The following is a 57201-nucleotide window of genomic DNA, read 5'->3' as shown; positions in this document are numbered from 1 at the left end:
CGGGGGTGGGGTCAGGCCATAGTCGTGCATGCGCGCGAATGGCAGCTGTCAGAATCAAGACGCGGATATTATAGGCTCAAGCCTGTCAAGATCCCAGATGCCGGGATCCCTCACGGTCCACCGAACGGGACCGGTGATCGGACGCCCGACTCGCCGGCCGAATGGGCACCGCGGCCCCTCCGATTCGTCCAACGCGGCTGCTTCCGCGCGGAAGGCGGGGCATCGCGCCCCGCCAGCCCCACGCCCCGGTCGAGCCACCCGCCTCTCGGCGAGACGGGCAAACAGGCTGACCAGGCGGACGGCCGTGGTCAGCGCTTAGGGGCGGTGTCCCAAAAAGGATCTTAGGACTTCAGCGCCCAAGAGGTGCACCAGCCGTTCTCATGGATGGCCATGCCGGGGAACAGGCTGCATGGACGCCATTCGCCCTCGCTCGCCATGTCGAAGGCACAGTTCGCACAGGTCTGCTCGTTCGCCGGTGCGCCCGGCCGGTTGTAGCTCTCGCGCTCGGACTCGGTGGCATCGTGGACGTACTTCAGCGCGATCGCGATCGGATTGGTCGCCGGGTCGACCGGCGGAAGATCGGAGGCCTGTACATTCCCCAGACCGACCAGGTTGATGACCGGGATCGCGGCAAAGCCACCCAGCATCATCTTCATCGCGTCACGACGGCTCTTGCAAATTGGCTTATCGGACATGGTTGTCGACTCCTTCAGTATCATTCTTGGTGCTCGGACAGGACACCCACCGTCGGCGCGGTGTCCGGGTCACATTGTGCACCAAGGGCACGGAAAAGGCGAATTCACGCCAACCCGACAGCGAGTTCGTCCGCCCGTCCCAGCCTGATCAATGGAGATAGGTTCCGGCTCCACGGAACCGCTGCTGCCAATAGGGACTGCTCAGGTGGGCGATCCGCACCTGACCCTGCGACGTCGAGGCATGGACGAAACGGTCGCGGTCGATCATCAGACCGACATGGTACTGTCCAGGTTCAATGCGGAAGAAGACGAGGTCCCCGGGACCTGGCGGCCGCGCCGCCACTGGGATGGCTGCTCGTTGCTGTTCGACCGAGACGCGCGGGATCCGCACGCCGACGGCACTGTGGGCATACTGCGCGAGGCCGCTGCAATCGAGGGCCTGACCCGGCACCGACCCGCCATAGACATAGGGCGTGCCGATCTGCGCCATCGCGGACATGACCAGCGCCTGGCGCTCCTTGACACGCGGCAAGCCGGCGTAGTCGTCATCGCGGTGCCCCAGCGAACCGCACCCCGACGAGAGCAGGGCGACGGACAGCAGGCCACCACACCAGCACCAAGCACGCCCGATACGCATCTTTAGACGGATTCCAGATCAACGCGGCATGTTATTGATCGGGATTATATAGTTCGAATCCCTTACGATGTCAATGAGGGACACTGCGCGCAGGCAACCGGCGCAGCGCCGCCGCGACATCGCGACTGAAGTCGCCGAGCACCTCGCTGAGCCCGATCACGAGTCGCGCCTCGTCATCGACCTCGCCCGTCATCGTCAACGGCCGGCGATAGCTGGTCTCGCGGATCACCAGCGCGCGCTCCAGGTAGGGATCCGTCACGACCCAGCGGACCTTGAGGACCACCTCCTGGTCGCCACGCCCCTCGAACGTCAAGATCTCGGCCAGCACCCGGTAGTCGACCGGCGAGCGGATCTCGGTCGGATACACCAGGATCCGGCTGTTATCGAGCAGGTACGCGAGGTTCTCGCCCCACACCCGAAGGAAATCGTCGTTGAGCGAACCACCCCAACGGTGGAATTCGTCGATCCGCAGACGAACCCCGTCGCGACGGACGAGCTGGGGGCGGTCGAGAAAGAGTGGCCAGGCCAGGGGTCCCAGACCGATCGACAGCCGATCCCCGGCGAGCGGATCGGACCGGGTCTCGACCTCGGCGATCGGCACCAGCGTGTAGAACTGCGCGCTCGGACTGGATGCGCAACCGGCCAGGCCAGCCCACGCGAGCACCATCAGGGAGACCAAGAGGATCCTACCACCGATCCCCCTCGCCGAGGCGCGATCAGGGGGACATGCGACGGTCATACCTCGAGCATCCCGACTCATCGGAAGACCCGGGCGGGCCGCCGCGTCAACAAGACGAGGAATGAGAAACGGGACCCGAGCAAGAGCCGAAGCCCGCCGAGCCGTCCGCCCGCGGCTACGATCGCAAAGGCGATCAGGATCCCGACAGGGCGGGTCCGGATCAGTGACGGGTGGGCATCGTAGAGGGCACCGGACATCTGGCTTCGCTCGTTCGGCAACGGACACTCGCTCGGCCACCGATGTTAGCAGCCTCGCACCCACCTCACCAAGATTCGACCGGTCGACCGCGGAGACGGGATCGGGCTTGCCGACGCGCAACACCCGGCTGGCCGTTCCGGGGCTCGCCGAGATCCGTCTGGCTAAGCCAAACCCCGCGATTCGCGCAACCATCGAGCGGCGAGCTCGTCGGGCGGCATCGGGCGGGCGAAATGATACCCCTGGGCCAGATCGCAGTCCGCGCTGCGCAGGTAATCCGCCTGCTCGGCGGTCTCGACGCCTTCGGCGACGACCTCCAAGTCCAGGCTATGGCCCAGCGCGACGATCGCGCCGGCGATCGCCTGACAGTTCGCGTCGCTCAGGATGTCATCGACGAAGGATTTGTCGATCTTGAGCTGCTGCAACGGCAGGCGCCGCAAATAGGCCAATGACGAGTAGCCGGTTCCGAAGTCGTCGATCACCAACCGCAGTCCGAGCTCGCGCAGCCGACCCAAAATCGCGACGGATAGATCCGTCCGGCGCATCAGCATCGATTCGGTGACCTCCAACTCGATCCGCGAGGGATCGATCGCGGTCCGTTCGAGGATCTCGCCGACCCGCGCGACCAAGTCGCCCTGTTCGAGCTGCCGAATCGACAGGTTGATCGCCAAACGCGGCAGGTGCAGGCCAGCCTGATCCCAGGCCGCGAGTTGCCGACAGGCCTCCTCCAGGACCCAAAGGCCCAGTTCGTTGATCAGACCGATCTCCTCGGCGAGCGGGATGAAGCGGTTCGGCGGCACCGGGCCGAGCACGGGGCTCGACCAACGCAACAGCGCCTCGGCGCCGACCAAGGCGCCATCGGCGAGGCGCACCTGGGGCTGATAGTGCAGCTGAAACTCGCCCCGCTCCAAGGCCTGGCGCAGGCCGATCTCGAGCCGCAGGCGTTCCATCGCCCCCTCCTCCAGCGCCGGCTCGAAGAACTGATAGCTGTCGACGCCTTCCGCCTTGGCCTTGGTCAAGGCCGTGTCGGCATGGCGCAACAGCGTCGCGGCATCGCGACCGTCGACCGGAAAGACACCGATCCCGATGCTCGCCGTGATCGCCAGCGTCTGGTCGCCGAGCGGACGCGGCCGCGCGCACAGACGCAAAAGGTCACGGGCGATCTCGGCGGCTTCATGGGGTCCGTTGAGACCCTCGAGCATGACCAGGAACTCATCGCCGCTGGCTCGCGCGAGCAGGTCCGACGGGCGCATCGTGCCGACGAGATCCGCCGCGACGCGGCGCAGGAACTCATCACCCTGAGCATGGCCCAGCGAATCGTTGACGAGCTTGAAGCGATCCAGATCGAGGATCAGCACCGCGAGCCAGGCCTGATTCCGTGTGCAGCGATCGAGCGCCTGCGCGAGTCGGTTCTGAAACAGCGCTCGGTTCGGCAGGTCGGTCAGGGCATCGTGATGCGACAGATACTCCAGGCGCTCTTGGGTTTCGGTGAAGTGGGTGATATCGCTGAAGACCGCGACATAGTTGATGACCCGGTCGCGATCGTCGGCGATGGCGCTGATCGTCATCAGTCCGAGCAGCAGCGCACCATCCTTGCGCCGGTTCCAGATCTCGCCGCGCCAACTGCCGGCCCGGGCGATCGCGGCCCACATGGCCTCGTAGAAGGGCCGGTCGTGACGACCGGATTTGAGCAGGCGCGGGGTCTTGCCAAGGGCCTCGGCCTCGCTGTAGCCGGTGATCGCGGTGAAGGCGCGATTCACGGCGAGGATCCGTTCGGCGGCATCGGTGATGATGACCCCATCGGCGGTACTCTCGAAGACCCGTGCCGCCTGACGGATCTGCTCGTCGGCACAATGGGCCTCGGTGACATCCTGCGTCGTGCCGTAGAGGTGCGTCACGCGGCCCCTGGAATCCCTGATGACGCGGCCGGTCGTCGACAGATAGCGGAGGGTGCCATCGGGCCGCAGCACGCGCCACATTTGGTCGTAGGGCTCGCCCTCGCGCAGCGCCCGCGAGAGGCACCGCTCGAAGACCGGCCAATCCTCGGGATGAAACAGCTCGCGGTGCGCCTCCAGGCTCGGCGGGTCGCACCGCGGGTCGCGCCCGAAAAGCCGAAAGACCTGCTCGGACCAGCTGAGCCGCCCGCTCGCGACCTCGTATTCCCAGTGGCCGAGCCGCGCGAGCCGCTGCGCCTCGACGAGTTGCCGGTTGGCCTCGCGCAACCGCTGCTCGGCGACGCGGCGGGCCGTGATGTCGCTCAAGGTCCCGACGACCCGCAGCGCGCGGCCTTCGCCGTCGCGGGCGACGACCTGGCCGCGCCCGAGGATCCAGCGCCAGTCACCGCCTTTCGCGCGCAGGCGACACTCGATCCGGAACTGTTCATCGCTCGTCAATCGTCGTTGCAGCCGGCGCAGCACCGACGCCCGCTCGTCCGGATGCAGTGCTGCGACCAGCGAGGCGGGCGTCGGCTCGAATTCCGATGGGGCAAAACCGCGGATCGCGAAGAAGCGTGCGTTGACCTTCAAACCGCCACCGGGGATGTCCCAGTCACACATCCCGTCACTGGTGGCCTCGAGGGTCAGACGCAGGCGTTCCTCGCTGTCCGCCAGCGCCTGCTCGGCGCGCTTGCGCTCGGTGATGTCGAGCGCCGCGCCGAAGAGCTTCGCCGGCCGGCCGGCCGCGTCCCGCTCGAGCTCGCCCTGGGCATGAATGATCCGCGTCTCACCAGTATCGCCGCGCCGGATGCGATGTTCGATGTCGTAGCGGGCCGCGCCCGCCAGCGCGGCCGCCATGGCCGCGCGGATGGCCGCCGCGTCGTCCGGATAGCCATGGACCGCGATCAATTCATCGAGATTCAATTCGGTCGCGTCGGTGCCGTGGATCCGGCACCATTGGACCGAGGGGGTCAGGCGCCGGGTCGCGACGTCGATTTCCCAGGCCCCGAGATTGGCGAGCCGCTCGGCCTGCTCCATCAGCCAGCGCGATCGGCGCAGCGCCTCCTCGTCGCGCCGGCGGGCCGTGATATCGAGAACCACGAAGACGCAGTCACCGGCCCGATCCGTGGGATCGAGGGGCGTGACGCCTGTGATCCCATGCAGCACCTGGCCGTCCGGGCGTATCAGCCGGAACTCGGTGGTCGCGGTGCCGGCGCGTGTCAATTGCTCCTGGAGCGTTTGGCCGACACGCTCGTACTCGGCCTGGTCGGGATAGAGGAAGCGCGTGTTCCGACCGATGATGTCGCCGAGCTCGCGCCCCAACAGGGCCGCCAGGTACGCATTCCCCTGGCGGATCACCCGCTCGCGAATCAGCCCGATGCCGACCGGCGCCACGCGGAAGATCGCGGCCAGGTGCCGTTCCCGCTCCAATAGGGTCTGCTCGGCCACCGCACGTGCGCGCTCCTGTGCGAAGCGGTCGAGCGAGAAGGCGAGGTCCCCAGCCATCTCGTCGAGCAACTGCACGACATCGGACGAGAAGAAATCGGGTTCGTCGGCATAGAGGGTCAAGGTGCCGACCAGTTCGGCGCCGATCCGCAGCGACAAGGCGACGCCGAGCGGTGGCCCTGGATCCGAGACAGGGTCGCCGCCGGCCAGCACCCGTTCGTGCCAGTCCACCAACGCCGAGGGACCATGAAACGCCATCGGTCTCAGCGCTTGATCCGGCGTCTCGCGCCGCGCGACGATCGCCGCAGCGAGCCCGCCTTCCTCGACCGCGATCCGGCAGAACTCGGGCAGCAAGGCCGCCTCGCTGTCGCAGCGCACGATGGCCTGGTTGGTCGCGCTCAGCGTGGCATAGAGCCGGGCGATCCGCACGACCTCTGTCTCGGCGTGCTTGCGCGCGGTGATGTCGCGATTCGCACCGCGCCGGCCCCACCAGCGCCCGCCGGCCCCCAACACAGGCCCGCACAGGTGCTCGATCCAACGCAAGTCGCCGGCGCGCGTCAGCAGCCGATATTCGAGCCGGGCCTCATCGCGCTCATGGCAGCGCGCGCCCGTTTCCAGGACCTCGGCGAGATGGGCCGAATAGAGGGCGCGATCATCCGGGTGCAGGATCCGCTCCATGAGCCCCGGGTCGTCGAGGAAGGCCTCGGCCGGGTAACCACAGATCGCCTCGCAGGCCGGCGAGACATAGAGAAAGCGGCCATCAGGGCCGAGCCAGAACTCCCATTCCGGACTGAGTTCAGCGAGGATGCGGTAATGCTCGCGGCTCTCGGCGAGCGCCGCCTTGTCCGCACGTCGCTTGAGAAAGGTCGACAGGTGCCGGGCCACCGCGTCGAACAGACCCAGCTCTTCGGGGAAAAAGGCGGTATCAGAGCCTGGCGGCCCAGTGATGTCATCGACGACCTGAAGCCGACCCTCGCCGCCATCCGGCAGCGCGAACCGGACCTCGTGCATCGCCGATGTCTCGGCGAACCCAGCGGGACCATAGACGCGGTCGCCGATGCGAATCCGGGCGGCCCCCAGGTCCGGATCACGCAGCGCACCGGGCAGCCGCTCGGCGACCCGTTGCAGCAGTTCCTCGATCGGGGTCTCGACATGAGTCGTGTATTCGAGGATGTCGTACAGGCAGGCCAGTTCCTTGACCCGTTCGGCGAGTTCGCCCCGACTGCGGCGCAGGGCCTCGGCACCGTCGCGCAACCGGCGGCGCTGCTCGACCGCCTCGGTCTGATCGACGATCGCGCAGACGAACTGGTGCCCCTCCCCGATCTCGCTCGGCAGCCGCGCGATGTGCAGATCGCCGATGAACTCGCACCCCTGGGTCGTGCGCAGGCCGATCTCCCGCCGCTCCGCATGACCCGCCTCCAACGCGATCGCGAACATGGCCACCGCGGCACCGCGATCCGGCTCGGCCACCAGGCGCGCGAAGAAGTGCTGCTGGAGCTGACGGCGCCTCAGGTCGAACAGGCTCTCGGCAGCCAGATTGGCCTCCAGCACCAACCCCCGGCCATCGACCACCAGCTCCGCGACAGGCGAGGTCGCGAACAGCGTCGCGAAGCGCGCGAACGCGCGTTCCAGGTCGGCGCGACTCGCCCGCAATTCCTGGTTCTGGATCTCCAGTTCGGCCTGGTAGATGCGCAGATCCTCGACCAGCGTCATCAGGTCGAGCTCGCGTTGCGCGAGGGCCTCCTCGGCGAGGTCGAAACGGCCGGCGCGCAGGGCTTCCAGTGCCCGGTCATGCAGATCCGCCGGGGGCGGCGGGATCTCGACCGGCCGCTCGCGCTCGGACGAATGCGCGCCAGGTGGGTCGTCAGTGGGCCTGTCCCTGGTCATGTGCTGGGATCCCCCGTGGTCGGCACAACCCCTTGGTCGCGCAAACCGGTCACGTCGACGAAGGTCGCGACGGCGCCGCGCGCGCGCGGGTCGCGAGCCGCATAGGGCAAGATCCGCACGAGATAGGTGTGGCCGTTGGTCGCGACCAATTCCTGCTCCAGCGGCTGCCCATTCTCGATCGTGCGGCGCAACTCGGCGATGAACTCGGGATGGTCGAGCCGGTTCGCGAAGTCGTCGATCGGCCGGCCGATGTCGGCATCGCGGATCTTGAACAGGGACGTGGCCTCCGGCGTGAAGCGCGTGATCCGCAGATCGGCATCGACGAACAGGGTCGCGATCGCCGCGGCCTTGGCCAGGTTGTCGAGATCCGCGTTCAGACGGTGCAGGATCTCGATCTTCTCCTGGTTCTCGGCATTGACCGTGTAGAGCTCCTCGTTGACCGATTGCAGCTCCTCGTTCGAGCTCTGAAGCTCCTCGTTCGAGGCCATCAACTCCTCGTTCGTCGCCTGCAGCTCCTCGTTCGCGGTCTCGAGCTCTTCGACCGTCGCTTGCAGGCTCTCGCGGGTCGCGGCCAGCTCGCGCTCGAGCGTCTGCACCCGTTCGGAGGCCTCGCGACCGAGATCCAGCGTCTCCATCTGACCGGCCGGCGCCGGATCCGCGACCGGTTCCTCCGGCTCGAACGACAGGATCAGATGCGGTTCGCCCTGCGGGACCTCGACCGGGCGCACGACGAGCCGCACGCGCAAAGCCGGTGCGTCGGCCAGCGGCAGGGTGTCCGAACGCAACGACGTATTGGCCTTGGCCGCCTTGTGCAGCAGCGCCAGCGCCACCGGTGCGAGACGCTCCGGCAACAGTTTGGCCACGTCGAGTGTCGCGAGCCCCTCGCCGATACGCAGATAGCGGCCCACGTCACCGAAGACATGCAGCAGCTCGTGACGACGATTCAGCAGCAGGCTGGCCGGCGCATAGCCGCGCAGCAACACGGCCAGGCCGGCATCGATCGCGGCCGCATCGCTGGTGCCGGCCAGCGTCTTGCCGCCCTGATGGCGGCGCCCCGTCGCGGTCAGCCGCGACAACCCGGAACGGATCGGATCCAGCGGCAACGCGACATGGCGCAGGACTTTGTAAAGCTTGTGCTTGGAACTGACCGGTGTGAAGTCGGCCTGCAAGGCGCCGAGCGATTCGCTGGAGCCGAGGAACAGGAAACCGCCCGGCGCGAGCGCATATTGCAGGCGCCGCAGCACCCGTTCCTGCGCCTCGGGTTGGAAGTAGATCAATACGTTGCGGCAGGAAACCAGGTCCATCCGCGTGAAGGGCGGATCCTCGAGCAGATTGTGGCGCGCGAAGATGATGCTCTGGCGGATCTCCGGCTTGATGACGAAATGGTTGCCGCGGCCGAAGAAGTAGCGCTCGAGTCGCTCTGGCGACACCTCGGCCGTGATCGCCTCGGTGAAGACGCCGGCACTCGCGGTGTCGATACTATGCTGTTCGACATCGGTGGCGAAGATCTTGAAATCGGGCCAACGCCGCAGCCGCTCGCAGGCCTCGGACAATAGGATCGCCAGCGTGTAGGCCTCCTCGCCGGTCGACACGCCCGCGACCCAGATCCGCAATCCCTGCCCATCAGGCCGCTCCTTCACGAGCGCGTCGATCGCCGACTCGGCCACGACGTCGAAGGATTCCGAATCCCGGAAGAAGCTCGTGACCGGGATCAGCAGTTCCCGGCGCAGCGTTGCGAGCTCGACGCGATCGCTATCGAGAAGCCGCACGTAGTTCCGATAATCCGGGACATGACGGACCTGCATCCGGCGTTCGATCCGCCGCAGCACCGTGGGCGGCTTGTAGTCGCGAAAATCGATGCCGCCGAGGTTGCGCAACAGGTGCAGGATCTCATCGAGCGCCGACTGTTTGTCCTGCCCGACGGCCGTCCGATCCTGGCGCGTCGTCACGCGCGGGGCATGGCTGATGTGATCGAGGACGCGCGGCCCCAAGTCCTCCGGTGACAGGATGCCGTCGACCAAGCCGGTCGCGATGACGCTGCGCGGCATTCCATCGAACTTCGCCGATTCGGGGTCCTGGGCCAGCAGCAGCCCACCGGCCTCGTTGATCGCGACCGCACCGCGCGTGCCATCCGAGCCGGTTCCGGACAGGATCACGCCGATCGCGCGGTTGGCATATTCTTGCGCCAGCGACGTGAAGAAGAGGTCGATCGGCAGGGTCAAGACCCGGGGATCCTTCGGCGTCAGCCGCAGCCGCCCACGCGAGACGTGCATGATGGTCGCCGGCGGGATCAGGTGCACCCGGTCGGGCTCGATCCTCATGCCGTCCTCGACCGTGACCACCGGCATCCGCGTATGCCGGCCGAGCAGATTCACCATCATGCTCTTGTGGTCCGGCGACAGATGCTGAATCACGACATAGGCGGCACCGGACTGGGCCGGTATCCCTTGGAAGAATCGCTCCAGCGCGTCGAGGCCACCGGCCGACGCCCCGACCGCGATCAGATACCCGCCGAAGCCCCCGTTGTGGTCGGGGACGCTGTCCGTCTTCGCGGACTCTTGAACAGCCATCGCTGCGCTCTCTCCACTTGAAGCCGCCGATCACGGGGACCCGGTGCCTGCGCGCACGAGCCGAAGCCGGCCTGCCGGCCCCGCCCGCGGCATCGATTAGGACACGCGGAACCCCTCCGGCCACTCGGTCAGCGCGCCTCAGGGGGCCCGATAAGGGGTCAAGCGATCGACGCCGATTCAGTCTAGTCTACTTCTCGATCGTAGGTCTGTTTTTCTCCGAGGTCACGACCGGCCGTGACCTGGATGCGACCGTTCGGTCGCTAGCCGGCCGTGATCGGGATGATGATGATGTCGACGCGTCGATTCAGGCGTCGGCCCTCCGGGGTCTGGTTGCTCGCGATCGGATAGTGCTGGCCGTAGCCGGTGGCCGACATCCGCTGCGGGAGCACGCCGTCGGCCAGCAGATAGCGCTGGACCGACGCGGCACGCCGCTCCGAGAGCTGCTGGTTGTGGGCGACCGTGCCGGTGCTGTCGGTGTGGCCGCCGATCGCGAGTTGTGTCTTTCCGTAGCGTTGCACGATATGCGAGATCTTGTTCATCGTGCTGTAGAACCCGGGCTTGATGACGTCGGAGTCCGTCTCGAAGGCCGTCGCCCCGGTCATGCCGACCAGCAGCTGATCGTTCGGCAGCGTCTCGACACGCACGACGCCCGCGGCGATCTCATCGCGCAGCGCCCGTTCGAAGTCCTGACGCTGGTTCTCCATGTAGGAGCCGACCATGCCGCCGGCGATCGCGCCCCCGACGGCGCCGATCAGCGCGCCTTTGGCCGATTTGTCCGTGACCAGTGCACCGATCGCGGCACCGGTCGCGGCACCGATCAGGGCACCGGTCCCCGTTTCCGTCATGCCGCGCGGCTGCCCGTTCGTGGCACACCCAGCCAGGGCGAGCGCGCACGCCGCCGCGATGGCAACCGTCTTGGCCTGTGTTGGCGTCATCGAGATGTCTCCCAGTCGAAGCTTCCGTCATTGGTTTCCCGCTGCCAGCGGGCCTGAAGGCCAATACTAGCAGAGCGCGTAGCCACTGCGGACCTGCTCATCGGCGTCGGCCGCGCGCGGGGCGCCCCTTGTTTCCCGACACCTCGCCATCACCTGGCGAGGAAGTTCGGGATGCCCAGTGACCGGCATCGGTCGCAGCCATTCGTCGAACCTCCGGAAGGAGACTTCGTCTCTTCTCACCTCGTCGCGGTCTGGGTCTATTCGGAGACCAGTCATGCCCGTCGTCATCAACATGATCGCCTTTCAGATCGGGTGGTTCGCCAGTGTCATCGGCGGTGCCCAGCATTGGCCATGGCTCGGCGTCTGTGTCGTCGCCCTGGTCGCCGCGGTGCACCTGGGCCGGGCGGTGCGCCCCGGAATCGAGGCCCTGCTGCTGTTGACGGCCACGATGATCGGCACCCTGTGGGAGGGGCTTCTGGTCGGCTTCGGGTTGATCCGATATCCATCGGGGCTCTTCGCCGACTGGCTGCCCCCGATCTGGATCGTCGCGCTCTGGGTGGTGTTCGCCTCGACGCTCAACGTATCGCTGCGCTGGCTGCGCGGCCGCTGGCGCTTGGCGATGGTCATGGGTGCCATCGGCGGGCCGATGGCCTTCGCGGCCGGCGAACGGCTGGGCGCCGCGACCTTTCCGGATCCGGTCCTGAGCTTGACCGTCATCGGTGCCGGCTGGGCACTGATGACACCGCTGCTGGTCTGGCTCGCCGAGCGACTCGACGGTTACGCACCGGCTTCTCGGGCCACGCCGGATGCCGCGGCGGTCCCACTGGCCGAGGCCGATCCGCATGTTTGAGGTGATCCCTTACGCCGCTGGGCTTGGCCTGGCGCTGGTCATGGCACTGATCGCCTGGCTCGTGAGCCTGCCGCGGAGGGATGTCAGTCATGTCGACTCGCTGTGGTCGCTGTTTTTCCTGGCGATGGCCCTGGTCTATCTCGCGCTCGTGTCGGAGCCGGTCGCGCGCGCCTATTTGGTCGTGGCGTTGGTGGCTGTCTGGGCCGTGCGGCTCAGCGCCCATATCACCTGGCGCAACTGGGGCCACGGCGAAGACCGCCGGTATCAGGCGATTCGACGCCACAACGACCCCGGCTTCGCGTGGAAGAGTCTTTACTTGGTCTTCGGTCTTCAGGCCGTGCTGGCCTGGATCATCTCGCTGCCGCTGCTCGGTAGCATCGCGAGCCCGCGGCCCCTTGGCTGGCTCGACCTGGCCGCGGTGATCCTGTGGGCCGCCGGCTTCGCGTTCCAGGTCATCGGGGATCGGCAATTGGCCCGCTTCAAGGCACGTCCCGAGAACCAGGGTCGGGTCATGGATCAGGGCCTGTGGCGTTATACTCGCCACCCGAACTACTTCGGCGAGGCCGTCATCTGGTGGGCGCTGTATCTGCTCGCGCTGTCGGCCGGCGCCTGGTGGGCGATCCTGTCCCCGGTCCTGATGACCTTCCTGCTGCTGCGGGTCTCCGGCGTGGCGCTGCTCGAACGGGACATCGCCGAGCGCCGACCCGGCTATCGTGACTATATTCGGCGCACCAACGCCCTCTTTCCCGGTCCGCCCCGCGCGCGACCATCGCCGCAGGATCCATGAGATGCCGACCCAGTCGAAACATTGGCCCGCGGTCCTCGTCGCGCTCTGCGCGGCCTGTCTGTTGGCCGCCTGCTCCAGCGAGGAACGCCCGATGAAGACCGTCGATTACGTGGATCTCGAACGTTTCATGGGCGATTGGTACGTGATCGCGAACATCCCGACCTTCGTCGAGCGCGGCGCCCACAATGCCGTCGAGTCTTACGCCTTGACCCCCGAAGGTACCATCGCGACGACCTTCACCTTCCGCGCCGGATCCTTCGACGGGCCGCTGAAGACCTACCATCCGACCGGCTTCGTCGTGGACCGCACGTCCAACGCCCTGTGGGGGATGCAGTTCATTTGGCCGATCAAGGCCGACTTCCGCATCATCTATCTGACGCCGGACTACCAGGTCACGGCGATCGGCCGTGCCAAGCGCGACTACGTCTGGGTCATGGCTCGCGAGTCGGCGATCCCCGACGAGCACTACCAGACCATTCTTTCCTTCCTCGACGAGATCGGCTATGACACGAGCCGGATCGAGCGGGTCCCACAACGCTGGTAGCCGCGAGCGCCCGGAGCGGCCCACGATGCGACTTTCCATCCTGATCCCGACGCTCAACGAGGCCGAAGGCATCCAAGGCACCCTCGCGACGCTGCAAGGTGCGCGCCGACTGGGCCACGAGGTGCTGGTCGTCGATGGCGGCAGCACGGACGAGACCGTCGCCCGGGCGACGCCGCTCGCCGACGGTGTGATTCGCGCCACGCGCGGTCGCGCCGCGCAGATGAATGCCGGGGCGAGGGCCGCACGGGGTGCAGCGCTCCTGTTCCTGCACGCGGATACGCGACTGCCGGCGACGGCGGTCATGGCCATCCAAGCGGCCTTGGCACGGGCTGCCTGGGGGCGCTTCGATGTGTCGATCGATGGCGAGTCGCCGCTGTTGCGGGTCGTCGCCGCGATGATGAATTGGCGCTCGCGCCGGACCGGGATCGCCACCGGGGATCAGGCGCTGTTCGTGACCCGCGCGGCCTTCGAGCGTGTCGGCGGCTATCCCGAGATCCCGTTGATGGAAGACATCGAGCTCTCGAAGGCGCTCAAGCGCATCGGTCGGCCAGCGTGTCTGCGCGAGCAGGTCGTCACGTCCGGGCGACGCTGGGAAACCCACGGGGTGTGGCGCACGATCCTGCTGATGTGGTCGTTGCGGCTCGCGCACTGGCGTGGCGTGCCGGCGAGCGAGCTCGCACGCCGCTACGCATCTGGAAAGCACACCGCGCGAGGCCGAGATCCGACAACCGAGCAGGCTGTTATCATGACGGCCTGGAATCAACCAGGTAGGAACAGGAAGCGATGAATCAAGACGAGATGAAGAGGCGCGCGGCCCAAGCCGCGTTGGACTATGTGGAGGGCGGGATCATCGGGGTCGGCACTGGTTCGACCGTCAACCATTTCATCGATCTGCTCGCCGGCATCAAGGGGCGGATCGACGGGGCGGTCTCGAGCTCGGAGGCCTCGACGGCGCGACTGACCAGGCACGGCATCGCGGTCTTCGACCTCAATGCCGTCGGCGAACTGAGCCTCTATGTCGACGGCGCCGACGAGTCGAACCACCGTCTGCAACTGATCAAGGGCGGCGGCGGGGCCTTGACGCGCGAGAAGATCATCGCCGACGCGAGCCAGCGTTTCGTCTGCATCGCCGATGACAGCAAGCTCGTCGACACCTTGGGTCGCTTCCCGCTTCCGGTCGAGGTGATCCCGATGGCCCGCGGCCATGTCGCACGCCAACTCGTGAAGCTCGGCGGCACACCGGTCTGGCGCGAGGGCTTCGTGACCGACAACGGCAACCTGATCCTCGATGTTCGACATCTGTCGATCGAGGATCCGCTGGCCATCGAGCAACAAATCAATGCGATCCCCGGCGTCGTCACGGTCGGACTCTTCGCCCGGCGTCCGGCCGACGTGCTGATCCTCGGCGGGCCAGACGGGACCAAGACCCTGACGGCCGCGTAAGATTCCGTCGTCAGGGCACCCGGCCCAGCATCTCATCGCGGGGGCCACCCCGCAGTCGGAGATCCCGCGACCGAGGCCCAGACATCTGGGGTCGGCTGCGTATCAAAAAAAACGGGGCCATCAGGCCCCGTTTCGACGTGCTAGCCTCTTGCCGTGTCTGGCTTAGAAGCTGTGGACCATACCGAGCGAGAAGCCGCTCCAGTCGGCATCGCGCACATCGTCATCCATCTGCGTGTACAGGACGTAAGCCTTGCTGCGCTTCGTGAAGTTGTGGTCGAAACCAACGGCCCAAGACGACTTGTCCGCAACGTCACCGTAGATCCGGCGGTCCCAGTCCAGATCGGACTGACCGTACATCGCCTTGACCATGTTGTTGCCGAAGGCATAGCCGGCCTGGATCTGCCACAGGTCGGCGTCGGCCTTGTCGAGGCCACGATAATTGGCCCAGTTCTCGTAAAGGCCGGTCAGCGTGAAGCCGTTCCAGTCAAGCAGGCCCAGACCAACGCGCCACTTGTCGAACGACTTGGCGCCGGTCTGGCCGGTGCCCTGCCACTGATCACTGTCGAGGGTCTCATAAGCCAGCGACACGAAGAAGGGGCCGTTGTTGTAGATACCGGCCACCGACCAGGCTTCGGCGAGGCTGTCGGCGTCGAGATTCCGACCGCCGTTGAAGGTCGCGCCACCAGTCGGCATCACCATGCCCGAGAACTGGAAGCCCATGAAGTTCGGCGAAATATAGGCAACGGCGTTGTCGGCGCGCAGATCATCGAAGCCGACCGTGAAGTTCATGTCCGCGAGCGTGTCGGCGAACAGGTCGAGCTTACCCGTCGAGATCTTCAGCGGGGTGTCATGGCGGCCAGCCAACAAGGTACCCCAGTCACCGGCAAGACCGGCGAAGCTGTTGCGCATGCTGAGCGTCGTGCCGCGGTTGCCGTTCCAAGCGGCGGAATCACGACCGTCGTTCGCGATGTCGACGCTGAACTCGATCTGATAGATGGCCTTGAGACCGAAGCCGAGTTCTTCCGAGCCCCGCACGCCGAGACGGCTGGCACGGCTGTTGGAGTTCAGGTTCCATCCGGTGAAGTCTTTGCCGGGAACGAGGTTACCCTGACCGTCGACCGCATCGGGTTGCGCGCCCGGCGCCGGGACGCCACCCGGCACCCACGAGGCGTTGCGATCGACGTCGACATAGTCGATGGACATGTGGACCCGACCGTACAGGGTCGCATCGGCGATCGCGGCGGCCGGCACCGCCATGGCGGCGGCAACCGCCAGTGTCAACATCTTCTTGTTCATTGCGTTCTCCGCTGTTGTAAAGACCTTGGAGACTGGGAATACTGCCACAGTCCCGCGCTGCGATGGCAAGAATAGCCTACAACGGGAATTTGCGCAACAAATGTTTTGAAAAAAGAGACAGAATGACGATCTGTTGCTTTTTTGCCTCTACCAGACCGCGGGGCTTGCTCCGAACTCGGGGTTTCGCTGACTACGGGGGACGAGAAGGCAGGTCGGTGCCGAGGGCAGAAGCCGATGCACACGGCGAGGGATGGCTGGGGGACCAGGATTCGAACCTGGGTTAACGGAGTCAGAGTCCGCTGTCCTGCCGCTAGACGATCCCCCAGTAAGGCTGGCACGAAGCCAACGGGCACCCCGATGGGTGCCATCGCATCAACGCTTCGAGTATTGCGGCCGCTTGCGGGCCTTGTGCAGACCGACCTTCTTGCGTTCGACCTCGCGCGAGTCGCGAGTCAGAAAGCCAGCCCGGCGCAGCGAGGGACGCAGCGCCTCGTCATAGCGCACCAGAGCCCGGGCGATACCATGACGAATCGCTCCGGCCTGTCCGGTCGTTCCACCACCGACGACGGTTGCCCGTACATCCACCCGACCCACCATGCTGGCGACTTCGAGGGCCTGACGCACGACCATCCGCGCCGTCTCGCGACCGAAGAATTGGTCCAACGGACGATCATTGACGGTGATCTGGCCCGAACCAGTGGTTAGAAAGACCCGAGCGCTGGAGGTCTTGCGGCGCCCGACCGCATGTTGCACTTCCGCCATCGATGATTTCCTATAGGGTTATGGTTTCCGCCGCACCTTACGCGATCGCAGGATCAGATATCAAGCGGCTGCGGCTGCTGGGCCTGATGACGATGCGACGGACCCGCATACACGTGCAATTTCTTGTACATGGCCCGACCAAGCGGGTTGCGCGGCAGCATGCCTTTGACCGCCTGCTCGATCACCCGTTCCGGCGCCTTCGCAAGCAGCTTCTGGAGTGTGATCGACTTGAGGTGACCGACATAGCCGGTATGGCGATAATAAACCTTATCCCTCAGTTTATTGCCCGTCACCTTGACCTTGCCGGCATTGACCACGACGATGTAGTCGCCGGTGTCCACATGGGGCGTGTACTGGGGTTTGTGCTTGCCACGCAGACGCCGCGCGATCTCGGCGGACAACCGTCCGAGAGTCTTGCCATCGGCATCCACGAGGAACCAGGCGCGACGCACCTCGGCCGGCTTGGCGCTCACAGTCGTCATGTCCGTTACTCCGCGGGAACTCGATCAGAATCAGATGTGTAGATCGGATAGAAGACCGCCGATCATACGGCATCCGTCGAGTGCGATCAAGCCCCGACCGAACCCTTTCGGCACCCGGCCGGATGCCGCCCCGATGGCCACGCCGGCAGGGCCTGCCTCGGGGGACGTCAGGGGTCGCCGGCCACCGCGGGTCCGCGCTCGGACAACAGCAGACGCGTGACGACACGCCCGGCGATCAGGTGCTCGCTCAAGATCTCATCGAGGTCCCGCCGATCCCGATAGCTGTACCACACCGCATCCGGATAGACCACGATCACCGGCCCGCACGCACAGCGATCAAGACAGCCCGCCGTGTTGATCCGTACACCCCCCGGCCCGGCCAAACCCAATTCCTTCGCGCGCCCCTTCAAGTAGTCGCGCATCGCGACGGCGTCGGATCGAGCGCAACAGCGCGCACCGCGATCACGCTGATTGACGCAGAAGAACACATGATGACGGTAATAGGACATCGGAACGGGGACCTCCAACTTCGCGGCCATGACAGCGCGGACAAGTCTACACCGAATCCTTGCAGTGCCGCGGGCGGCCCTATATCTTCGTTCCCATGGTTCCCCGCGGTCTCTCGGCCGCCCCGACCTTCGAGATGCGACCATGCGCCATGCCCGCCACTTCACGCCGGCCGACCGACTCCTGATTGGACTCGACCAGGCCGTCCGCACCATCTTTGGCCGCCCACCGGTCACCGAGCGGCCGAACCCCGCGGACTCGTTCTCCGAGCCGGAACTGAGTGACGCACAACGCCGCCATGCCGGTCGGCTGATGCGCATCAACCACACTGGCGAGGTGTGCGCACAGGCCCTCTATCAGGGCCAGGCCCTGACGGCCCGGCTTGACGATGTCCGGCGCGCGATGGAACGGTCGGCTCGCGAAGAAGCCGACCACCTGGCGTGGTGTGAGACACGTCTACAGGAACTGGGCGAGCGCAAGAGCCTGCTGAACCCGATCTGGTACGCCGGCTCCTTTACGATGGGCGCAGCGGCTGGATTGGCCGGTGATCGGTGGAGCCTCGGTTTCGTCGTCGAGACCGAGCGGCAGGTCGAGAGCCACCTCGAGGGGCATCTGCGTCAATTGCCGCCCGAGGACACCAAGACCCGGGCGCTGATCCATCAGATGAAAGCCGACGAGATCCACCACGCGCAACTCGCCAAGGGCGCCGGCGGGGCCGAACTGCCTGCTGCGGTCCGGCTCGCGATGCGCGCGACGGCCAAGGTGATGACGCGCACGGCCTATTGGATCTGACCAGGCAGCGCCGAATCTCCGCGACCTCGCCGGGGTGCGTGCGCGGCGCGGCCCAGCTAACAACCCATGAATTCGAGATTGCGCCCGAGATTGCGTCCGTAGAAGATCTCCGAGAGCTCCCGCCGCAGCAGCTTCTGGATCCTCTTGTGCTCCCGCTCGGTCAGATCGCTGGCCTGGATGCAGAAGAGATAGTCGTCGAGACGGAAATGCTTCAACACCATCTTGGTGTGAAACAGATTCTCTTGATAGACATTGACGTCGACCATCTGGTAGCGATCCTTGGTATCGCGCGACAGATAGTTCTGGATCGAGCTGATGTTGTGGTCGATGAAGTGCTTGCGGCCTTTGACGTCGCGCGTGAAACCGCGCACGCGATAGTCCATGATGACGACATCGGATTCGAGTGCATGGATCAGATAGTTGAGCGCTCGCAGCGGTGAGATCCGCCCGCAGGTCGAGACATCGATGTCGGCGCGAAAGGTACTGATCCCGGTCTGCGGATTCGTCTCCGGGTAGGTGTGCACCGTGATGTGACTCTTGTCGAGATGGGCGACGACGGCGTCCGGCAGCGGCCCTGGCGAGGCGGTGTTCGACAGCAGTTCCGCGGCGACTGGTTCCTCGGAGATCAACATCGTGACCGAGGCCCCCTGGGGGTCGTAGTCCTGGTGCGCGATGTTCAGGATGCTCGCGCCGATGATCTCGGCGACGTCGGTCAGAATCCCGGTCAACCGCTCGGCATTGTAAGCCTCATCGATATATTTGATGTAGGCCTCGCGCTGCTCCGCGGAATCCGCGTAACACACATCGTAGATATTGAAGCTCAGCGTCTTCGTCAGATTATTGAAGCCATGCAGCTTGAGCTTTTTCAAGGAATCCGGCATCGTTTCGGTCCTGACGTCTAAAGGCCGCGAAAGCTAATGCCCTTCGCCGACGAATGCAAGCGCACTCGGCCACGCAATCCGACCGAGACTATCCAGACGAGATTTCGAGGCGGATCACAGCGCGGCGCTCTGGGTCCCGGCCTTGCGCTCGTCAGGCGGCGCGAATCTCGACATCGTGCGTGATCTGTGCCGTCGCGCCAAGCATGATCGAGGCAGAGCAGTATTTTTCCGCGCTCAGCTGAACGGCCCGCTCGACCTGTCGTGCACTCAGATCGCGGCCGGTCACCACGAAGTGCAGATGGATGCGGGTGAACACCTTGGGATCCTCGGCGGCCCGTTCAGCAGCGATGTCGACGACGCAGGCCGTGACCGGCTGGCGCGCGCGCCGCAGGATATGCAGCACATCGAACTGGCTACACCCCCCCAGGCCGATCAACAGCAGTTCCATCGGACGCACACCGAGATTGCGCCCGCCATGCTCGGGTGGTCCATCGAGCACCAGCGCATGCCCGCTCCCCGATTCGGCCAGCATGACCGTGCCCTCGACCCATTGGATGCGCGCCTTCATTTGCCTCACCGACTCTGTGCGATCACTGGCCTTCGCCATGGATTCTCAGGTTATCATAGCCACGTCGGAATAGCCTCGACCTCGACCCTGCCCCGGCCATCCACCAGGGACCCAGCGATGACCCTGATCACCCCACCCCTGCCCGAACCCGCCTGGCTGAAGCCCTTTCTGGGTTTCTGCCATACCAAGACCTACGAGAAGAACACCGACTTCATTCGCCAAGGCGAACCAGCGGAAAGCATCTACTATTTGATAGAGGGTTCGGTCGCGGCGCTGATCGACGACGAGGACCAACGGGAACTCGTGATCACCTACATCAACAAGGGCGAATTCATCGGCGAGATGGGGTTGTTCGTGCCCCAGACGACACGCAGCGTCCAAATCCGCACCCGCACCCGTTGCCGTGTCGCCGAGATCACTTATCAACGGCTCAGCCGGCTGCTCGACAATGAACTCCGGGAACACGCGAAGGACCTGCTGTTCTCGATCGGCCGGCAGCTGTCGACGCGACTGCACCAGACCAGTCGGAAGGTAGGCCATCTCGTCTTCCTCGATGTCACCGGCCGCATCGCCCGCGCCCTGCTCGACCTGTGCCAGCAACCGGATGCGATGACCCACCCGGACGGCATGCAGATCCGCGTGACCCGCCAGGAGCTCGGCCGCATCGTCGGCTGTTCGCGGGAGATGGCCGGCCGCGTCCTGAAGGCGCTCGAGGAACAAGGATTGATCGACGTCAAGGGCAAGACGATCGTCGTCTTCGGCACCCGTTGAGCACCGAAGCCCGGCGGCGGGTCAACCGAACAGATCGCGCAAGGCCTGGCCCGGGTCCGGGGCACGCATCAGCGCCTCGCCGACGAGAAAGGCGCGCACGCCATGCGCGGTCAACCGCGCGACATCGCCCCGCTCGAGGATACCGCTCTCGGTAACGAGCAGCCGGTCCGGCGGAACCCGCGGCAGCAGACTCAGCGTCGTGTCCAGGCGGACCTCGAAGCTGCGCAGATCCCTGTTGTTGATGCCGATCAAGGGCCCGGGAATGGACAGTGCCCGCTCGAGCTCAGCCCCGTCATGGACCTCGATCAGCACATCGAGGCCCGATTGCTTCGCCAGTCCATCGAGCTCGCGCAACTGTTCATCGGTCAGGCAGGCCGCGATCAACAGGATCGCATCGGCCCCGATGGCCCGCGCCTCGTAGACCTGGTACGGGTCGATGATGAAGTCCTTGCGGATCACCGGAAGAGCGCACGCGGCACGGGCCACCTGCAGGTCCGTTTCGGATCCGCGAAAGAAATCACGATCCGTCAGCACCGACAGACAAGCAGCACCGCCGCGCTGGTAACCGGCCGCGATAGCAGCCGGATCGGCCTCGGGCCGCAGCAGACCCTTGCTTGGGCTGGCCCGTTTGAACTCGGCGATCACCGCCGGCACCCCGGCTTGCGCCTTCGCCAGCAGCGCGTTCGCAAAGCCACGCGGGGCCGGGGCCGAGGCGGCCCGCCGTGCCATCTCGGCGAGCGAGACACGCGCGCTGCGCTCGGCGATCTCTTCGACCTTGCGACGGACGACCTTCTTCAGGATATCGGGGGGCGGCGGTAAAGACATCGGTTTCCTTTGGGGGCGACAGGGTCGAGAGAGGAACACAGTCGGCGAGACGACATCTCGAGGTTCCGGGATGGCCCTAGGCCATCTGCATCAGTCGAAACTCTGGGTCATCAGGATCAAGCGATCCAGCCGGTTGCGTGCCTCGCCGCTGCTGATGACCTGATCGGCCCGCGCGACACCGGCTTCGAGCGTCTCGGCGCGGCCGGCGACATAGATCGCGGCGCCGGCGTTGAGGACGACGATATCACGCGCCGGGCCCGGCCGATCCTCGAGCACCGACCGAAGCTGGGCCAGGCTCTGCTGCGGGCCCGTGACCCGGATGTCATCGAGCGACGCCCGCTTCACACCGAAGTCCTCGGGGCGGATCGAGAAACGCGTGATCTGTCCGTCTTTGAGCTCGGCGCAATCGGTCGAGTCGGCAAGGCTGATCTCATCGAGACCGTCCCGAGAATGGACGACCAGGACATGACGGGATCCGAGGCGCTGGAGCACCAAGGCCAGGGACTCGATCAGGTGCTCGCTGAACACGCCGAGCAATTGGTTCGGCACCCCGGCCGGGTTCGTCAGCGGACCCAGGATGTTGAAGATGGTCCGCACACCAAGCTCGCGCCGCGGGCCGATCGCGTGTTTCATCGCGCCGTGATGGGCCGGCGCGAACATGAAGCCGACACCGACCTCGCGCACGCAACGGGCCACCTGCTCGGGCGACAGATCGAGCCGGATACCAGCCGCCTCGAGCACGTCGGCGCTCCCCGACCGGCTCGACACCGAGCGGTTGCCGTGTTTGGCCACGTGGCAGCCGGCAGCCGCGGCCACGAACATGCTGGCCGTCGAGACATTGAAGAGTCCAGCGGCGTCACCGCCGGTTCCGACGATGTCGACTTGATGGTCCAGCCCCGCGAGCTCGACGCCGGTGGCGAGCGCGCGCATGACATCGGCTGCCGCCGCGACCTCGGTCACGGTTTCGCCTTTCATGCGCAGCGCGATCAAGAAACCGGCGATCTGCGCCGGGGTCGCGGCACCGGTCATGATCGCCTGCATCACGCTCGTCATCTCGTCGCGAGCGAGATCTTCGCGTTCCAGACAACGGGCGATGGCCTCTTTGATATCCATAGCGATACCCCCTGGGTCGGATCGGCGGAAGGATCGGGTACCGAAGACCGGTTCAGCGGTCCTCGAGGAAGTTGCGCAGCAGGTCGTGGCCATGTTGCGTCAGGATCGATTCGGGATGGAACTGCACCCCTTGTATCGGGAGATCACGGTGGCGTACGCCCATGATCTCGTTCGCGCCCCGGTCCGAGACGACCCAGGCCGTGACTTCGAGGCAATCGGGCAGCGACGCTGGATCGATCACCAGCGAGTGATAGCGGGTCGCCGCGAAGGGGTTCCCGAGGCCGGTGAAGACGCCGACCCCCCGATGATGGATCAGCGAGGTCTTGCCATGCATGACCGCGGGCGCCTTGACGATCCGTCCCCCGAACGCTTGCCCGATCGACTGGTGGCCGAGGCAGACGCCGAGGATCGGCACCCGCCCCGCGCACGCCTGGATCAGGGGCACCGAGATGCCAGCTTGATCCGGCGTGCAGGGACCCGGTGAGATCAGGATCCGCTCCGGTGCCAAGGCCAGGGCCGCGTCCAGCGACAACTGGTCGTTGCGGTAGACGCGCACATCAGCCCCCAACTCGCCCAGATACTGGACCAGGTTGTAGGTGAAGGAGTCGTAATTGTCGATCATCAAGACCATGGAAGGGCCCTATCTCCAGCGTGCGATGGGCACGCCCAGGCCCGCATTTTGTCCGAAAAGCCGGCCCGGCGGAACCGCCTGTCGCGGTGTCCCGTCGCTCGCGCACCGACGCTCGTTCACTTGTCGCGCTCGCCCCCGCCGCTGGTCCATTGCCCGAAACGATTGCCGCTCCGGGGCAACACAACCCATGCCCTTCGCGCCCGTCGGCCACCGAGGCCGGCGGGAATGACCGAGAAGCCGGAGGGTTGTTTGCGATCAAGCACTCTGGAATATTAGACTCTAACGATCATTCCGAAGGCAGCCCCCAAGGTCATCCGTCATGCAGGACCCCGTCAGCTATTCCGATCGCACCGTCGGGCGCGTCGAGATCAAGGAAACCACCTGCTACATGTGCGCCTGTCGCTGTGGGATCCGCGTCCATCTGCGCGACGGCGAGGTCCGTTACATCGAGGGTAACCCGAACCACCCGCTGAACCAAGGCGTGCTGTGCGCGAAGGGCTCGTCGGGGATCATGAAACAGTACTCGCCGGCGCGTTTGACGAAGCCGCTGCGGCGCAAGCCGAACGCCGAGCGCGGCACCTCGCAGTTCGAGGAGATCGGCTGGGACGAGGCGCTCGAACTTCTGGCCGAGCGGCTCGGCCGCCTGCGCGCCGAGGACCCGAAGCGCTTCGCCCTCTTCACCGGCCGCGATCAGATGCAGGCCTTGACCGGGTTGTTCGCGAAGCAGTTCGGGACCCCGAACTATGCGGCCCACGGCGGCTTCTGTTCGGTGAACATGGCCGCCGGCATGATCTACACGATCGGCGGCTCCTTCTGGGAGTTCGGTGGCCCGGATCTCGATCGGGCCAAGCTCTTCGTGATGGTCGGCACGGCCGAGGATCACCACTCCAATCCACTCAAGGTCGCGATCTCCAAGTTCAAACGCCGCGGCGGGCGCTTCATCTCGATCAACCCGATCCGCACCGGCTATTCGGCGATCGCCGATGAATGGGTACCGATCCGCCCTGGCACCGACGGTGCCCTGTTTCTCGCGCTGATCCACGAGATCATCAAGCTCGGCCTCTACGATCGCGAGTTCCTCATCCAATACACGAACGCCGCGGAACTGGTCGTCGACGACCCGAGTCGCGACGACCATGGCCTCTTGTATCGTGCCGAGATGCGGGTCGAGGAGGGCTGCTTCGACCCCGATAACCGGGTCTGGTGGGATCGCGAGATCGGCATCATCGGCACCCACACCCCCGGCGCCGATCCACGGCTGCTCGGCAGTTATCGGCTGCCCGACGGCACGCCGGTCAAATCCTCGTTTCAGTTGCTGAAGGATCGCGTCGAGGACTACACACCCGAGTGGGCGGCCCGCATCACCGGGATCCCGGCCGACACCATCCGGCGACTCGCGCAGGAGATGGGCGTCACGGCCCGCGACGAAAAGATCGAGCTGCCGATCCCATGGACCGATTGCTGGGACAACGAACACCAATCGGTGACCGGCAACCCGGTGGCCTTCCATGCGATGCGCGGACTGGCCGCGCATTCGAACGGGTTCCAGACGATCCGCGCGCTCGCTGTGCTGATGACGATCTTGGGCACGATCGATCGGCCAGGCGGTTTTCGCCACAAGGCACCCTTCCCGCGGCCGATCCCGCCCTGTCCGAAGCCGCCCCGCGGCCCGGAATGCGTGCAGCCGAACACCCCCCTCGACGGCATGCCGTTGGGCTGGCCGGCGAAGCCCGAGGACCTGTTCGTCGATGAACAGGGCGAGCCGGTGCGGCTCGACAAGGCATTCTCGTGGGAATATCCGCTCGCGGTGCACGGACTGATGCACAACGCGATCACCAACGCCTGGCGCGGCGACCCCTACCCGATCGACACCCTGTTCCTGTTCATGGCGAACATGGCCTGGAACTCGACGATGAACACGAGCGCGGTGCGCGAGATGCTCGTCGACAAGGACGAGCAAGGCGAATATAAGATCCCGTTCCTCGTCGTCTGCGATGCCTTCTCGTCGGAAACGGTCGCCTTCGCCGACTTGGTGTTGCCCGATACGACCTACCTCGAACGCCACGACGTGCTGTCGATGCTCGATCGCCCGATCTCGGAGTTCGATGGACCCGTCGATGCCGTGCGGATCCCGGTCCTCCCGCCGAAGGATGGGTGCCGGCCGTTCCAGGATGTCCTGATCGATCTCGGCGGGCGCCTCGGGCTTCCCGCGTTCGTGACCTCGGACGGGCGTCCCAAGTACCGCGACTATGCCGATTTCATCGTCAACTACGAGACCTCACCGGGCTCCGGCATCGGTTTCCTCGCGGGATGGCGCGGCAAGGGCGGCGAGAAGTTCTTGAAGGGCGAGCCCAACCCGCGCCAATGGGAGATGTACGCGAACCACGATTGCGTTTACCACTACGAACTGCCGCGCAGCTACCAGTACATGCGCAACTGGAACAAGGGCTATCTGCACTGGGCACGCGCACACGGCATGACCCGCTACGCCGAGCCGATCGTGCTGCACATCTACTCCGAGGTCTTGCAGCGTTTCCGTCTCGCGGCGCAAGGCAAACGCGCCGGCCGCCAGCCGCCGGACCGGCTACGCGAGCGCGTCGCGACCTACTTCGATCCGCTGCCCTTCTACCACGAACCGCTGGAATCGGCCTTGATCGATACGCACCGCTATCCGCTCAACGCACTGACACAGCGCCCGATGGCCATGTACCACAGTTGGGACAGTCAAAACGCTTGGCTGCGCCAGATCCATAGCCACAACTATCTGTTCATGAATCCGCGGGTCGGCGCCGCGAACGGGTTCGATGACGGCGATTGGATCTGGGTCGAGTCGCCGCACGGGCGGGTCCGGTGCCAGTGCCGTTTCTCCGAGGCCGTCGAGCCGGGCACCGTGTGGACCTGGAACGCGATCGGCAAGGCGGCCGGGGCCTGGGGCCTCGGCGAGCGTGCCGATGAATCGCGCAAGGGTTTCCTGCTCAATCACCTGATCGGCGAGGAGCTACCGGCGAGCCCGAGCGGCGCGCACCTGTCGAATGCCGACCCGGTCACGGGTCAGGCGGCCTGGTTCGATCTGCGCGTGCGCGTCTTCAAGGCCGAGGCCGATGAACCGTCGGTCACCTGGCCGCAGTTTACGGCGATGATACGCCTGCCGGGCCAGGAACCTCGCCGCGGCAAATGGCAGGCCTACGTGGCCGGACTCTTCAAAAAGGCTTAGGGGACCGGCCGATGGCACAACTCGCGCTCGTGATCGATCTGAACGTCTGCGTCGGCTGCCATGCCTGCGTGACCTCCTGCAAACAATGGAACACCTCCGGCTGGGCCGGCCCGATGGTCGATGAGAACCCTTATGGCGCTGAGCCGTCGGGGACCTTCTTCAATCGGGTGCAGACCTTCGAGGTGGGCACCTTCCCGAAGACCGAGACGGTCCATTTCCCGAAGAGCTGCCTGCACTGCGAGGAGCCCCCGTGCGTCCCGGTCTGCCCGACCGGCGCCTCGTACAAGCGCCCGGACAACGGGGTCGTCCTCGTCGACTACGACAAGTGCATCGGCTGCAAGTATTGCTCCTGGGCCTGCCCTTACGGGGTCCGCGAACTCGACGCGCAGCAGCGGGTGATGAAGAAATGCACGCTGTGCATCGAACGCATCACCGATCTGACCTTGCCGGAGCCTGAGCGCAAGCCGGCCTGTGTGATGGCCTGCCCGGCCAATGCCCGGCTGTTCGGTGATGTGCACGATCCCGAGTCCGAGGTCTCGGTCGCGATCCGCGAGCAAGGGGGCTATCAATTGATGCCCGAATGGGGTACCAAGCCGGCCAACCATTACCTGCCCCGCCGCAAGACCCGGCGCCAGATCGATCCCGACGAGATCATCCGTGCCGACAATCCGCTGCGCAAGGAAGACCTCACCACCTATACAGGTGAGGAGACCCTCGACGATGTCACTTGGTAAGGACCCCTGCGGGCCCCAGCCCGCAGCGAAGGAGCACCCATGCACCCGGCCTTTTCGGTAATCTTCCTGACGACCCTGATCGGCGCCGGTCAGGGCCTGTTCCTGGCCCTCTACACCGGGCAACTCTATGCGCTCGCGCGTCTGCTGCCAGAGCAGGACCCGATGTTCTATGCCCTCGGGAGCGCGGTCGCGCTCGTGCTGCTCGGCCTGGGTCTGTTCGCGTCCTTCTTCCATCTCGGACGACCCGAACGCGCCTGGCGCACCGCCACCATGTGGCGCACCTCGTGGCTGTCACGCGAGGTCATCGTGTTGCCGATCATGATGATCCTGGTCCTGGCCTACGGACTCGCGCACGGGTTCGGCTGGACCCAGCCCTGGATCACGATCGCGGGGACGCTGCCGGTGGACGCGACGCTGGTCATTGGCCTGATCGGCACGCTCGCGACCTTCGCGCTGTTCGTCTCGACGGCGATGATCTATGCCAGCGTCCGGTTCCTGCAGGAGTGGCACTCGCCGCTGACGGTCGCGAACTTCCTGTTCCTCGGCATCGCCTCGGGCTTCATGCTGGCGGCGGCTTACTCCGCATACCTGGGCAACGAGTTGGTGGCCTTCTTCGGCACCTGGGCCGTGATCGCGACGCTGGTCGGCATGGCCTCGCGGATCGCGATGCTGATCCGCAACCGCCGGCTCACACCCAAGAGCACGCTCCAGACCGCGATCGGCGTGCGCCATAACGCCGTGCGCCAAATCACCCAGGGGTTCACAGGCGGTTCCTTCAACACCCGGGAGTTCTTTCACGGCCGTGGTCCGCAGACCCTGGCAATGGTCCGCGCGACCTATCTGACACTGGTGTTCCCGTTGCCGATCGCGCTGATCGGCATCGCCTACGTGACCGAGTCGCCGACCTTGCCGATCGCCGCCTTCGTGATCCAGTATCTCGGGCTACTCGCCGAACGCTGGTCCTTCTTCGTCGAGGCCAATCACCCGCAAAACCTCTACTATCAGCGCGTCGCCTGAGCCGGAAGCGCCTCGACACCCCAAGGAATCCTTATTCGGTCGGCTCACCAACCGGCGAAGCCTCGCGGTGAAGCTCACGCCACACCGCGAGGCGACAGGTTTTGGGGCCGAGCTAGCTATCGCCGTCCGATGAACGCGTTTGATCGCTTTCGCGCTGGGCGGCCTCGCGCTCTTCCTTCAGGTACTTGGTCTTTTCCTTGACCAGGACGCCGGCCAGCACGATGAGCGCAATCAGGTTCGGCGCCGCCATCAGACCGTTGAGGGTATCGGCAACGTCCCAGACGGTCGCAAGGCCACCGATGGCGCCCAAGTACAGGAAGCAGATGAAGATCACCCGGTACGGCAGCACCACACGCGAGCCGAAGACGTACTCCCAACTCTTCTCGCCGTAGAAGTTCCAGGTCAACATCGTCGTATAGGAAAAGAGCACGATCGCCAGAAGCACGATCCAGCCACCGATGCCCGGCAGGCCGGCCATGAAGGCACTCGTCGTCAGTTCGGCACCGGTCTGGCCGGTCTGGATGACACCGGTCACCAGGATCACCAAGGCCGTCATCGTGCAGACCACCAGCGTATCGATGAAGACCTCCCACATGCCCCAGAGCCCTTGGCCGTAAGGTTTGTTGCGGGCCTGCGCGTGCACGATCGAGGCCGAGCCGAGGCCAGCCTCGTTCGAGAAGATCCCGCGGGCGATGCCGTAGCGGATCGCCATCGCGACGGTCGCGCCGGCGAAGCCACCGACGGCCGAACTCGCGCTGAAGGCACCGGCGAAGATCTGCCCGAAGGCGGCCGGGATCTGGTCGTAGAAGACCACCAGGACACCGATGGCGCCGATCACATAGATGAGCGCCATCAGCGGCACGATGCGCTCGGCGGTCAAAGCGATCCGCTGGATGCCGCCGAGCGTCACGGCCGCGACCAAGGCCATGACCGCAAGCCCCGTCACCCATGGGGGGATCCCCATCCCGGTATTCAACGCATGGGCCATGGTGTTCGCCTGCACCATGTTGCCGATCCCGAACGCCGCGAGCCCGGCCAGGAAGGCATAGAGGATCGCGAGCCATTTCCACCGGCGCCCGAGTCCGTACTCGATGTAGTAGAAGACACCGCCGTGGACCTTGCCATCGCTCTCGACCTGCCGGTATTTCAGACCGAGCGTCGCCTCGGCGAGCTTCGTCGCCATCCCGACCAAGGCCACGACCCACATCCAGAACACCGCCCCCGGCCCCCCGAGCGCGATGGCCGTGGCGACCCCGGCGATGTTGCCGACGCCGATCGTGGCCGCCATCGCCGACGTGACGGCCTGAAAGGAGGAGATGGCCCCGGCCTCGGTGACCGCCCGGCGCCGCAGCAAGGTGCCGAAGGTGCGTTGCCAAGCGAAGCCGAGATGGGTGAACTGAAAGAATCCCAGCCGTATGGTCAGGTAGGCGCCTGTCCCGACGAGCAGGATCATGAAGGGCGGCCCCCAGACGATGCCGTTGAGCCAGTCGTTGAACAGCAGTAACCCTTGGATCACAAGCCAGCCCCCCTTCTATTGGTCGTTATCGATGAATCATTGCCCCAATGGCCGGCCGTGGACCGGCCAGCTATACACGAAAAGGATGGTCGCGAGGAGGACCATCGTCCCACGGCCCTGCCCGATCGATGGTCGTCGCACGGCCATCGCCAGCCGTCACCCCGGAGCGGGACAGCGCCGGCGCCGGTCGCGCCAACGCCGAAGCTCGGTGCGGACCGTGGCTGACGGCACCCCAAGAAGCCGGCTCCAGGGTCACCGCCCGCATCGGTCGGTTCCGACAGGCCTGGGAGACAGGCTGGTCGGGGCCCGGCAGGTCCCTGCGGCCGACGCTCGCGGCGCACAGGCTCGCGGGACGATCAATGGTTCAGACCCAGAACGTCGCGCATGTCGTAGAGTCCGGCCGGGCGACCGGCGAGCCAGGCCGCGGCGCGCGCGGCCCCGCGCGCGAAGGTCATGCGGTTGGATGCCTTGTGCGTGATCTCGATCCGCTCTCCCTCGCCGACGAACCAGACACTGTGCTCACCGACGACATCGCCAGCGCGGACCGTCGCGAAGCCGATCGTCGCTCGGTCACGAGGTCCGGTATGGCCCTCGCGCCCATATACGGCCACCGCACCCAGATCCCGCCCGAGCGTCGTGGCGATGACCTCCCCCATCTTCAAGGCGGTGCCGGATGGCGCATCGACCTTGTGGCGGTGATGGGCTTCGAGGATCTCGATATCGACCTCGTCGCCGAGGACCTGCGCCGCGACCTCGAGCAGTTTGAAACACAGGTTGACGCCCACGCTCATGTTCGGGGCAAGGACGACGGGGATCCGCTGAGCCGCTCGCTCGATCGTCTGACGCTGCGCGGCATCGAGCCCTGTGGTCCCAATGACCATCGACCGGCCGGCCGCTTCGCACGACCTAAGATGCTCGAGCGTACCGGCCGGCGTCGTGAAATCGATCAGGCAATCGAACGCGTCCGTGACCTCGTCCAGCCTAGCGCGGATCGGCACGTTCAAACACCCGACACCGGCCAACTCGCCGGCGTCCGCGCCAAGAAACGGGCTGCCAGGCCGCTCGGTTCCGGCCGTCAACGCCAGCCCGTCCGCCGCCGTCACGGCCTGAACTAGCGTGCGACCCATGCGCCCAGCGGCGCCGGCGACAGCAATGCGTGAATCGGTCATCGTGCTAAAACCCCATCTTTTCGAAAAAGCTCTTGACGCCATCGAGCCACGAGGACGAATTGGGGCTATGGCGCTCGCCGCCTTCGCGGACGCTGCGATCGAACTCCTCGAGCAACTCCTTCTGCCGCTCGGTCAGGTTGACCGGGGTCTCGATCACGACGCGGCATAGAAGATCCCCGGTACCCTGGCTGCGAACCGATTTGACACCCTTGCCGCGGACGCGGAACAGCCGTCCGGTCTGCGTGCCATGCGGGATCTTGAGCATGACCTTACCGTTCAGGGTCGGTACCTCGAGCTCGCCACCGAGGGCCGCCGTGACGAAACCGATCGGCACCTCGCAGAAGAGATCGTCGCCCTCGCGCGTGAAGATCGCGTGCTCCTTGACCTGCACCTGGACATAGAGATCGCCGGGTGGGCCACCTTGTTCGCCGCGTTCCCCTTCGCCAGCCAGCCGAATCCGGTCCCCGGTGTCGACACCAGCCGGTACTTTGACCGACAGAGTCTTGGACTCCTGAACACGGCCGGCACCGCGACAGTGGCCGCAGGGTTCGACGATGATCTGTCCCGTCCCGCGACATTGCGGACAGGTTTGCTGGATCGAGAAGAACCCTTGCTGCATTCGCACCTGGCCGGTGCCGCTGCACGTAGGGCAGGTCTGGGGCTTGGTCCCCGGCTTGGCACCGCTCCCCCCGCAGAACTGACAGTCGACGAGGGTCGGGATCCGGATCTTGACCTCTTTTCCGGAAACCGCCTCCTCCAGGGACATCGCGAGATCGTAGCGGAGATCGGCGCCACGGTTGCTGCGGCGACCGCCGGCACGGCCGCCGAAGATGTCGCCGAAGACATCGCCGAAGATGTCCGAAAAGGAGCCGGCCCCGGCAAAGTCGCCCGGCCCCCCGAACCCACCGGCGCCAGCGACCCCGGCGTGCCCGAACTGATCGTAGGCCGAACGCTTCTTCGCATCGCTCAAGACCTCATGGGCCTCGTTGATCTCTTTGAAGCGCTGCTCGGACTCCGCATCGTCCGGGTTGCGATCCGGATGGTACTTCATGGCCAACCGCCGGTAGGCCTTCTTGATATCGGCCTCGCTGGCGTTACGCTGGACCCCGAGGACTTGGTAGTAGTCGCGTTTCGACATGATGATTGTGCCTTTGGCCAGGCCTGTCACGGCCCACAACGCCGAGACCAGCGCGCGCGTGACAAGCCCGGCACGCTGATCGAACGGGCCGCCTTAGGCTGGCGAGATCCCTACTTGCGGTCGTCTTTGACCTCTTCGAACTCCGCGTCGACGACATCGTCCTTGCCAGCACCCCGCGATCCATCGCCACCCTCGCCCCCAGCCGCGCCGCCGGTGGTGCCGCCACCAGGCGGCGGGGTCTCCGCCGATTGGCTATAGAGCCGCTCGGCCATCTTCGACGAGGCATCGCTCAGGGCCCGCGTGCGCGACTCGATCAGGTCCTTGTCCTCGCCCTTCATCGCCTCCTCGAGATCGCGCATCGCGGCTTCGATCGTCGTCTTCTCACCCGAATCGATCTTGTCGCCCAACTGCTCCATCGATTTGCGTGTCGCATGGATCAGGCTGTCCGCTTGATTGCGGGCCGTGACCAGTTCGTGGAAGCGACGATCCTCGTCGGCATGGGCCTCGGCATCCTTGACCATCTGCGCGATCTCGTCGTCGGTGAGGCCGGAGGAGGCCTTGATCACGATCGATTGCTGCTTGCCGGTCGCCTTGTCCTTGGCCGAGACGTTGAGGATACCGTTGGCATCGATATCGAACTTGACCTCGATCTGCGGCACGCCACGCGGTGCTGGCGGGATGTCGCTCAGATCGAAACGGCCCAATGACTTGTTATCGGCGGCGCGCTCGCGTTCGCCCTGCAGCACGTGCACCGTCACCGCGCGCTGATTATCGTCGGCGGTCGAGAAGACCTGCTGGGCCGAGGTCGGGATCGTCGTGTTCTTTTCGATCAGCTTGGTCATGACGCCACCGAGGGTCTCGATGCCGAGCGACAAGGGCGTCACGTCGAGCAGCAGAACATCCTTGACCTCACCGCCGAGAACCCCGCCTTGAATCGCGGCCCCTATCGCGACCGCCTCGTCCGGGTTCACATCCTTGCGCGGCGCCTTGCCGAAGAACTCCTGCACCTTGGCTTGAACCTTGGGCATCCGCGTCTGACCGCCGACCAGGATAACCTCATCGATCTGGGACGCCGTGACGCCGGCATCCTTCAGCGCGATCCGACAGGGCTCGATGGTTCGATCCACGAGATCCTCGACCAGACCTTCGAGCTTGGCCCGCGTCAGCTTGACGTTGAGGTGCTTGGGCCCGGCCTGATCGGCCGTGATGTAGGGCAGATTGATATCGGTTTGCTGACTCGAGGACAGCTCGATCTTGGCCTTTTCGGCCGCCTCCTTCAGGCGCTGCAGCGCCAACGGATCTCGGCGCAGATCGATGCCCTGGTCTTTCTTGAACTCGGCCACGAGGAAATCGATGATGCGCTTGTCGAAATCTTCGCCGCCGAGAAAGGTATCACCGTTCGTCGACAGGACCTCGAACTGATGCTCGCCTTCGATCTCGGCGATCTCGATGATCGAGATATCGAAGGTGCCGCCGCCCAGATCGTAAACGGCGATCTTCTGATCGCCGCGTTTTTTGTCCATGCCGTAGGCGAGGGCCGCCGCCGTCGGCTCGTTGATGATGCGCTTGACCTCGAGGCCGGCGATGCGGCCGGCATCCTTGGTCGCTTGCCGTTGCGAATCGTTGAAATAGGCCGGGACCGTGATGACCGCCTCGGTGACACTGGTGCCCAGGTAGTCCTCGGCCGTCTTCTTCATCTTCTGCAAGACCTTCGCCGAGACCTCCGGCGGCGCCATCTTCTTGCCGGCGGCGTCGACCCAGGCATCCCCATTGTCGGCACGCACGATCTTGTAGGGCACCATGTCCATGTCCTTCTTGACCACCCCGTCCTCGAAGCGACGGCCGATCAGGCGCTTGATCGCAAACAGGGTATTGGTCGGATTGGTGACCGCTTGCCGCTTCGCCGATTGCCCGACCAAGACCTCGCCATCGCTGGTGAACGCGACGACCGACGGCGTCGTGCGGTCACCTTCGGCGTTCTCGATGACCTTGACGTTGTCGCCTTCCATCACCGCGACGCAGGAGTTCGTGGTTCCTAAATCGATTCCGATGATCTTTCCCATCTCTGTCTCCGCTTCGAATTCGTTTCAAAAGTGCGAATCAATGCCCCGGAATTGGGGGAAACCCTTTCTACTTCAAGCCTGTTCGATCAGGCCGGCGCCTGCGAAACGACGACCAACGCGGGTCGCGCCAAACGCCCATTGAGCAGGTAGCCGCGTTGAATGACCGCCACGACCCTGTTCGGTGGCACATCCGCGCGTGGCTGCGTCGACATCGCTTGGTGATACTCTGGATTGAAGGGCTCGCCCTCCGGATCGATCGCCTCGACCCCGAACTTGGCCATCGCGTCGACGAGGAGCTTCAGTGTCAGCTCGGTGCCCTCGCGCAGCTTGCCGAGATCGGCCGTCTCGTCACGGGCCGCAACCTGTCCCAGTTCCAGGCTGTCACGGACAGGCAGCAGCTCACGCACGAACCCGTCCAATGCGAATTTGTGCGCCTTCTCCAACTCCGCAGCATGGCGCCGGCGCAGATTCTCGATCTCGGCCCGGGCGCGCAGCAGCTGGTTCCAGTTGTCATCGGCGCGATTACGCGCCTCCTCCAGAAGCGCGGCCAGGCCTTCCGGCGCGACATCCACGCGCTCACCGGCGACATCGTCGGACGTCGCTGGGTCGGTCGGTGGCACGCCTTCGGCCAGAGCCTCGTCGACTCGTCCCTGCTCCGATCCTGGCGTTCGGGTCTCCTGCTCCTTCGTCATCGCTACCTCCTCAAGAAAATCCGCCGACGCCAGCCCTCCAGGCGACCACCTGGATGCCGCGTCGGTCTATCAATATCGAAGCGTGCGTGCTACGGCGAGTCCCTACTGCGGACGCAGCGCCGCCGACAAGAGTCGTGCCGTGACATCGACCAACGGGATCACCCGCGGATAATCCATCCGCGTCGGGCCGATCACGCCGAGCACGCCGACGACGTATTGGTCGATGCGGTAGGTCGCCGTCACCAAACTGCAATCATTGAGCAGCCCGTAACCAGACTCCTCGCCAATGAAGATCTGGACACCGTCGGCGACGATGCAGCGATCGAGCAGATGCAATATCTCGCGTTTCTGATGAAAGGCGTCGAACAACTGCTTCAGGCGCTCGAGATTCGCCAATTCGCCGAACTCCATCAGATTGGTCTGGCCGGCAATATGGCAATCGCCGCGGCCCTCGGCCGATTCGACGACCGGGTGGGCCAGTTGCATCGCACGCAACATGAGCCGGTCCATTCGCTCGTGGGTCTGGCGCAGATCCTCGACCAAGCGCTTGCGGACCTCGCGCAGGTCCTGCCCGGTGAACATCTGGTTCAGGTAATTCGCGGCCTCTTCCAGCTCGGCTGGACGAAATGGGCGCTCGGTGAAGATGATGCGATTGTGCACCTCTCCTTCGCTGGTCACCAGGATGGCCAGAACCCTGGCGCCGGACAAGGGCAGCAACTCGATCTGACGAAACGCATTGCGTTCGTGGCGCGGCACCATGACCACCCCGGCCATATGGGTCAAGCCCGACAGCAGGCGCGACGTATTCTCCAGCAAGGTCGCCGAATCGGTGAGCTGCTCGAAGCGCCAGCGCATACGCGCCAAGTCCTCGTCGGTCGGGGGTCGCACCGTCAGCAGGCTATCGACGAAGAAACGATAGCCGGCGACGGTGGGAACCCGTCCCGCCGAGGTGTGCGGCGACGACACGAAGCCCAGATCCTCGAGGTCCGCCATGACGTTCCGGACCGTCGCCGGACTCAGGTCGAGCCCGGTGTCTTTGGCCAGGGTCCGCGAACCGACCGGCTGGCCATCGCGGATGTAACGCTCGATCAGGGCCTTGAGAAAATGCTGTGCCCGCTCGCTGATTCGATTCTCGCCATTGATGTGCTTCGCTGACAAGGCCGTGATACAAGAATGAAAAGGTGGATGGTATCGCCCCGTGCGCCTTAGCACTCGGCAATAAAGAGTGCTAGCAATTTATGGTCTCGGGCCGCGGCTGTCAAGAAGCCGCGCACCCGCCGAGGACCATCGCGAGGCGGCCACCGCGGGCGCCGCCTCCGGTTGGCGAAGGAACGAGGCCGTGCTACCTTGAACCGGCGTGTCCGACGAGAACCTCTGCCGCCCCCGAGTCCCATGTCGCTCTTCCATACCATCGGCATCATCGGCAAACAGCATGATAGCGGCCAGGTCCGGATGACGCTGGAACGACTGGTCGCCTATCTCGACCTCCGCGGCAGGGATTTGTACTTCGACGCCGCGAGTGCTGACCTGCTCGGCCAATCGCCGGAGCGATGCCTGGATAGCGCGACGCTCGGCGAGCGGTGCGACCTGGTCATCGTCGTCGGCGGGGACGGCACCTTTCTCGGTGCCGCGCGCGCCTTGGCCACCCACGGTGTGCCCCTGGTCGGGATCAATCTCGGGCGACTCGGCTTCCTCGTCGATGTCTCGCCGCACGAGATCGAGCAGGCGCTGGACCGTATCCTGGACGGCGAGTACGACGAAGAGGAACGCCGGCTACTCTCCGCCTCCGTCGGCGCAGCCGACGGCCAGACCACGAGTGGCGTCGCCCTCAACGATGTCGTCATCCACAAATGGAACACGGGACGGATGATCGAGCTCGAGACCTCGATCGACGGCGTCCTGGTCAATGTTCAGCGTGCCGACGGCCTGATCGTCGCGACCCCCACCGGCTCGACGGCCTACGCGCTGTCCGGCGGCGGGCCACTGCTGGATCCTTCGCTCGATGCGCTGGTGCTGGTGCCGATCTGTCCCCATACGTTGAGTAACCGCCCGCTGGTGGTCGCGGGCTCGTCGCGCATCGAGGTCAGGGTCCACGCAGACGACCGCGACCATGTCCGCGTCACCTGGGACGGTCAGACCGACCTTTGCACCCAGGTCCAGGAGCGGATTCTGATCGAGCAGGCACCACGGCCGGCGCGCCTGCTGCACCCGAAGGGTCATGATCACTATGCGATCCTCCGCGCCAAGTTGGGTTGGGGCGAACAACCACAGGGTCCACGGCCGTGCTGAGCCACATCCTGATCAAGGACCTCGCGATCGTCACGAGTGCCGAAATCGGCTTTGGTCAGGGCCTGACCGCACTGACCGGCGAGACCGGCGCAGGCAAGTCGATCCTGATCGACGCCCTGGGCCTCGCGCTCGGCGACAAGGCCGATCCGATCCTGATTCGCACCGGATGCGAGCGCGCCGAGGTCGTCGCGACTTTCGACCTTGCGGCCTGCCCCGAGGCCGAATCTTGGCTCGCAGAACAAGCCCTCGATGACGAAGGCCTGTGCATCCTGCGACGTGTCCTCCCGCGACAAGGCCGATCCCGCGCCTTCATCAACGGCCGCGCGGTGACCAGCGCCCAATTGACGGAACTCGGCGAGCGATTGGTCGACATCCACGGCCAGCACGCACACCAATCCCTGCTGCGGCCAGCCGCGCAGCGGTCGTTGCTCGACAGTTACGGGCATCTCCAGACACTGGCCGAACAGGTCGCACAGGCGTATCGCCGCTTTCGCGCACTTGACGAACAGTTGCGTGAACTGCGGGCCGCCGACGCCGATCGCAGCGACCGTCTCGAACGGCTCCGGGAACAGGTCGATGAACTGGCGGCCCTCGGCCTCACCAGCACCGACATCGACGAACTCGATCGCGAACAACGGCGGCTCAGCCATCTCGGTCGGCTTCAAGACACCACGGCGCGGCTGCTGCGACGCCTGAGCGAAGATGAACCCGCGTTGCACGACGAGCTACGCCAAGCCGCCGCCGAGCTCACCGATCTGCTTGCCCTCGACCCGCGGCTCGGCGAGACGTGCGAACTGATCGACGGCGCCGCGATCCAGATCGGCGAGGCGACGTCGAGCCTGCGCCATTACGTCGACAGTCTGGATATCGACCCCTCCGTGCTGCGCGACGTCGAGACCAAGCTCGGGCTGGTTCACGACCTGGCCCGCAAATACCGCGTGTTTCCGCTCCAACTGCCAGACGCGCTCGCCGAGCGCCGTGCGGCCCTAGCCGAGATCGAGGCCGGTGCCGTCCAGCTCGAGACCATCGCGGCCGAGTGCGCCCAGGCCCGCGACCTATTCATCGAGCAGGCCTCGACGCTGAGTCAGGCACGCTCGGTCGCGGCCTCCCGACTGGCGGCAACCGTAACCGAGGCTATGCAGCAACTTGGCATGGCCGGCGGCCAGCTGGCCGTCGCAGTCACCGGACTCGAGTTGGATGCGGCCGGGATCTTCGGGCTGGATCGGGTGGCGTTCTTGGTCAGCGCGAACCCAGGTCAAGCGCTGCAACCACTGGCCAAGGTCGCATCCGGCGGCGAGCTATCGCGCATCAGTCTCGCGATCCAGGTCGCGACGGCCGAGTGCGGGCGCATCCCGACCCTCGTCTTCGACGAGGTCGATGTCGGGATCGGCGGTCGCGTCGCGGCGATCGTCGGGCATCTGCTCCGCCGCTTGGGAACCAACCGCCAAGTCCTGTGCGTGACCCATCTTCCTCAGGTAGCCGCTCAGGCCCATCGCCACCTGGTCGTGCGCAAGCACACCGAAGACGGGGAGACCTTCACCGAAATCCGCGGGCTCGACGACGAAGCAAGGGTCGAGGAAATCGCCCGCATGCTAGGCGGCAAGGCGATCACGAGCAAGACCCGCGCCCATGCCCGCGAGATGCTCGAAACCGCCGGCTGAACGGCGAAATCCCATTGGGCGCCGTCATGCGCGCGAATCGGAACGGCGATGATCCGGATCCTCCTCGCACCCGTTGCAGGACCCGTAGATGACGAGCGAGTGATCGGCCAATTTGAAACCCCGGTCGCTCGCCACGCGCTTCTGCCGCTCTTCGATGACCTCGTCGACGAACTCGACGACCTTACCGCATTTGATGCAGACGAGGTGGTCGTGGTGGCCACCTCGGTTCAATTCGAACACCGACTGCCCCCCTTCGAAGTGCTGTCGACAGACCAGGCCGGCTCCTTCGAACTGGGTCAGCACCCGATACACGGTAGCGAGACCGATCTCCTCCCCGTTCGCGAGGAGCTCCTTGTACACGTCCTCCGCACTCAGGTGGCGGCGATCGCTGGTCTCGAGGATCTTCAGGATCTTGACCCGTGGCAGCGTGACCTTAAGCCCCGCTTGTTTGATCTGCTGGTTTTCCATCGGCTCTCCCAAGGGAACCCGGCGTGTTGGCCAGGCGCGCTCTAAGGTATGATGTCAATCGGCCTTCCGCTCATGATAGCAAGATGCGACAGATAATTAGTCTATTGGCCCTGGGCCTTATCTTGGGGTTGCCGGGTTGTGCCGGCAAGCCTGGCGACACCACCAGCCAGGGGGCGTCCCGGCTCCAACACATGCCCTTCGTGTATCGCATGACGGTGCAACAAGGCAACATCATCACCGAAGAGATGGTCGACGAACTGCGGCTGGGACTGACCAAGAGGCAGGTGCGCTTCCTGCTTGGCACTCCGTTGTTGACGGACTTTTTCCACAGTGACCGCTGGGACTATACCTACACCATTCGTCGCCGTCACGAGCCAATGCAGATCAAGCGCCTGACGCTCTTCTTCGAGGAGGACCAGCTCGCGCGCATCGAAGGCGACCTGCAGCCCGACCTCGAACGCGCCGAGACCCGCGAGCGCGAGGACCTGATCGTCACGGTTCCAGACTGGGAGGATCGCCGTGGTCTGTTCCGGCGCGCCTTCGATCGGGTCGGCGACCCGCGGACGGACTGAGCGTATAAGGAGGCCGCCACGGGCGGACGCGCCGCGTTGCCGACGTCATGCTGAGACGGTCACGAACGGGGACGGTTTCGGCGGCCAATCCAGCGACGGCCGCGCCATCCCGCCGTCAGGAATCGGTCGCGCCCGCGGCAACCGAGGTCGAGCCCTTATCGTCGGCGCGGCGCTTGCGCGCGGCCTTGGGATCTGCGATCAACGGACGGTAGATTTCGACGCGATCGCCAGAGACCAGCACCTGATCCAGCTTGGTGACCTTGCCGAAGATGCCGACCTTGTTGGCAGCCAGATCGATTTCCGGGAAGCGCCGCAGGATGCCTGACCGCTCGATCGCATCACGCACCGTGATACCGGCCTCGGCCTCGAGCTCCAGCAAGGCCTGCTCTTGCGGTTTCGCGTAGGCGACCTCGATCTTCATGCGTGGTTCAGTCACGGTACACTTCCTCGACACGTTTGCAAAAGGCATCGACCAGGCTGTTCGCAATCTGGTGGAAGACCGCGCCGAAGGCCTTGTCGATCAATCTGCCCGAGAACTCGAACTCCAATTCCAGTTGGACCTTGCAGGCATCCGGACGCAACGCGAGAAAGGTCCAATGCCCGGCCAACTTACGGAATGGGCCATCGAGCAGCGCGATATCCATCCGATGATCGCGCACGAACTTGTTGCAGGTGCTGAAGGTCTGGCGAATACCCAGACGAGCCACCTCGATCTCCCCGCAGATTTCGTTCTCCCGCTGCGACAGGACCCGCGCGCTGTGGCACCAAGGCAGGAAGTCCGGATACGACTCGACATCCGCGACCAGATCGAACATCTGGGTCGACGAATAGGGCACGAGCGCGCTCTTCTTGACAGTTGGCACCGTTAGAAAACCCCTATGGCATGAAAGAAGATGATGGCCACCGAGATCGGTGCCACCCAGCGGACGAGGAAACGCCAAACGCGATAGGCGACACGGTCGCCCATGGCGAATTCGTCGACCGACGACGAGCGCGATAGGATCCAGCCCGCGAAGACCGCAATCAACAAGCCCCCGAGCGGCAACAGGATGTTCGCGGTCAGATAATCGAACAACTCGAGGATACCCATCCCGAACAACCTGTACTCCGACCAGACGTTCAGCGACAGCAGGCATGCGACGCCGAGGAACCATACCGTCAGGCCGGCGAGCACCGAGGCTCGAACGCGACTGAAGCTCATGTTCTCGACCAACCAGGCCACCATCGGCTCGAGCAGGGAGATCGCCGAGGTCCAGGCCGCGAAGACCAACAACACGAAAAACAGGGTCCCGAACAGGGTACCCCAGTTCATCTGGCCGAACGCGATCGGCAGGACCTTGAAGACCAGCCCCGTCCCCTGTGCCGGTTCCAGGCCGTACGCGAAGACGATCGGGAAGATCGCCAGGCCGGCGAGGACCGCAACCAAGGTATCCAAGCCGGCGATCAAGACCGTGTTCCGGCCGATCGACGCCTGGCTGTTCAGGTACGAGCCGTAGATCATGATGGCGCCCATGCCCAAGCTCAAACTGAAGAAGGCCTGGCCCATCGCGGCCAGCACCGAGGCGCCGGTAACCTCGCTGAAGTCCGGCGCGAACAGGAAGGCCACGCCGGCCGCGAAATGGCCCGTGGTCGCCGCGTAGCCGACGAGCACGAGCAGCAGCACGAACAGCGCTGGCATCAGGAATCGCACCGCCTGCTCCAAGCCACTCGCGACACCGCGCGCGACCACGAGGACCACCAGGACCATGAAGATGGTATGCCAGGCGAGCAGGCGTTCCGGATCGGCGACGAAACCATCGAAGGCCGCGCCGATCGCAGCGGCATCGACACCGCTGAAGGCACCGGCGGCCGCCCGGACGACATAGGCCATGGTCCAGCCGGCGATGACGCTGTAGAAGGACAGGATCAAGAAGCCGGCGAGGATGCCCATCCAACCGAGCAACTGCCACGCCGGCGACCGGCCCTCCTGCCTTGCCAGAGCACGCATGGTGTTTATCGGGCTTTGGCGACCACGCCGACCCAGCATGATCTCGGCCATCATGATCGGGATGCCGATGGCGGCGACGCAGAAGATATAGATGAGCACGAAGGCCCCGCCCCCATGCTCGCCGGCCGCATAGGGGAAGCGCCAGATGTTTCCCAACCCGACCGCCGAGCCGGTTGCGGCCAGGATGAAGGCCAATCGACCCGACCACATTCCGTGAATCGAGGTTGTCGCCGCCATACAGATGCCCCCTCAAGACCAGCAGATGACGCCGGGGTGATCGAAAGCCATCGATCCTGCGGGGTCCCGCCCGTCCTGTCGATGAAATGAAAGGTCACACATTTTGCGGAATTCACGCGACCGGCTCAACTGCCGGACCCGCGGGCGTCTCGGTGGCACGACCGCCACCGCACCGATCGCCGTTGCCGGAGGCCGCCCGCCGCCGCCGGGTACCGCCTTTGCCACGCGTTCCATGCGACCCATGCCGGGTCGTGCTGGCCCCACGCCCCCGTCACCCTCGTGCAATCTGTTCCCGCACGCATTGCGCGAGCCCTTCGGCCGTCGCTCGTACGCGCCCGCCATCGACCCCTTCGACCATGACGCGGATCAGCGGCTCGGTGCCCGAAGGCCGCAACAGGACGCGACCCTCGCCCGCCAGCTCCCGCTCGGCCTGATCGACCGCATCACGCAACGCGGGCTCGGACAGCAGGTCACGATGATCCGGCAACGGGACATTGATCAACACCTGCGGATAGCGTTCGACTCGCGCTGCGAGCTCGGCCAGCGTCGATTCGGTCTCGGCGATGGCAGCCAGGACCTGGAGCGCCGCGACGATCCCATCGCCGGTCGTCGTACGGTCGCGACAGATGATATGGCCCGATGGCTCGCCGCCGAGGAAACCGCCATCGCGCTTCAGTCGCTCCATGATGAACCGATCACCGACGCGCGTCCGAACGAAGTCGACCCCGAGGCGGCCCAGCGCGTGCTCGAGGCCGAGATTGCTCATTTGGGTTCCGACTACCGTCCCCAACGGAGCGCCCGCGGCGGACCGCGCCTTCGCGATGACGTAGAGCAACTGATCACCGTCGACGAGCTGGCCCTTGGCGTCGGCCATCAAGACCCGGTCACCGTCACCATCGAACGCGATTCCCAGGTCGGCACCCACCTCCACGACCATCCTCGCCATGTTCTCAGGACAGGTCGAACCCACCTCACGGTTGATGTTGAAGCCATCGGGCTCCGTACCGAGGCGCACGACCTCGGCGCCCAGCTCTTCGAAGACGTGCGGCGCGATGCCGTAGGTCGCCCCATGGGCGCAATCGACGACCAACTTGTAACCGTGCAGACTCATCGCATTCGGGAAGGTGCCTTTGCAGAACTCGATGTATCGGCCACTGGCATCCTCGAGCCGCCGCACCTTGCCGAGCGCCGCCGCCTCGACGGTACGCAGCGGCCTTTCCAGCTCGCGCTCGATCGCAAGCTCCAGATCGTCAGGCAGTTTGTCACCGTCCGCGGAGAAGAACTTGATACCGTTATCCTGGTAGGGGTTGTGCGACGCGGTGATCACGATGCCGGAGGCGGCGCGGAAGGTCCGGGTCAGGTAGGCGACCCCAGGCGTCGGCATCGGGCCGATCAGACGAATGTCGACGCCGGCGGCGACCAATCCCGCCTCCAACGCGGACTCGAACAGATACCCGGAGATCCGCGTGTCCTTGCCGATCAGCACCATGCCACCCTCGCCCTGGCCCAGTACCCGGCCCGCGGCCCACCCTAGCTTGAGCACGAAATCCGGGCTGATGATCGCATCACCGACGCGGCCACGAATGCCGTCCGTGCCGAAGAATTTACGCGTCTGCATCGATTGTCCCTCGATCGGATCGAAAAGAAGTCCCGGCCACGGAGCCACGGCGCCTCGCCAGGCCGTGGGGTCGGCACGCACGCGCCGCCGGTCCGTGACACGACCGGCGCAGCCCCGATGGCCGCGAACCGGGTGGTTGGAGTCGGACTCTGCTGGGGGCGCTGTTCGGAACCTCTTGTCAGACGATGCGTGCGCCGCCCGAAAAGGACACGGCCGCGGCGACGACCTTCAGGGCATCGCGGGTCGGCCCCACATCGTGGACACGGAGGATGCGGGCCCCGCCCATCAGCGCCAGCACCGCCGCCGCGAGACTGCCATGCAAACGCTCGCCCACCCCACGCCCAGTCACGAGCCCGATCATCGACTTGCGCGACAATCCGACGAGCAGTGGGGGACCGAGGGCGGCAATCCGGTGCAGATTCGCCAGCAGCGCGAGATTGTGGTTCAGCGTCTTGCCAAACCCGAACCCCGGGTCGACGAGGAGGCGCTGACGAGGGAGGCCGGCGGCCTCGCAACGGGCGATACGATCGGCCAGGAAGCCCGTTACCTCGACGACCACATCGCGGTACTCGGGGGCCTGCTGCATGCTCCCGGGCTCGCCTTGCATGTGCATCAGACAGACCGGCAGACCGGTCTGGACCGCCGCGGCCAGGGCACCGGGCCGACGCAACGCGCGCACGTCATTGATCAGACCGGCACCGGCGGCGGCGGCGGCTCGCATCGTTTCGGGCCGCGAGGTGTCGATGGAAATCGGGATCGGGAGGTCCTTCGCGAGCGCTTCGACGACCGGGATCACCCGTCGCAGTTCCTCGTCGGCCGGGACCGGCGCGGCACCCGGTCGCGTGGACTCGCCCCCGACATCGATCACCCCGGCGCCCTCGTCGAGCATTCGTGAGGCTTGCCGCCGCGCGGCATCCAAGCTCAGGAATGCACCCCCGTCCGAAAAGGAATCGGGGGTGACATTGAGGATACCCATGACGACAGGACTGGACAGGTCGAGCCAGCGGTCGCCGCACTGCAATCGGCTCATTCGCCTCGAAACAGCGCCTCAGTGTTCGCCCGCGGGTCCACCGATCGGACCATCGGTAGGCGTCGTCTTCGGCTTCGCGAGGATATCCGGATTCGGCGGCGTCCCATCGGTCTTCGGCGCGTGGGGATCGGTCCAACCCCGGGGCGGACGCGGCTCGCGACGCTCCATCAGGTCATCGATCTGCGCGGCATCGATGGTCTCGTACTTCATCAGGGCACCGGCCATCGCATGCAGGATGTCCAGATTGTCGGTCAGGATCTGGTGCACACGCGCATATTGTTCGTCGATGATCCGCCGCACCTCTTCGTCGATCAGCTCCATGATCTCGTTGGACACGTTCTTATGCTGGGCGACCGAATGACCGAGGAACACCTCCTGCTCGTCCTCGCTGTAGGCCAAGGGCCCGAGGCGCTCCGACAGGCCCCACTTGGCCACCATGTTGCGTGCGATATCGGTGGCGCGATGGATGTCGTTCTGGGCCCCGGTCGTGACATTGTCTTCGCCGTAGATCAACTGCTCGGCGACGCGACCGCCGAAGAGGCTCGCGATCGCGCTTTCCAGCCGCTGCTTGGTGTAACTGAAGCGATCTTCCTCGGGCAGGAACAGCGTCACGCCGAGTGCCCGACCGCGCGGGATGATACTGACCTTGTGCACAGGATCGTGCTGCGGGACCAGGCGCCCGACGATCGCGTGCCCGGACTCGTGATAGGCCGTCAAGCGCTTCTCGTCCTCGGTCATCACCATCGACCGGCGTTCGGCCCCCATCAGGATCTTGTCCTTGGCCGCTTCCATGTCCTCCATATCGACCAGCCGCTTGTCGGCCCGCGCCGCATTCAAGGCGGCCTCATTGACCAGGTTGGCCAGGTCGGCGCCCGAGAAGCCCGGCGTACCACGCGCGATGATCGAGGCATTGACATCCTCGGCCAACGGGATCTTCCGCAGATGCACATTCAGGATCTGCTCGCGCCCGCGGACGTCCGGCAGCGGCACGATCACCTGGCGGTCGAAGCGCCCTGGCCGCAACAAGGCCGGGTCGAGCACATCGGGACGATTGGTCGCGGCGATGACGATCACGCCTTCGGTCCCCTCGAACCCATCCATCTCGACGAGCAACTGGTTCAAGGTCTGTTCCCGCTCGTCGTGACCGCCGCCGAGACCGGCCCCCCGGTGTCGTCCCACCGCATCGATCTCGTCGATGAAGATGATGCAGGGTGCGTGTTTCTTCGCCTGCTCGAACATGTCCCGGACACGCGAGGCGCCGACGCCGACGAACATCTCGACGAAGTCGGAACCCGAGATCGTGAAGAAGGGCACCTTGGCCTCGCCGGCGATGGCCCTCGCGAGCAGGGTCTTGCCGGTCCCGGGCGGACCCACCATCAACACGCCCTTCGGAATCTTGCCGCCTAGGTTCTGGAACTTGGCTGGATCACGCAGGAAGTCGACCATCTCGACGACGTCTTCCTTGGCCTCCTCGGCCCCCGCGACATCGCTGAAGGTCACCTTGACCTGATCCTCCGACAACATCCTCGCGCGGCTCTTGCCGAACGACATCGCCCCGCGACCGCCTCCACCGCCCTGCATCTGCCGCAGGAAGAAGATCCAGATCGCCACCAAAAGCAACAACGGGAACCAGTTGATCAGGATCGACGACAAGACGCCAGGCTTCTCCGGCGGCGTCGCGCGGATGACCACGTCATTCGCCAACAGGTCGCCGACCAGGCCATCATCACCAGGATCGAAGGTCTTGAGGATCTGGCCCGTGTCATCGACAGCCTCGATGTCGCGGCCCTGAATCATGACTTCCTTCACGCGTCCTTGTTGGACTAGCTCGATGAAGTCCGAATAGGCCATCTTCTGGGTCTCGACCCGGGTCGTCGTGAAACTGTTGAACACCGACATCAAGACGACGGCGATGACCACCCAGAGAATCAGATTTTTCGCCATCTCACTCACGGCAGCGGGTCCCTCGTGAAGCGGAGCGTCCGGCGCGCGCCGGTCGCTTGGAAGAGCGTTCAGACAGTAACAGCATCAGGATCCCCGAGAAAGCGCCTGCCGACCAGATAGCACTCGCGGCTGGCCGAGCGCGATGCGAGCGGCTTGCGCACGACCACGGAACGGAACATCTGGCGCATGACCCAGAGCAACCCATCGAAACCAGCACCCTGGAAGGCTTTGATGACCAAGTTGCCGCCGGGTTTCAGCCACCGCTTGGCACAGTCCAGCGCCATCTCGCCCAACGCCGTGGCGCGCGCCTGGTCGACGACCGCCACGCCGCTGATATTTGGGGCCATGTCCGAAAGAACAACATCGACGGGCGCACCAGCCAAGACCCGCTCGAGCTCGCCCATGACGGCCTCGTCGAGAAAATCGCCCGTCACGCAGACGACGCCGGGGAGCGGATCCATCGCAAGCCGGTCAACGGCGATGACCTGCCCCGAGGAACCGGTTAGAGACACCGCGACCTGGCTCCACCCGCCGGGCGCAGCCCCGAGATCGACGACCCGGTCACCCGGCATCAGGATGCGGTCCTTCTCCTGCAAAGCCAGAAGTTTGAACGCTGCTCGCGAGCGATAACCGAGCTGCCTCGCGCGCGCGACATAGCTGTCGTTGACATGCCGATCAAGCCAGCGCCGACTGCTCTTGCTGCGAGCCATGGACCTCGTTGCGGACAGGCCGCATCAACGAAACGATATAACGACCGGAAGGGACGACCGCCGGCTGCCTAGCCAATCGACGATACCAACTCGTCATGGCCAAGGCAAGAACCCAGCGCGACGGTCTGTCGGTCGCCGGGTTCGTGGACAACCCCTCGATCGGATTCGCCTGGCCGCCGCCCAGCGCCTTCCGCGTCACGGGCGAGGCCACAGACGCGACCTCTGCGGGCCGCGATCCCGGCTTGGGCGACGAGCCCTCGTCTACCGGCAGCCGGGACCCTTCGGTTGGTCTCGAAGGTGTCACAGCGCGACCAGGATGCCGCCGTCCTCGACCTTCACCTCGTAGAGCGGCTCGTCCTTCTTCGCGGGACGCGCCAGACATCGGCCGGTCGTGACATCGAACTGGGCGCCATGTCGACGGCAGGTGACGACCTTGCCCTCCAATTGGCCCTTGTCCAGCTCCCCGCCGAAGTGGGTGCAGATGTTGCCGATCGCGTGATACTGGCCATCGATGTTCGTGATCAGAACCGCTTTGCGACCGATGGTCACGCCCTTCATCGTGCCAGGCGGGATCTCGTCCACCTGGGCCACAAGGTGGTATTCCATAGCCGGCCTCCGGGTAGAAAAGCACCACATGGTGCGCCCATCGAATCTGGACCCTGTTCCGCAATCCTCAAGATCCGGCGCGCACGACCTTCTCCGACGCAGGGCCGTCGCACACCGCCAACCGGCCCCGCCACTCGCCGAGTCGAATGCTGGCCGGCCAGGCGTCGGGGCGTTGTTCCGGCGACCAACGACCTTGACCCGTCACTTCACGTCCTCTAGTCTCGACGCCTCGCGACCAAGCCAGGCGAGGACCTAGGCAACCATCGATGACGAGCGATTCCGGTTGGAGCGCCCGCCGCGCGGGCTGGGCGCTGGTCGGCCTGACCATCTCCATCCTGCTGACGGGTTGCGGCCAGCGCGAGCCGGCGCCCAGCGAGACCCTCGCCGAGGCCATGGCGGATTCGCCGCTCGAGCATGCGCTCAAGCATCTGGATCCCAAGTACGTCTGCCCGATGCATCCGCAGATCGTCCGCGACGACCCCGGGACCTGCCCGATCTGCGGGATGGCCCTGGTCGAGCGCTTCATGGACCCGCAGACCGGTCGCCACCCCGAGGTGACGGTGGCGCCGGCGATGCAGCAGACCCTCGGCGTGCGGATCGGCACCGTCGAACGCGGTACCCTGTGGCGGTTCATCCGGACCCTCGGGCGCGTCGACTACGACGAGACGCGGCTGGCGCACGTCCACCCGCGCGCGGACGGCTGGATCGAGGCGCTGCATGTCCGCGCCGAGGGCGAATCGGTCGCGCGCGGCGAAGACCTCGCCGATCTCTATGCCCCAGCCATCCTCTCGGCTCAGATCGATTTCTTGCTGGCCCTGGAGCCTCAAACACGCGGGGGCACCCAAGTTGCCGCCGACCAGGCGCGCAATCGGCTGCGGGTGCTAGACCTCCCCGAGGAGGTGATTCGCGACATCGAGCGCCGCCGCGAGGCGCGCCATCGCGTCCCGGTGCGCGCCCCGCTCGATGGCGTCATCACGCAGCTCGCGGCGCGTCAGGGGATGTACGTCGAGCCGGCGACCGAGATGTTCACGATCGCCGATCTGAGCCGGGTGTGGGTCCTCGTCGACATCTTCGAGGCGCAGATCGACTGGCTCGCGCCGGGCCAGAGCGCCGAGATCCGGGTACCAGCGCGGCCGGGGCGCGTTTGGGAGGGCCGCGTCGACCATTTGTACCCGGCGCTCGACCCGACGACCCGCACCTTGCGCGCCCGGCTGGTCTTCGACAACCCGGACCTGGAACTCAAGCCGAACATGTTCGCGAACGTCGTCATCTACGGCGGCCCCAAACGCGACGTACTGATGATCCCGGCCGAGGCCCTGATCGTGACCGGTGAGCGGACCACCGTCGTCAAGGCGCTCGACGAGGGACGCTTCCAACCGGTCGAGGTCGTCCCGGGCCTCGAACGTGGCGGCCAGGTCGAGATCCTGTCCGGGCTCGCCGAGGGCGACCGCATCGTCCTGTCCGGACAGTTCCTGATCGATTCCGAGTCCAATCTCCAGGCGAGCTTCCAGCGGCTGTCCACGGACGACGACAGGGGCGGATCGGCTGGCGCGACGGGCGATCATGCCGGTCACTGACGAGCGGGCCCGTCCCAACCCGGCGGAACGGCCGCGATGAGCCAGGTCATCCTCTGGTCCCTGCGCAATCGCCTCGTGGTCCTGTTGGCGGCGATCCTGCTCGCGGCCTGGGGTCTGACGGCGGTCCAGCAGACGCCGCTCGATGCGATCCCGGACCTGTCCGACGTCCAGGTCATCGTGCGCACCAACTTCGCCGGCCAGGCCCCGCAGGTCGTCGAGGACCAGGTCACCTACCCGATCACGACGACCATGCTCGCGGTCCCCGGGGCGCGCGCGGTGCGCGGTTACAGCTTCTTCGGCGACAGCTTCGTCTACGTCCTGTTCGACGACGACACCGACCTCTACTGGGCCCGCTCGCGCGTGCTCGAATACCTGAACCAGGCCGCCGCGCTGCTGCCGGATGGCGTCCAACCGCGGATCGGACCGGACGCGACCGGCGTCGGATGGGTCTACAGCTATGCGCTCGTCGACCGCCACGGCCGACATGACCTGGCGCAATTGCGCAGCCTCCAGGATTGGTACCTGAGGTTCGAGTTGCAAAGCGTACCCGGGGTCGCCGAGGTCGCGACCGTCGGCGGCATGGTTCGCCAGTACCAGATCGTCGTCGACCCGGAGAAGCTGCGCGCTTTCGGAATCCCCTTGTCGCGGGTGCTGTCGGCGGTGCGCGACGCGAACCAGGAGGTCGGCGGGTCGGTCATCGAACGGGCCGAGGCCGAGTACATGATCCGCACGCGCGGCTTCCTGACCGGGCTGGCCGACATCGAGACGATCCCGATCGCCGTCACCGAGGCCGGCACTCCGGTGCTGCTGCGCGATCTGGCCCGCATCCAGATCGGCCCCGAGATGCGCCGCGTCGTCGCCGACCTCGACGGGCAAGGCGAGGTCACCGGCGGCATCATCGTGATGCGTTATGGCGAAAATGCGCTGACGACGATCGCCGCCGTCGAGGCCAAGCTCGAGGCGCTGCGCGCCGGTCTGCCCGACGGCGTCGAGATCGTGACGACCTACGACCGCTCCGAGCTGATCCTGGCCGCGGTCGACAACCTGCGCACCAAGCTGATCCAGGAACTCGTCGTCGTCGCGCTCGTGTGCCTGCTGTTTCTGTTCCATCTGCGCTCGGCGTTCGTCGCGATCGTGTCGCTGCCGTTGGGCATCCTGACCGCCTTCATCCTGATGAACGCGCAAGGCGTCAACGCCAACATCATGTCGCTCGGCGGGATCGCGATCGCGATCGGGACCATGGTGGACGCCGCGATCGTGATGATCGAGAACGCGCACAAGCACCTCGAACGCGCTGGCGCCAACCTGAGCACCAATCGCCGCTGGGAGGTCATCGGCGAGGCGGCGACCGAGGTCGGTCCGGCGCTGTTCTTCTCGCTGTTGATCGTGACCGTCAGCTTCCTGCCGGTCTTTGCGCTCGAGGCCCAAGAGGGCCGTCTGTTTGCGCCGCTGGCCTTCACGAAGACCTATGCGATGGCCGCAGCCGCCGGGTTGGCGGTGACCCTGGTCCCAGTCCTGATGGGTTACCTGATCCGCGGCCGGATCGCCCCCGAGGAGGCCAACCCGATCAATCGCGCGCTGATCGCGATCTATCGGCCGTTGCTGCGCGGCGTGCTGCGCCGCCCGGGCACGACCATCGCCGCGTCGGTCTTGATCCTGTTCAGCACGCTGATCCCCTCGAGCGGCATCGGCGGCCTGTTGGCCCCGCTGAAATGGCCGTTTCAGGCCGCCGGCCTGGTGGTCGCGGACGGGCCGCATCGGGTCGCCATCGAGCGGATCCAAGACTGGCAGGATGGCCTCGCCGCGGCCTGGCAGCGCGGGCTGGGCGGTGTCCCGGTGCTCGGCCACTGGCATCGCGGGCTCGGCTCGGAGTTCATGCCGGAGCTCGACGAAGGCGATCTGATGTACATGCCGACCACGCTGCCGGGGATCTCGATCGGCAAGATGGCGGAGCTGTTGCAGCAGACCGACCGCCTGATCGCGAGCCTGCCGGAGGTCGAGCGCGTGTTCGGCAAGGCCGGGCGGGCCGACACCGCGACCGATCCGGCCCCGCTGACGATGATCGAGACGGTGATCCAGCTCAAGCCGCGCGATCAATGGCGCCCGGGCCTGACGCTCGCGGATCTGATCGCGGAGCTCGACGCGCTGGTCGCGGTGCCCGGGCTGGCCAATGCCTGGGTCATGCCGATCAAGACCCGGATCGACATGCTCGCGACCGGCCTCAAGACCCCGGTCGGGGTCAAGATCGCCGGACCGGACCTGGCCGAGATCGAGCGCATCGGCGCGGCCGTCGAGCGCGCCCTGATGCAGGTGCCGGGCACCGCCTCGGCCTACGCCGAGCGGGTCGCTCAGGGCCGCTATATCGAGATCCTTCCGGACCGGGTGGCCGCGGCGCGCGTCGGGCTCAACATCAGCGACATCAATCAAATCGTCGCGGCCGGGCTCGGCGGCGTGACCGTGACCCAGACCGTCGAGGGCCTCGAGCGCTACCCGGTCAATGTCCGCTTCCCGCGCGAGCAGCGCGACGACCTGCCGAAGCTGCGCGAGCTGCCGATCGTGACGCCGACCGGCGCCCAGATCCCGCTCGGCCAGATCGCCGAGATCCGGATCGTCGACGGTGCCGACATGCTGCGCAGCGAGAACGCGCGCCTCAACGGCTGGGTCTTCGTCGACATCCGTGGGCGCGATCTCGGCCGCTATATCGCCGAGGCCCAGGCCGTCGTGCGCGATCAGGTCGGGCTGCCGCCGGGCTACTCGATCGCCTGGTCGGGCCAGTACGAATACATGCAGCGCGCCCAGGCCCGGCTGGCACAGATCGTGCCGATCACGCTGGCCTCGATCTTTCTGCTGCTGTACCTGACCTTCCGCTCGACCAGCACCGCGCTGCTCGTGATGCTGTCGCTGCCCTTCGCGCTGGTCGGCGGGGTCTGGCTCGTCTATCTGCTGGGGTATAACCTGTCGGTGGCCGTCGCCGTCGGTTTCATCGCGCTGGCCGGCGTCGCCGCCGAATTCGGCGTCATCATGCTGGTCTACCTGAACAACGCGGTGCGCGATCGGCGCGCGGCCGGTCAGCTGCGTGACGAGCCCGATCTGGTCGAGGCGATCGTCGAAGGCGCGGTCATGCGTGTGCGGCCGAAGGCGATGACGGTCGCGACCATCTTCGCCGGACTGCTGCCGATCCTGCTCGGGGTCGGAGTCGGCTCCGAGGTCATGAGGCCGATCGCGGCCCCGATGGTCGGCGGCATGATCACGGCCCCGCTGTTGAGTCTGTTCGTGATCCCGGCCATCTACTTGATCCTGCACCGGCGAGACGGTGCGACAGGGGTGGCGGAGACATCGAGGAAGACATGACCAAGCTGTTGATGAATCTGCGTTACGTGACCGACGAGGAGGCCCAAGAGGTCCGCGAGCTGCTCGAGCGCCACCAGATCGCCTACTACGAGACCCCGCCCAATCGCTGGGGCATCACGGTCGGTGGCATCTGGCTCGAGGACCGCCGCCAGTTTCCGGCCGCGCGGCGCCTGCTCGACGCGTACCAGGCCGAGCGCGGCGCCCGCGTGCGGGCCGAGCACGAGGCGGCCCGCGCGCGCGGCGAACTCGATACGCTGGCCCAACGCATCCGACGCGAGCCGGCCCGGGTGCTGTTCTATTTCGCGGCCGTCGCGGCGATCGCCGCGCTGATGATCCTACCCTTCCTCCAGGTCGCTTTCAGGACCTGACCGAGACACCCGCCGGCCCTGGACGTTTTCTTCCATCCGTGTTGATCCGCGTCCATCCGTGGCTTTGGGTATTCGTCCGGGAAAATCCGTAGCTGATCAATCCTGTCAGCGGCCGGCGCGATGTGCCGGGCGAGGGTTTCCGATGGGTTACGCGGCTGTGTGAATGAGGCTGTCGATCGGGACGGTGACGGGGCTGTTCTGGCCCAGGAGGATCATCATGACGGTGACGCGATCCTTGGCGCAGGTGGAGATGATGCCGGTGAGGCCGGCCAGGGGACCATCGGTCAGCCGAACGGGGTCGCCAGGCTTGAAGAGGCTGATGGTGGTGTCCTGATCCAAGCGGTGCAGGGTCTGTTCCAGGATGTGCAGTTCCCGCAGGACCCGGGGGTCGATGGTGGCCGGGATGTTGCCGAAGCGGACCAGCCGCGTGACGCCGCAGGTGCTGCGGACGGGGGCGATGCTGTGCTGGGGATCCGCCGGACTGAAGAAGGCGTAGCGTGGGAAGTAGACCTCGCGGATGCGGGTCCAGCGGCGCTGGCGGCGTTTCCAGCAAGCGTGCAGCGGCAGGTAGGTGTGATAGCCCTGCTCCGCCAGGTGGGTAACGGCGAGTCGTTCCTGGCGCGGCTTGGTCTGGACCACGTACCAGGGGGCGCCGGTGTCGAAGTCCCGGTGGGCCTGGGTGATGTTCGAGGTGCCTGGCATCATGACTTACCTACTGTCCTGTCGCGTCCCTGTCCGGCCGCCCCATGGGCCGTGTCTCCGGCACGCAGCCCGGGGCGCCGATCAGCAGCGGCGCGTGCGCGCCCTCCCCCATCCAAGGGGATATTTTGCCACGGAAGCGCTCGGAAGACCACGGAAGGTGCCGGGGATTCCCCTCTGAGTGTTCGCGGAACCGCGCCGACATCGCCATTGCGCAATGGGTTTCCTCCGTCTACGCTTAGTCCGTGGTGGCCGCAGGTTGTGGGTACCCAGTGATCAGCTACTCGCGCTCCGGTCGGGCGATCCAGCTGTCGCCATCCGTCGCACTGCGCAGGGGTTAACGGTGATCGTCACGGCGAATCAGCGTCTGGAGACCTGGATCAGGACGGTGCTGGTAGGCCCCGCGGTGTCGTTTGCGCCACCCCGCGACCATCCCGACGAAGGAACCATCTGGGTCCACCTGCTGGATCTGCTCCCGTCGCCTGCCACCAGTCCGTCTCCACACCCCCCGTTGTGCCTGTCCGTTCGGTATCTGCTGACGGTATGGGGCCAATCGCCCGCGGTCGAGCACCAGCTACTCGGAGACTTGGTCGTCGCGGCCCTGCAATGCACCGACTTCGACGTCGAGCTCGGACCGATCGAGGCGACGCTATGGCAGGCCTTCGGCCTGCCGCCGCGACCCGGTTTCACCGTCCGGTTGCGCGTCGAGGTCGAACGGCGGACACCGGCAACCCCCCGGATCCGCGAGCTAGCCAAAGTCCGAGAGATCGCGGTCACAGCCCTTTCTGGTCGCGTCCTGGGAACTGGTGCGATCCCGCTCAGCGGGGCCGAGGTCGCCGTGCCAGCGCTGCGGCTTGCGACCCGCACCGACCACGGGGGTTGGTTTCGGTTCGCGTCGCTCCCGACTGGTCTCGCGTCGGGCTCGCTCAGGGTTCGCGCCCGCGGGCTCGAGCGGACGGTCCCACTTGCCAGCCTGTCAGGCCACGCGGCCCCGCTAGTCATCCACTTCGACATCGAGGAGGGCTGATATGGTCAACGTCCCCAGCACACCTGGCGTATATGTGATCGAGGTGCCGGGAGGGCCCCGGCCGATCGGGGGGGTCGGCACCAGCACCGCCGCTTTTCTCGGGGTGGCCCCGAGCCGCACGCGAAATCTCAACGAACCCGTCGCCTGCCACAATTGGTCGCAATTCGTGCGGACCTTCGTCCAAGAGGGAGACAAGGCGACCGACTTGGCTCGAGCCGTCTTCGGGTTCTTCGTGAATGGCGGCACGCGTTGCTATGTCGTCAATGTCGGCGAAGGCAACAGCATCGCCGGTGACACCAAGCGTCGCACCGGTTTGGCCTGCCTGGAACCGATCGACGAGATCGCGATCGTTGCGGCACCAGGCTACACGGACAGCGGCTCTTACGATCAGCTGTTGAGTCACTGCGAGGCCCTCGGGGATCGCGTGGCCGTGCTCGACGCGCCTTTGAAGGTCGACGACACGGATCGGCTCAAGGAGATGTCCCAGAACCAGGCCCCTCCGACGGTGGAGGCGGACGGCGAACCCTCGCCCAGGTCACGGCCACGATCGGGACTGCGCCCGCGCGACTCGGACTCAGGCTACGGCGCCTTCTACTTCCCATGGATTCGGACGCACGAACCTGCGGAGTTCGGCCGCGGCATCGTCGCGGCGCCACCGTCGGGCCATGTCGCCGGAATCTACGCCCGCGTCGACGCGACGCGGGGCGTGCACAAGGCACCGGCCAATGAACTGGTCCGAGGCGCGATTGGCCTCGAATACGCCGTCACGCACGCCGAACAGGCCGAGCTCAATCGCAAGGGAGTCAATTGCATCCGCACCATTGCGAACGGGATCCGGGTCTGGGGCGCGCGGACCCTGGCCCCCGAGGCCAGCGAGTCGCGCTACATCAACGTCCGCCGGCTGTTGAACTTCATCAAGGAGTCGATCCGCGAAGGCACGAACTGGACCGTGTTCGAGCCGAACGATGCGATGCTCCGCCAATCGGTCGTACGGGATGTCAGCAACTTCTTGCGCATGCAATGGCGCACCGGGGCGCTGGTCGGTAGCCGCGCCGAGGAGGCCTTCTTCGTCAAGTGCGACGCCGAGAACAACCCGCCGGAGGCGGTCGACAACGGACAACTGATCATCGATATCGGGCTCTGTCCATCGAAGCCGGCCGAGTTCGTCGTCTTCCAGGTGACTCAGTGGTCCGGTGGAACCCAGGTCGAAGGGGCCTAAGTTAGAGGAGCGGAACCATGGCTGACGAACGCAATCTGTTGCGCGTCTACAACTTCGTCTTCGAGCTCCAGGGCGTACGGGTCGCTTACTTCACGCAGATCAGCGCCCTCGGTGTCGACATCGACGTGATCGAATACCGCGAGGGCGGCGATGCGGCGAATGTGCGCACCCTGCCGGGACTGGTCCGCTATCCTCGGATCACGCTGAGCTGGGGTGTGACGACGTCCGGCGAGATGTGGCAATGGCTGATGACGGCGATCAATGGCCGAGTCGAGAAGCGCAATGCCGCCGTGATCTCGCTGAGCCCCGACGGCAACCGCGAGGTGGTCCGTTACAATCTGACGCAAGTCTGGCCCTGCAGCTGGAACGGTGCCAGTTTCGATGCGTTGGGCAGCGAAGCGGCGATCGAGCGGGTGACGCTGGTAGCCGAGACGCTGGAGCGTGTCGCCAATGCTGGCGCGGCTTAAGCTCTGGGTCGCGACGCTGTTGCAGGGCTTGGCCGAACGCTTGTCCGATTCGGCCAGCGTACGGACTGCATCGCGCGATCCAGTCGGCACGCCAACGGGGCGCCCGGCCGGAGGCGACACCGACGAGCATCGAACGGTCACCACCGAGCCCGCCGGCGGTCCCCCGCGGCACTGGGTCGAACTGGTGCAGCGCCGAGCACCGCAGTGGCTCGCCAGTCTGGCCGAGGTCCCAGCAGGACCGGCATGGCCGAGTCCACCACCGGCGCCCGGCATACCGTCGATGCCGTCGCCCGTTGCGCCCCCGCCCGAGGGGCCGAAGGAACGAACCAGGGGCCGGTCGACCGTCGGCGCGGCGCAGGCTCAACGAGCGGTGGCACAGCCCAGCGTCCCCCCCGGCGCCAGGGCGCCTGTGGTACCACCGGCACGCCCGATACCTCCAGCGGCAGAGTCGCCGCCATCATCAGGCTCGACCACCCCGCCGCCGAGCCCGCTGGCCGGTGCCAATCCGCACGCGGAGCCGGTCCCATCCGGGCCGAGC

Annotated in this window: 51 protein-coding genes and 1 tRNA gene; 19 read left to right on the top strand and 33 right to left on the bottom strand. The window is 65.7% G+C overall.

Going from position 1 to position 57201, the window contains the following annotated elements; genetic code table 11:
• Window positions 1–341: 341 nt before the first annotated feature.
• From ABC977_RS13485 to ABC977_RS13455, 7 genes are all read right to left on the bottom strand, one after another.
• Window positions 342–695: a high-potential iron-sulfur protein gene (locus tag ABC977_RS13485; protein WP_369667790.1), complete on the bottom strand. Its 354-nt coding sequence runs from the start codon at window positions 693–695 to the stop codon at window positions 342–344.
• Between the two features lie 148 nt (window positions 696–843).
• Window positions 844–1332, bottom strand: a complete 489-nt coding sequence (locus tag ABC977_RS13480; RefSeq protein WP_369667789.1) for a C40 family peptidase — start codon at window positions 1330–1332, stop codon at window positions 844–846.
• A gap of 70 nt (window positions 1333–1402) precedes the next feature.
• The gene (locus ABC977_RS13475) at window positions 1403–2011 is read right to left on the bottom strand and encodes a PqiC family protein (protein WP_369667788.1); all 609 of its coding nucleotides are present in this window, start codon (window positions 2009–2011) and stop codon (window positions 1403–1405) included.
• Between the two features lie 77 nt (window positions 2012–2088).
• The gene (locus ABC977_RS13470) at window positions 2089–2268 is read right to left on the bottom strand and encodes a hypothetical protein (RefSeq protein WP_369667787.1); all 180 of its coding nucleotides are present in this window, start codon (window positions 2266–2268) and stop codon (window positions 2089–2091) included.
• Window positions 2269–2430: 162 nt separating this feature from the next.
• Window positions 2431–7533 carry a PAS domain S-box protein gene (locus ABC977_RS13465; RefSeq protein ID WP_369667786.1) on the bottom strand — a complete coding sequence of 1701 codons (5103 nt, stop codon included), beginning with the start codon at window positions 7531–7533 and terminating at the stop codon, window positions 2431–2433.
• The gene (locus tag ABC977_RS13460) at window positions 7530–10103 is read right to left on the bottom strand and encodes a chemotaxis protein CheB (RefSeq protein WP_369667785.1); all 2574 of its coding nucleotides are present in this window, start codon (window positions 10101–10103) and stop codon (window positions 7530–7532) included. Before ABC977_RS13460 ends, ABC977_RS13465 begins: the two co-directional genes overlap by 4 nt.
• Window positions 10104–10363: 260 nt before the next feature.
• Window positions 10364–11038 carry a YiaD family glycine zipper/OmpA-like lipoprotein gene (locus ABC977_RS13455; protein ID WP_369667784.1) on the bottom strand — a complete coding sequence of 225 codons (675 nt, stop codon included), beginning with the start codon at window positions 11036–11038 and terminating at the stop codon, window positions 10364–10366.
• A gap of 274 nt (window positions 11039–11312) precedes the next feature.
• Here ABC977_RS13455 and ABC977_RS13450 point away from each other — a divergent pair, with 274 nt between their 5' ends.
• The 5 genes from ABC977_RS13450 to rpiA are packed head-to-tail and all read left to right on the top strand — an operon-like array spanning window position 11313 to window position 14662.
• Window positions 11313–11888, top strand: a complete 576-nt coding sequence (locus ABC977_RS13450) for a DUF2878 domain-containing protein (RefSeq protein ID WP_369667783.1) — start codon at window positions 11313–11315, stop codon at window positions 11886–11888.
• Window positions 11881–12675 (top strand): DUF1295 domain-containing protein, encoded by a 795-nt coding sequence (locus tag ABC977_RS13445; RefSeq protein WP_369667782.1) that lies wholly within the window; start codon window positions 11881–11883, stop codon window positions 12673–12675. The genes ABC977_RS13450 and ABC977_RS13445 overlap by 8 nt, the downstream gene beginning before the upstream one ends.
• A 1-nt stretch (window position 12676) precedes the next feature.
• Window positions 12677–13219: a lipocalin family protein gene (locus ABC977_RS13440; protein ID WP_369667781.1), complete on the top strand. Its 543-nt coding sequence runs from the start codon at window positions 12677–12679 to the stop codon at window positions 13217–13219.
• Between the two features lie 25 nt (window positions 13220–13244).
• Window positions 13245–14006 (top strand): TIGR04283 family arsenosugar biosynthesis glycosyltransferase, encoded by a 762-nt coding sequence (locus tag ABC977_RS13435; protein WP_369667780.1) that lies wholly within the window; start codon window positions 13245–13247, stop codon window positions 14004–14006.
• Window positions 14003–14662 carry a ribose-5-phosphate isomerase RpiA gene (gene rpiA, locus ABC977_RS13430; RefSeq protein ID WP_369667779.1) on the top strand — a complete coding sequence of 220 codons (660 nt, stop codon included), beginning with the start codon at window positions 14003–14005 and terminating at the stop codon, window positions 14660–14662. Before ABC977_RS13435 ends, rpiA begins: the two co-directional genes overlap by 4 nt.
• A 162-nt stretch (window positions 14663–14824) precedes the next feature.
• Here rpiA and ABC977_RS13425 read toward each other — a convergent pair whose 3' ends face one another.
• From ABC977_RS13425 to ABC977_RS13405, 5 genes are all read right to left on the bottom strand, one after another.
• Window positions 14825–15958, bottom strand: coding sequence for a porin (locus ABC977_RS13425; RefSeq protein WP_369667778.1), 1134 nt, complete (start codon window positions 15956–15958; stop codon window positions 14825–14827).
• Between the two features lie 251 nt (window positions 15959–16209).
• Window positions 16210–16283, bottom strand: a tRNA-Gln gene (locus ABC977_RS13420).
• 47 nt (window positions 16284–16330) lie between these two features.
• On the bottom strand, window positions 16331–16720 hold the full coding sequence (rpsI, locus tag ABC977_RS13415) for a 30S ribosomal protein S9 (RefSeq protein WP_369667777.1): 390 nt from the start codon (window positions 16718–16720) through the stop codon (window positions 16331–16333).
• 53 nt (window positions 16721–16773) lie between these two features.
• A complete protein-coding gene (gene rplM, locus ABC977_RS13410; protein ID WP_369667776.1) occupies window positions 16774–17202 on the bottom strand; it encodes a 50S ribosomal protein L13 in 429 nt (142 codons plus the stop codon).
• A 167-nt stretch (window positions 17203–17369) separates the two neighbouring features.
• Window positions 17370–17711, bottom strand: coding sequence for a (2Fe-2S) ferredoxin domain-containing protein (locus tag ABC977_RS13405; RefSeq protein WP_369667775.1), 342 nt, complete (start codon window positions 17709–17711; stop codon window positions 17370–17372).
• Window positions 17712–17853: 142 nt separating this feature from the next.
• Here ABC977_RS13405 and coq7 point away from each other — a divergent pair, with 142 nt between their 5' ends.
• Entirely contained in the window at window positions 17854–18501 is a 648-nt protein-coding gene (gene coq7 / locus ABC977_RS13400) for a 2-polyprenyl-3-methyl-6-methoxy-1,4-benzoquinone monooxygenase (protein ID WP_369667774.1), read from the top strand.
• 56 nt (window positions 18502–18557) lie between these two features.
• On the opposite strand, the gene speD is transcribed toward coq7, so the two are convergent.
• On the bottom strand, window positions 18558–19382 hold the full coding sequence (gene speD / locus ABC977_RS13395; RefSeq protein WP_369667773.1) for an adenosylmethionine decarboxylase: 825 nt from the start codon (window positions 19380–19382) through the stop codon (window positions 18558–18560).
• A gap of 151 nt (window positions 19383–19533) precedes the next feature.
• Window positions 19534–19950 (bottom strand): OsmC family protein, encoded by a 417-nt coding sequence (locus ABC977_RS13390; protein ID WP_369667772.1) that lies wholly within the window; start codon window positions 19948–19950, stop codon window positions 19534–19536.
• Window positions 19951–20067: 117 nt separating this feature from the next.
• Here ABC977_RS13390 and crp point away from each other — a divergent pair, with 117 nt between their 5' ends.
• Window positions 20068–20721 (top strand): cAMP-activated global transcriptional regulator CRP, encoded by a 654-nt coding sequence (gene crp / locus ABC977_RS13385; RefSeq protein ID WP_369667771.1) that lies wholly within the window; start codon window positions 20068–20070, stop codon window positions 20719–20721.
• Between the two features lie 21 nt (window positions 20722–20742).
• On the opposite strand, the gene trpC is transcribed toward crp, so the two are convergent.
• The 3 genes from trpC to ABC977_RS13370 all read right to left on the bottom strand — a co-directional run bounded on the left by trpC (window position 20743) and on the right by ABC977_RS13370 (window position 23290).
• Window positions 20743–21546 (bottom strand): indole-3-glycerol phosphate synthase TrpC, encoded by an 804-nt coding sequence (trpC, locus tag ABC977_RS13380; protein ID WP_369667770.1) that lies wholly within the window; start codon window positions 21544–21546, stop codon window positions 20743–20745.
• 90 nt (window positions 21547–21636) lie between these two features.
• Complete coding sequence (trpD, locus tag ABC977_RS13375) at window positions 21637–22659, bottom strand: anthranilate phosphoribosyltransferase (protein WP_369667769.1); 1023 nt, start codon at window positions 22657–22659, stop codon at window positions 21637–21639.
• Window positions 22660–22711: 52 nt separating this feature from the next.
• Complete coding sequence (locus tag ABC977_RS13370; protein ID WP_369667768.1) at window positions 22712–23290, bottom strand: anthranilate synthase component II; 579 nt, start codon at window positions 23288–23290, stop codon at window positions 22712–22714.
• A 319-nt stretch (window positions 23291–23609) separates the two neighbouring features.
• Here ABC977_RS13370 and soeA point away from each other — a divergent pair, with 319 nt between their 5' ends.
• From soeA to soeC, 3 genes are read left to right on the top strand one after another with little or no spacing between them, the layout of a single operon-like run.
• The gene (gene soeA, locus ABC977_RS13365) at window positions 23610–26504 is read left to right on the top strand and encodes a sulfite dehydrogenase subunit SoeA (protein WP_369667767.1); all 2895 of its coding nucleotides are present in this window, start codon (window positions 23610–23612) and stop codon (window positions 26502–26504) included.
• 11 nt (window positions 26505–26515) lie between these two features.
• A complete protein-coding gene (gene soeB, locus ABC977_RS13360) occupies window positions 26516–27238 on the top strand; it encodes a sulfite dehydrogenase subunit SoeB (protein WP_369667766.1) in 723 nt (240 codons plus the stop codon).
• 39 nt (window positions 27239–27277) lie between these two features.
• Window positions 27278–28255 (top strand): sulfite dehydrogenase subunit SoeC, encoded by a 978-nt coding sequence (gene soeC, locus ABC977_RS13355; RefSeq protein WP_369667765.1) that lies wholly within the window; start codon window positions 27278–27280, stop codon window positions 28253–28255.
• Between the two features lie 112 nt (window positions 28256–28367).
• Here soeC and ABC977_RS13350 read toward each other — a convergent pair whose 3' ends face one another.
• The 6 genes from ABC977_RS13350 to hrcA form a co-directional block, all read right to left on the bottom strand.
• The gene (locus tag ABC977_RS13350) at window positions 28368–29771 is read right to left on the bottom strand and encodes an alanine/glycine:cation symporter family protein (protein WP_369667764.1); all 1404 of its coding nucleotides are present in this window, start codon (window positions 29769–29771) and stop codon (window positions 28368–28370) included.
• A gap of 356 nt (window positions 29772–30127) precedes the next feature.
• On the bottom strand, window positions 30128–30940 hold the full coding sequence (gene dapB / locus ABC977_RS13345) for a 4-hydroxy-tetrahydrodipicolinate reductase (RefSeq protein ID WP_369667763.1): 813 nt from the start codon (window positions 30938–30940) through the stop codon (window positions 30128–30130).
• Window positions 30941–30944: 4 nt separating this feature from the next.
• Window positions 30945–32078, bottom strand: coding sequence for a molecular chaperone DnaJ (gene dnaJ, locus ABC977_RS13340; protein WP_369667762.1), 1134 nt, complete (start codon window positions 32076–32078; stop codon window positions 30945–30947).
• 110 nt (window positions 32079–32188) lie between these two features.
• Window positions 32189–34141, bottom strand: a complete 1953-nt coding sequence (gene dnaK / locus ABC977_RS13335; protein WP_369667761.1) for a molecular chaperone DnaK — start codon at window positions 34139–34141, stop codon at window positions 32189–32191.
• An 86-nt stretch (window positions 34142–34227) separates the two neighbouring features.
• On the bottom strand, window positions 34228–34833 hold the full coding sequence (gene grpE, locus ABC977_RS13330; protein ID WP_369667760.1) for a nucleotide exchange factor GrpE: 606 nt from the start codon (window positions 34831–34833) through the stop codon (window positions 34228–34230).
• A 102-nt stretch (window positions 34834–34935) separates the two neighbouring features.
• Entirely contained in the window at window positions 34936–35991 is a 1056-nt protein-coding gene (gene hrcA / locus ABC977_RS13325) for a heat-inducible transcriptional repressor HrcA (RefSeq protein WP_369667759.1), read from the bottom strand.
• Between the two features lie 234 nt (window positions 35992–36225).
• Between hrcA and ABC977_RS13320 the strand changes: the two genes are divergently transcribed.
• Together ABC977_RS13320 and recN are read left to right on the top strand one after the other, a co-directional pair.
• On the top strand, window positions 36226–37122 hold the full coding sequence (locus ABC977_RS13320) for an NAD(+) kinase (RefSeq protein WP_369667758.1): 897 nt from the start codon (window positions 36226–36228) through the stop codon (window positions 37120–37122).
• Complete coding sequence (gene recN / locus ABC977_RS13315) at window positions 37116–38783, top strand: DNA repair protein RecN (RefSeq protein WP_369667757.1); 1668 nt, start codon at window positions 37116–37118, stop codon at window positions 38781–38783. The genes ABC977_RS13320 and recN overlap by 7 nt, the downstream gene beginning before the upstream one ends.
• A 24-nt stretch (window positions 38784–38807) precedes the next feature.
• Here recN and fur read toward each other — a convergent pair whose 3' ends face one another.
• Window positions 38808–39251 carry a ferric iron uptake transcriptional regulator gene (fur, locus tag ABC977_RS13310; RefSeq protein ID WP_369667756.1) on the bottom strand — a complete coding sequence of 148 codons (444 nt, stop codon included), beginning with the start codon at window positions 39249–39251 and terminating at the stop codon, window positions 38808–38810.
• Between the two features lie 83 nt (window positions 39252–39334).
• Here fur and ABC977_RS13305 point away from each other — a divergent pair, with 83 nt between their 5' ends.
• Window positions 39335–39823, top strand: a complete 489-nt coding sequence (locus ABC977_RS13305) for an outer membrane protein assembly factor BamE (RefSeq protein ID WP_369667755.1) — start codon at window positions 39335–39337, stop codon at window positions 39821–39823.
• 115 nt (window positions 39824–39938) lie between these two features.
• On the opposite strand, the gene ABC977_RS13300 is transcribed toward ABC977_RS13305, so the two are convergent.
• From ABC977_RS13300 to ABC977_RS13265, 8 genes are all read right to left on the bottom strand, one after another.
• Entirely contained in the window at window positions 39939–40259 is a 321-nt protein-coding gene (locus tag ABC977_RS13300; RefSeq protein WP_369667754.1) for an RnfH family protein, read from the bottom strand.
• Window positions 40252–40686, bottom strand: coding sequence for a type II toxin-antitoxin system RatA family toxin (locus tag ABC977_RS13295; protein ID WP_369667753.1), 435 nt, complete (start codon window positions 40684–40686; stop codon window positions 40252–40254). Before ABC977_RS13295 ends, ABC977_RS13300 begins: the two co-directional genes overlap by 8 nt.
• A gap of 2 nt (window positions 40687–40688) precedes the next feature.
• Window positions 40689–42047: a sodium-dependent transporter gene (locus tag ABC977_RS13290; RefSeq protein WP_369667752.1), complete on the bottom strand. Its 1359-nt coding sequence runs from the start codon at window positions 42045–42047 to the stop codon at window positions 40689–40691.
• Window positions 42048–42318: 271 nt separating this feature from the next.
• On the bottom strand, window positions 42319–43665 hold the full coding sequence (gene glmM, locus ABC977_RS13285) for a phosphoglucosamine mutase (protein ID WP_369667751.1): 1347 nt from the start codon (window positions 43663–43665) through the stop codon (window positions 42319–42321).
• A 178-nt stretch (window positions 43666–43843) separates the two neighbouring features.
• Complete coding sequence (folP, locus tag ABC977_RS13280; RefSeq protein WP_369667750.1) at window positions 43844–44695, bottom strand: dihydropteroate synthase; 852 nt, start codon at window positions 44693–44695, stop codon at window positions 43844–43846.
• 18 nt (window positions 44696–44713) lie between these two features.
• A complete protein-coding gene (ftsH, locus tag ABC977_RS13275) occupies window positions 44714–46639 on the bottom strand; it encodes an ATP-dependent zinc metalloprotease FtsH (protein ID WP_369667749.1) in 1926 nt (641 codons plus the stop codon).
• A 68-nt stretch (window positions 46640–46707) separates the two neighbouring features.
• A complete protein-coding gene (locus ABC977_RS13270) occupies window positions 46708–47349 on the bottom strand; it encodes an RlmE family RNA methyltransferase (protein WP_369667748.1) in 642 nt (213 codons plus the stop codon).
• A gap of 300 nt (window positions 47350–47649) precedes the next feature.
• On the bottom strand, window positions 47650–47955 hold the full coding sequence (locus ABC977_RS13265) for a Rieske (2Fe-2S) protein (RefSeq protein ID WP_369667747.1): 306 nt from the start codon (window positions 47953–47955) through the stop codon (window positions 47650–47652).
• Between the two features lie 266 nt (window positions 47956–48221).
• Here ABC977_RS13265 and ABC977_RS13260 point away from each other — a divergent pair, with 266 nt between their 5' ends.
• The 3 genes from ABC977_RS13260 to ABC977_RS13250 are packed head-to-tail and all read left to right on the top strand — an operon-like array spanning window position 48222 to window position 53251.
• Window positions 48222–49532 carry an efflux RND transporter periplasmic adaptor subunit gene (locus ABC977_RS13260; protein ID WP_369667746.1) on the top strand — a complete coding sequence of 437 codons (1311 nt, stop codon included), beginning with the start codon at window positions 48222–48224 and terminating at the stop codon, window positions 49530–49532.
• A gap of 36 nt (window positions 49533–49568) precedes the next feature.
• A complete protein-coding gene (locus tag ABC977_RS13255) occupies window positions 49569–52883 on the top strand; it encodes an efflux RND transporter permease subunit (RefSeq protein ID WP_369667745.1) in 3315 nt (1104 codons plus the stop codon).
• Window positions 52880–53251 carry a DUF6164 family protein gene (locus tag ABC977_RS13250; RefSeq protein WP_369667744.1) on the top strand — a complete coding sequence of 124 codons (372 nt, stop codon included), beginning with the start codon at window positions 52880–52882 and terminating at the stop codon, window positions 53249–53251. Before ABC977_RS13255 ends, ABC977_RS13250 begins: the two co-directional genes overlap by 4 nt.
• 147 nt (window positions 53252–53398) lie before the next feature.
• Here ABC977_RS13250 and nusG read toward each other — a convergent pair whose 3' ends face one another.
• Window positions 53399–53956, bottom strand: coding sequence for a transcription termination/antitermination protein NusG (nusG, locus tag ABC977_RS13245; protein WP_369667743.1), 558 nt, complete (start codon window positions 53954–53956; stop codon window positions 53399–53401).
• Between the two features lie 337 nt (window positions 53957–54293).
• Here nusG and ABC977_RS13240 point away from each other — a divergent pair, with 337 nt between their 5' ends.
• Genes ABC977_RS13240 through ABC977_RS13230 form a run of 3 tightly spaced genes read left to right on the top strand, consistent with a single transcriptional unit; the run spans window position 54294 to window position 56663 of the window.
• Window positions 54294–54977, top strand: a complete 684-nt coding sequence (locus ABC977_RS13240) for a hypothetical protein (protein WP_369667742.1) — start codon at window positions 54294–54296, stop codon at window positions 54975–54977.
• Between the two features lies 1 nt (window position 54978).
• Window positions 54979–56196: a phage tail sheath family protein gene (locus ABC977_RS13235; RefSeq protein ID WP_369667741.1), complete on the top strand. Its 1218-nt coding sequence runs from the start codon at window positions 54979–54981 to the stop codon at window positions 56194–56196.
• 17 nt (window positions 56197–56213) lie between these two features.
• A complete protein-coding gene (locus ABC977_RS13230) occupies window positions 56214–56663 on the top strand; it encodes a phage tail protein (protein WP_369667740.1) in 450 nt (149 codons plus the stop codon).
• The last annotated feature ends 538 nt before the right edge of the window (window positions 56664–57201 follow it).

The sequence above is a fragment of the Thioalkalicoccus limnaeus genome (assembly GCF_041197575.1).
In the GTDB taxonomy this organism is placed as follows: domain Bacteria; phylum Pseudomonadota; class Gammaproteobacteria; order Chromatiales; family Chromatiaceae; genus Thioalkalicoccus; species Thioalkalicoccus limnaeus.
This window is presented reverse-complemented; position numbering and strand designations above follow the sequence as displayed.

Coding starts and splice junctions, on each gene's coding strand:
- ABC977_RS13485 (WP_369667790.1), bottom strand. CDS start 695: ATGTCCGATAAGCCAATTTGCAAGAGCCGTCGTGACGCGATGAAGATG.
- ABC977_RS13480 (WP_369667789.1), bottom strand. CDS start 1,332: ATGCGTATCGGGCGTGCTTGGTGCTGGTGTGGTGGCCTGCTGTCCGTC.
- ABC977_RS13470 (WP_369667787.1), bottom strand. CDS start 2,268: ATGTCCGGTGCCCTCTACGATGCCCACCCGTCACTGATCCGGACCCGC.
- ABC977_RS13465 (WP_369667786.1), bottom strand. CDS start 7,533: ATGACCAGGGACAGGCCCACTGACGACCCACCTGGCGCGCATTCGTCC.
- ABC977_RS13460 (WP_369667785.1), bottom strand. CDS start 10,103: ATGGCTGTTCAAGAGTCCGCGAAGACGGACAGCGTCCCCGACCACAAC.
- ABC977_RS13455 (WP_369667784.1), bottom strand. CDS start 11,038: ATGACGCCAACACAGGCCAAGACGGTTGCCATCGCGGCGGCGTGCGCG.
- ABC977_RS13450 (WP_369667783.1), top strand. CDS start 11,313: ATGCCCGTCGTCATCAACATGATCGCCTTTCAGATCGGGTGGTTCGCC.
- ABC977_RS13445 (WP_369667782.1), top strand. CDS start 11,881: ATGTTTGAGGTGATCCCTTACGCCGCTGGGCTTGGCCTGGCGCTGGTC.
- ABC977_RS13440 (WP_369667781.1), top strand. CDS start 12,677: ATGCCGACCCAGTCGAAACATTGGCCCGCGGTCCTCGTCGCGCTCTGC.
- ABC977_RS13435 (WP_369667780.1), top strand. CDS start 13,245: ATGCGACTTTCCATCCTGATCCCGACGCTCAACGAGGCCGAAGGCATC.
- rpiA (WP_369667779.1), top strand. CDS start 14,003: ATGAATCAAGACGAGATGAAGAGGCGCGCGGCCCAAGCCGCGTTGGAC.
- ABC977_RS13425 (WP_369667778.1), bottom strand. CDS start 15,958: ATGAACAAGAAGATGTTGACACTGGCGGTTGCCGCCGCCATGGCGGTG.
- rpsI (WP_369667777.1), bottom strand. CDS start 16,720: ATGGCGGAAGTGCAACATGCGGTCGGGCGCCGCAAGACCTCCAGCGCT.
- rplM (WP_369667776.1), bottom strand. CDS start 17,202: ATGACGACTGTGAGCGCCAAGCCGGCCGAGGTGCGTCGCGCCTGGTTC.
- ABC977_RS13405 (WP_369667775.1), bottom strand. CDS start 17,711: ATGTCCTATTACCGTCATCATGTGTTCTTCTGCGTCAATCAGCGTGAT.
- coq7 (WP_369667774.1), top strand. CDS start 17,854: ATGCGCCATGCCCGCCACTTCACGCCGGCCGACCGACTCCTGATTGGA.
- speD (WP_369667773.1), bottom strand. CDS start 19,382: ATGCCGGATTCCTTGAAAAAGCTCAAGCTGCATGGCTTCAATAATCTG.
- ABC977_RS13390 (WP_369667772.1), bottom strand. CDS start 19,950: ATGAAGGCGCGCATCCAATGGGTCGAGGGCACGGTCATGCTGGCCGAA.
- crp (WP_369667771.1), top strand. CDS start 20,068: ATGACCCTGATCACCCCACCCCTGCCCGAACCCGCCTGGCTGAAGCCC.
- trpC (WP_369667770.1), bottom strand. CDS start 21,546: ATGTCTTTACCGCCGCCCCCCGATATCCTGAAGAAGGTCGTCCGTCGC.
- trpD (WP_369667769.1), bottom strand. CDS start 22,659: ATGGATATCAAAGAGGCCATCGCCCGTTGTCTGGAACGCGAAGATCTC.
- ABC977_RS13370 (WP_369667768.1), bottom strand. CDS start 23,290: ATGGTCTTGATGATCGACAATTACGACTCCTTCACCTACAACCTGGTC.
- soeA (WP_369667767.1), top strand. CDS start 23,610: ATGCAGGACCCCGTCAGCTATTCCGATCGCACCGTCGGGCGCGTCGAG.
- soeB (WP_369667766.1), top strand. CDS start 26,516: ATGGCACAACTCGCGCTCGTGATCGATCTGAACGTCTGCGTCGGCTGC.
- soeC (WP_369667765.1), top strand. CDS start 27,278: ATGCACCCGGCCTTTTCGGTAATCTTCCTGACGACCCTGATCGGCGCC.
- dapB (WP_369667763.1), bottom strand. CDS start 30,940: ATGACCGATTCACGCATTGCTGTCGCCGGCGCCGCTGGGCGCATGGGT.
- dnaJ (WP_369667762.1), bottom strand. CDS start 32,078: ATGTCGAAACGCGACTACTACCAAGTCCTCGGGGTCCAGCGTAACGCC.
- dnaK (WP_369667761.1), bottom strand. CDS start 34,141: ATGGGAAAGATCATCGGAATCGATTTAGGAACCACGAACTCCTGCGTC.
- grpE (WP_369667760.1), bottom strand. CDS start 34,833: ATGACGAAGGAGCAGGAGACCCGAACGCCAGGATCGGAGCAGGGACGA.
- ABC977_RS13320 (WP_369667758.1), top strand. CDS start 36,226: ATGTCGCTCTTCCATACCATCGGCATCATCGGCAAACAGCATGATAGC.
- fur (WP_369667756.1), bottom strand. CDS start 39,251: ATGGAAAACCAGCAGATCAAACAAGCGGGGCTTAAGGTCACGCTGCCA.
- ABC977_RS13305 (WP_369667755.1), top strand. CDS start 39,335: ATGCGACAGATAATTAGTCTATTGGCCCTGGGCCTTATCTTGGGGTTG.
- ABC977_RS13290 (WP_369667752.1), bottom strand. CDS start 42,047: ATGGCGGCGACAACCTCGATTCACGGAATGTGGTCGGGTCGATTGGCC.
- glmM (WP_369667751.1), bottom strand. CDS start 43,665: ATGCAGACGCGTAAATTCTTCGGCACGGACGGCATTCGTGGCCGCGTC.
- folP (WP_369667750.1), bottom strand. CDS start 44,695: ATGAGCCGATTGCAGTGCGGCGACCGCTGGCTCGACCTGTCCAGTCCT.
- ftsH (WP_369667749.1), bottom strand. CDS start 46,639: ATGGCGAAAAATCTGATTCTCTGGGTGGTCATCGCCGTCGTCTTGATG.
- ABC977_RS13270 (WP_369667748.1), bottom strand. CDS start 47,349: ATGGCTCGCAGCAAGAGCAGTCGGCGCTGGCTTGATCGGCATGTCAAC.
- ABC977_RS13265 (WP_369667747.1), bottom strand. CDS start 47,955: ATGGAATACCACCTTGTGGCCCAGGTGGACGAGATCCCGCCTGGCACG.
- ABC977_RS13260 (WP_369667746.1), top strand. CDS start 48,222: ATGACGAGCGATTCCGGTTGGAGCGCCCGCCGCGCGGGCTGGGCGCTG.
- ABC977_RS13255 (WP_369667745.1), top strand. CDS start 49,569: ATGAGCCAGGTCATCCTCTGGTCCCTGCGCAATCGCCTCGTGGTCCTG.
- ABC977_RS13250 (WP_369667744.1), top strand. CDS start 52,880: ATGACCAAGCTGTTGATGAATCTGCGTTACGTGACCGACGAGGAGGCC.
- nusG (WP_369667743.1), bottom strand. CDS start 53,956: ATGATGCCAGGCACCTCGAACATCACCCAGGCCCACCGGGACTTCGAC.
- ABC977_RS13235 (WP_369667741.1), top strand. CDS start 54,979: ATGGTCAACGTCCCCAGCACACCTGGCGTATATGTGATCGAGGTGCCG.
- ABC977_RS13230 (WP_369667740.1), top strand. CDS start 56,214: ATGGCTGACGAACGCAATCTGTTGCGCGTCTACAACTTCGTCTTCGAG.